The 43,147-nt window shown below is 60.3% G+C and carries 43 protein-coding genes and 1 pseudogene; 33 read left to right on the forward strand and 11 right to left on the reverse strand.

What is annotated here, in order from left to right; translation table 11 throughout:
* The first annotated feature begins 81 nt into the window (after nt 1-81).
* From AB1576_01730 to AB1576_01770, 9 genes and pseudogenes are all read left to right on the forward strand, one after another.
* On the forward strand, nt 82-372 hold the full coding sequence (locus AB1576_01730) for a hypothetical protein (GenBank protein ID MEW6080513.1): 291 nt from the start codon (nt 82-84) through the stop codon (nt 370-372).
* A 386-nt stretch (nt 373-758) separates the two neighbouring features.
* Nucleotides 759-1,028: a hypothetical protein gene (locus AB1576_01735; GenBank protein ID MEW6080514.1), complete on the forward strand. Its 270-nt coding sequence runs from the start codon at nt 759-761 to the stop codon at nt 1,026-1,028.
* Nucleotides 1,029-1,038: 10 nt separating this feature from the next.
* A complete protein-coding gene (locus AB1576_01740) occupies nt 1,039-2,529 on the forward strand; it encodes a sodium:solute symporter (GenBank protein MEW6080515.1) in 1,491 nt (496 codons plus the stop codon).
* 552 nt (nt 2,530-3,081) lie between these two features.
* Nucleotides 3,082-4,959 carry a FapA family protein gene (locus AB1576_01745; protein MEW6080516.1) on the forward strand — a complete coding sequence of 626 codons (1,878 nt, stop codon included), beginning with the start codon at nt 3,082-3,084 and terminating at the stop codon, nt 4,957-4,959.
* Nucleotides 4,960-5,497: 538 nt separating this feature from the next.
* Nucleotides 5,498-6,889: pseudogene (gene mtbB / locus AB1576_01750) on the forward strand ([dimethylamine--corrinoid protein] Co-methyltransferase).
* Between the two features lie 450 nt (nt 6,890-7,339).
* Nucleotides 7,340-8,884: a BCCT family transporter gene (locus tag AB1576_01755; protein ID MEW6080517.1), complete on the forward strand. Its 1,545-nt coding sequence runs from the start codon at nt 7,340-7,342 to the stop codon at nt 8,882-8,884.
* A gap of 297 nt (nt 8,885-9,181) precedes the next feature.
* The gene (locus AB1576_01760) at nt 9,182-10,126 is read left to right on the forward strand and encodes an NERD domain-containing protein/DEAD/DEAH box helicase (protein ID MEW6080518.1); all 945 of its coding nucleotides are present in this window, start codon (nt 9,182-9,184) and stop codon (nt 10,124-10,126) included.
* An 8-nt stretch (nt 10,127-10,134) separates the two neighbouring features.
* On the forward strand, nt 10,135-10,815 hold the full coding sequence (locus AB1576_01765) for a hypothetical protein (GenBank protein MEW6080519.1): 681 nt from the start codon (nt 10,135-10,137) through the stop codon (nt 10,813-10,815).
* A gap of 219 nt (nt 10,816-11,034) precedes the next feature.
* Nucleotides 11,035-15,384: an acyl-CoA dehydratase activase gene (locus AB1576_01770; GenBank protein ID MEW6080520.1), complete on the forward strand. Its 4,350-nt coding sequence runs from the start codon at nt 11,035-11,037 to the stop codon at nt 15,382-15,384.
* Between the two features lie 264 nt (nt 15,385-15,648).
* On the opposite strand, the gene AB1576_01775 is transcribed toward AB1576_01770, so the two are convergent.
* Nucleotides 15,649-16,458 (reverse strand): recombinase family protein, encoded by an 810-nt coding sequence (locus AB1576_01775; protein MEW6080521.1) that lies wholly within the window; start codon nt 16,456-16,458, stop codon nt 15,649-15,651.
* A gap of 202 nt (nt 16,459-16,660) precedes the next feature.
* On the opposite strand from AB1576_01775, the gene AB1576_01780 reads away from it, so the two are divergent.
* The 4 genes from AB1576_01780 to AB1576_01795 all read left to right on the forward strand — a co-directional run bounded on the left by AB1576_01780 (nt 16,661) and on the right by AB1576_01795 (nt 21,774).
* Nucleotides 16,661-17,908: an aminotransferase class III-fold pyridoxal phosphate-dependent enzyme gene (locus tag AB1576_01780; GenBank protein ID MEW6080522.1), complete on the forward strand. Its 1,248-nt coding sequence runs from the start codon at nt 16,661-16,663 to the stop codon at nt 17,906-17,908.
* 24 nt (nt 17,909-17,932) lie between these two features.
* Nucleotides 17,933-18,367, forward strand: a complete 435-nt coding sequence (locus AB1576_01785; protein ID MEW6080523.1) for an SRPBCC family protein — start codon at nt 17,933-17,935, stop codon at nt 18,365-18,367.
* Nucleotides 18,368-18,505: 138 nt separating this feature from the next.
* Complete coding sequence (locus tag AB1576_01790; protein MEW6080524.1) at nt 18,506-19,636, forward strand: glycosyltransferase family 4 protein; 1,131 nt, start codon at nt 18,506-18,508, stop codon at nt 19,634-19,636.
* Nucleotides 19,633-21,774, forward strand: a complete 2,142-nt coding sequence (locus AB1576_01795; protein ID MEW6080525.1) for a hypothetical protein — start codon at nt 19,633-19,635, stop codon at nt 21,772-21,774. The genes AB1576_01790 and AB1576_01795 overlap by 4 nt, the downstream gene beginning before the upstream one ends.
* Nucleotides 21,775-21,887: 113 nt before the next feature.
* Here AB1576_01795 and AB1576_01800 read toward each other — a convergent pair whose 3' ends face one another.
* The 4 genes from AB1576_01800 to AB1576_01815 all read right to left on the reverse strand — a co-directional run bounded on the left by AB1576_01800 (nt 21,888) and on the right by AB1576_01815 (nt 23,323).
* Nucleotides 21,888-22,085 (reverse strand): hypothetical protein, encoded by a 198-nt coding sequence (locus tag AB1576_01800; GenBank protein MEW6080526.1) that lies wholly within the window; start codon nt 22,083-22,085, stop codon nt 21,888-21,890.
* 19 nt (nt 22,086-22,104) lie between these two features.
* Nucleotides 22,105-22,410 carry a hypothetical protein gene (locus tag AB1576_01805; GenBank protein ID MEW6080527.1) on the reverse strand — a complete coding sequence of 102 codons (306 nt, stop codon included), beginning with the start codon at nt 22,408-22,410 and terminating at the stop codon, nt 22,105-22,107.
* 546 nt (nt 22,411-22,956) lie between these two features.
* Complete coding sequence (locus AB1576_01810; protein ID MEW6080528.1) at nt 22,957-23,106, reverse strand: hypothetical protein; 150 nt, start codon at nt 23,104-23,106, stop codon at nt 22,957-22,959.
* A 31-nt stretch (nt 23,107-23,137) separates the two neighbouring features.
* Nucleotides 23,138-23,323 (reverse strand): hypothetical protein, encoded by a 186-nt coding sequence (locus tag AB1576_01815; protein ID MEW6080529.1) that lies wholly within the window; start codon nt 23,321-23,323, stop codon nt 23,138-23,140.
* 250 nt (nt 23,324-23,573) lie between these two features.
* Here AB1576_01815 and speD point away from each other — a divergent pair, with 250 nt between their 5' ends.
* The 14 genes from speD to AB1576_01885 all read left to right on the forward strand — a co-directional run bounded on the left by speD (nt 23,574) and on the right by AB1576_01885 (nt 37,138).
* The gene (gene speD, locus AB1576_01820) at nt 23,574-23,954 is read left to right on the forward strand and encodes an adenosylmethionine decarboxylase (GenBank protein ID MEW6080530.1); all 381 of its coding nucleotides are present in this window, start codon (nt 23,574-23,576) and stop codon (nt 23,952-23,954) included.
* A 133-nt stretch (nt 23,955-24,087) separates the two neighbouring features.
* Nucleotides 24,088-25,158 carry a M42 family metallopeptidase gene (locus tag AB1576_01825; GenBank protein MEW6080531.1) on the forward strand — a complete coding sequence of 357 codons (1,071 nt, stop codon included), beginning with the start codon at nt 24,088-24,090 and terminating at the stop codon, nt 25,156-25,158.
* A gap of 19 nt (nt 25,159-25,177) precedes the next feature.
* Nucleotides 25,178-25,630, forward strand: a complete 453-nt coding sequence (ndk, locus tag AB1576_01830; GenBank protein MEW6080532.1) for a nucleoside-diphosphate kinase — start codon at nt 25,178-25,180, stop codon at nt 25,628-25,630.
* Between the two features lie 70 nt (nt 25,631-25,700).
* A complete protein-coding gene (locus tag AB1576_01835) occupies nt 25,701-26,498 on the forward strand; it encodes a DUF72 domain-containing protein (GenBank protein MEW6080533.1) in 798 nt (265 codons plus the stop codon).
* Complete coding sequence (locus tag AB1576_01840) at nt 26,495-27,298, forward strand: S-methyl-5'-thioinosine phosphorylase (protein MEW6080534.1); 804 nt, start codon at nt 26,495-26,497, stop codon at nt 27,296-27,298. The genes AB1576_01835 and AB1576_01840 overlap by 4 nt, the downstream gene beginning before the upstream one ends.
* Before the next feature lie 130 nt (nt 27,299-27,428).
* A complete protein-coding gene (locus tag AB1576_01845) occupies nt 27,429-29,036 on the forward strand; it encodes an FAD-binding oxidoreductase (GenBank protein ID MEW6080535.1) in 1,608 nt (535 codons plus the stop codon).
* Nucleotide 29,037: 1 nt separating this feature from the next.
* Nucleotides 29,038-29,772, forward strand: a complete 735-nt coding sequence (locus tag AB1576_01850; protein ID MEW6080536.1) for an HAD family hydrolase — start codon at nt 29,038-29,040, stop codon at nt 29,770-29,772.
* Nucleotides 29,765-30,400 (forward strand): histidine phosphatase family protein, encoded by a 636-nt coding sequence (locus AB1576_01855; GenBank protein ID MEW6080537.1) that lies wholly within the window; start codon nt 29,765-29,767, stop codon nt 30,398-30,400. Before AB1576_01850 ends, AB1576_01855 begins: the two co-directional genes overlap by 8 nt.
* A gap of 99 nt (nt 30,401-30,499) precedes the next feature.
* Entirely contained in the window at nt 30,500-30,967 is a 468-nt protein-coding gene (locus AB1576_01860; protein ID MEW6080538.1) for a hypothetical protein, read from the forward strand.
* Nucleotides 30,918-33,716 carry a helicase C-terminal domain-containing protein gene (locus tag AB1576_01865; protein ID MEW6080539.1) on the forward strand — a complete coding sequence of 933 codons (2,799 nt, stop codon included), beginning with the start codon at nt 30,918-30,920 and terminating at the stop codon, nt 33,714-33,716. The genes AB1576_01860 and AB1576_01865 overlap by 50 nt, the downstream gene beginning before the upstream one ends.
* Nucleotides 33,701-34,492 carry a 5'/3'-nucleotidase SurE gene (gene surE / locus AB1576_01870; protein ID MEW6080540.1) on the forward strand — a complete coding sequence of 264 codons (792 nt, stop codon included), beginning with the start codon at nt 33,701-33,703 and terminating at the stop codon, nt 34,490-34,492. The genes AB1576_01865 and surE overlap by 16 nt, the downstream gene beginning before the upstream one ends.
* Entirely contained in the window at nt 34,485-35,540 is a 1,056-nt protein-coding gene (locus tag AB1576_01875) for a histone deacetylase (GenBank protein ID MEW6080541.1), read from the forward strand. The genes surE and AB1576_01875 overlap by 8 nt, the downstream gene beginning before the upstream one ends.
* Nucleotides 35,541-35,597: 57 nt before the next feature.
* The gene (locus AB1576_01880; GenBank protein MEW6080542.1) at nt 35,598-35,990 is read left to right on the forward strand and encodes a TIGR04086 family membrane protein; all 393 of its coding nucleotides are present in this window, start codon (nt 35,598-35,600) and stop codon (nt 35,988-35,990) included.
* A gap of 77 nt (nt 35,991-36,067) precedes the next feature.
* On the forward strand, nt 36,068-37,138 hold the full coding sequence (locus tag AB1576_01885; protein MEW6080543.1) for a polysaccharide deacetylase family protein: 1,071 nt from the start codon (nt 36,068-36,070) through the stop codon (nt 37,136-37,138).
* 11 nt (nt 37,139-37,149) lie between these two features.
* On the opposite strand, the gene AB1576_01890 is transcribed toward AB1576_01885, so the two are convergent.
* Together AB1576_01890 and AB1576_01895 are read right to left on the reverse strand one after the other, a co-directional pair.
* Entirely contained in the window at nt 37,150-37,695 is a 546-nt protein-coding gene (locus tag AB1576_01890) for a hypothetical protein (protein ID MEW6080544.1), read from the reverse strand.
* An 85-nt stretch (nt 37,696-37,780) separates the two neighbouring features.
* Nucleotides 37,781-37,999 carry an alpha/beta-type small acid-soluble spore protein gene (locus AB1576_01895; protein ID MEW6080545.1) on the reverse strand — a complete coding sequence of 73 codons (219 nt, stop codon included), beginning with the start codon at nt 37,997-37,999 and terminating at the stop codon, nt 37,781-37,783.
* Nucleotides 38,000-38,159: 160 nt separating this feature from the next.
* Here AB1576_01895 and AB1576_01900 point away from each other — a divergent pair, with 160 nt between their 5' ends.
* The 6 genes from AB1576_01900 (at nt 38,160) to AB1576_01925 (ending at nt 40,944) form a co-directional block, all read left to right on the forward strand.
* On the forward strand, nt 38,160-38,480 hold the full coding sequence (locus tag AB1576_01900; protein ID MEW6080546.1) for a hypothetical protein: 321 nt from the start codon (nt 38,160-38,162) through the stop codon (nt 38,478-38,480).
* A gap of 43 nt (nt 38,481-38,523) precedes the next feature.
* A complete protein-coding gene (locus AB1576_01905) occupies nt 38,524-38,724 on the forward strand; it encodes a zinc ribbon domain-containing protein (GenBank protein MEW6080547.1) in 201 nt (66 codons plus the stop codon).
* A gap of 14 nt (nt 38,725-38,738) precedes the next feature.
* Nucleotides 38,739-38,966, forward strand: coding sequence for a MoaD/ThiS family protein (locus AB1576_01910; GenBank protein MEW6080548.1), 228 nt, complete (start codon nt 38,739-38,741; stop codon nt 38,964-38,966).
* A gap of 2 nt (nt 38,967-38,968) precedes the next feature.
* Complete coding sequence (locus AB1576_01915; GenBank protein ID MEW6080549.1) at nt 38,969-39,868, forward strand: MBL fold metallo-hydrolase; 900 nt, start codon at nt 38,969-38,971, stop codon at nt 39,866-39,868.
* Nucleotides 39,844-40,329: a TIGR00725 family protein gene (locus tag AB1576_01920; GenBank protein MEW6080550.1), complete on the forward strand. Its 486-nt coding sequence runs from the start codon at nt 39,844-39,846 to the stop codon at nt 40,327-40,329. Before AB1576_01915 ends, AB1576_01920 begins: the two co-directional genes overlap by 25 nt.
* Before the next feature lie 327 nt (nt 40,330-40,656).
* Nucleotides 40,657-40,944, forward strand: coding sequence for a hypothetical protein (locus tag AB1576_01925; GenBank protein ID MEW6080551.1), 288 nt, complete (start codon nt 40,657-40,659; stop codon nt 40,942-40,944).
* Between the two features lie 178 nt (nt 40,945-41,122).
* Here the strand turns inward: AB1576_01925 and AB1576_01930 are convergent, their stop codons facing one another.
* The 4 genes from AB1576_01930 to AB1576_01945 form a co-directional block, all read right to left on the reverse strand.
* Complete coding sequence (locus tag AB1576_01930) at nt 41,123-41,623, reverse strand: pyridoxamine 5'-phosphate oxidase family protein (GenBank protein MEW6080552.1); 501 nt, start codon at nt 41,621-41,623, stop codon at nt 41,123-41,125.
* A 61-nt stretch (nt 41,624-41,684) separates the two neighbouring features.
* A complete protein-coding gene (locus AB1576_01935; protein MEW6080553.1) occupies nt 41,685-42,005 on the reverse strand; it encodes a YbjQ family protein in 321 nt (106 codons plus the stop codon).
* A gap of 2 nt (nt 42,006-42,007) precedes the next feature.
* Entirely contained in the window at nt 42,008-42,199 is a 192-nt protein-coding gene (locus tag AB1576_01940) for a hypothetical protein (protein MEW6080554.1), read from the reverse strand.
* 402 nt (nt 42,200-42,601) lie between these two features.
* Nucleotides 42,602-42,937, reverse strand: coding sequence for a LysM peptidoglycan-binding domain-containing protein (locus AB1576_01945; protein ID MEW6080555.1), 336 nt, complete (start codon nt 42,935-42,937; stop codon nt 42,602-42,604).
* Nucleotides 42,938-43,147: the final 210 nt, after the last annotated feature.

Below are 43,147 nucleotides of genomic sequence, written 5' to 3' on the forward strand. Positions count from 1 at the left end.
ATACGGTACTACCAGGAACCGAAAGCGCTGCCAGCACGATAGGTCTCATAACCCTTGGTGTGAAGTTAGCAGGAAAGCCCGGTGCGGGAAATCCGCATGCCGGGGTTTGACGCGGCGGGTGCTGGAACCGTGACCATGAGAGCCGGACTGAGGCCCATGGCGAAAGCTCTGGATATTATGCCACCGGACTCTAAAGTATACGCGCCAGCGCTCGACCCTACTGACGAGGCGGGGGCTGGAACCGTGACCATGAGAGCCGGACTGAGGCCCATGGCGAAAGCTCTGGATATGCCACCGGACTCTAAAGTATACGCGCCAGCGCTCGACCCTACCCTGTCCGGGTCATCCGGCGGGGCTGCTGGGCCGCTGTAGGGGGGCCTGATCCCTGCCCTCGCCGGGACGGACCCAAGACTGGTGTTGAGCCGGACACTTATCCCCAGATCGCCAGCGCCCCACACGCGTAGATCGACCAGGTTAGGGGTCCTAGGCTTCACGGTAGACTGGGGAGGGAGATAATATGACTCCCGGGAGTTCGATTGAAAGGAGAATCGATCAAACCATAGAAATACACGGGCAAGTCAGAGTATTTGGGACAATGCTAGTCTGTGTTGCTCTCCTGCCCTGGGTCCCTTCAGGTAAGGGGGGAGGGCACACCGGAGGGGGGGGATGCGTTTGATGTAATGAGGTGAAGGAAGAACCTGGAGCAGGAATCGAGGAATCTAGCGAACTAGGTGACAACTCTAGGAGGTGATCGTGCAGTGGCCGGCAAGTGGGAACAGGATCATGAACTCATCACCTTTAGCCTCACCAGGTTAGACAGGTTCTTCGTCTGGTTTTCCGTCATAGGCACGCTGGTTTTGATCGCCTTCTTCGCAGCTATGACTACATTCGAGGGAGTCTGGATCGGGGGAATGCCCAAGAGTGCCTTCTACATCCTAGTCATAGGTATCATCGATGCAGTAGTGGGCGTGGGCGGGTACTTCGCCTACAAGGCGTACTACGACAGGCTCCTAGAACAAGGAAAGTGAGGGGTAGACGATGTCTGTTGCCACGATCGTGATTCTAGTGTTAATGATAGCCTACGCTGTGATCGTTCTTGGCATTGGCCAGTATGCCTACAGGCAGACAGGTAGCGGCAGGAGAGACTACTACGTGGCATCCGGGACGTTGAGCCCGTTCGTCATCTTCTTCACTTACCTTGCTACATACATAAGCACCTATGGGTTTGTAGGCCTGTCAGCGGTGTTCTACAGCTGGGGCATTGAGTGGGCCTGGTTCGAGGCCATGTACTACCCCACACTCATCATCCCCCTTACCACACTCATAGGCCTGAGACTCTACAAGCTAGGGAAGATGCACAACTACGTAACCAACGCCGATCTTGTCGCGCACAGGCTCGGCTCCGAGGGCCCGGTCCGGGTGTTTTTCGGGTTGATCATGATCCTGTTCCCGTCCATCTTCTACGTGGGGATCCAGTTTGTTGCCATGTCGGCAATCCTCAGTGGTTTGACTGGCGGCCAGCTGTCCTACGGTTTCATGTTGCTGTTCTTTGCCTCTACCATGGCTCTATATGTCATCCTCGGTGGGATGCGCTCGGTTGCCTACACTGATGTGGTCCAGGGAATAACCGTCCTGCTCGCGCTTGGGCTGTCGGCCTTGCTGGTGTACACCCACTGGGGCGGGTTCGAGGAAATGTTTGTGGCGGCTGCTACCGGACCGCGAGCGTGGGCATTTGAGAGGACACTGCCCCCACACTACTTCTACCCGGCCATCCTGTTCATCGGCCCGGCCTGGGCAGGGCTGGTTCCCCACCTGTGGGTCAGGTTCTACGCGGCCAAGGATATCCGGGCTGTCCTCATGGCGGGACTGGGTGTTGGCGTAGGGGGCGCCCTGATGTATGCGCTTCTTCCCGTCTTGGTCGGAACAGCGCTCCTGGCGTTCTACCCCGAAGCACCTGAGGTGGCCGTGACGGAGCAGTATGTCTCCATGATGTTCAGCAGCTGGTTCGGGGCTGTACCTGCCGCCCTGCTGATGTTTGGCCTGGTGGCAGCAGGCAAGTCAACGGCCGACTCCATACTGCTGAACCTCTCCTCCATACTCCAGGTAGACATCCTGGAGAAGACCTTCAAGGTAAAGTGGCCGGAGCGTACCCTGGACCTTGTGGCTCGGCTGATGTGCATAGTGGTGGTAGGGATCGCGGCCATCGCCGCCGTCTCCCCCAAGCTGCCCATCGTCTCCATAGCCATCACCCTGATCTGGCCGGGCATCTCAGTGCTGGCGCTGCCTGTCCTGATAATGCTCTTCTGGCGGAGGGTTAACAGGCAGGGGGCCTTGGCTGGCCTGGTTTCCGGGTTTGTCTCCATGCTCCTCTGCATCTACGTGCTGTGGCCTGAGTGGCCCCACAACCCGTTCTACCTGTGGGAGGGCACCCTGCCCTGTGTCATGGGCATCGTGACCCTGGTGGTCGTAACCCTGCTTACGCCTCCTCCTCCCAAGGAGCTCATCGAGAGCTTCTACGGTAAGGGGTAAGACACCCAGGCATGAAGATGCGTTTTTCGGTGAGACTGAGGGGGCGGAGTGCCCCCTCAGTCTTTGGCAAGGAGGCGGCGCCCTGCAATGGCTACATGTAAAGGCCAAGATGGCCACAGTCACCAGGGGCTACGACTGGGATCCGGGAGGGGGGAAGGTGCCGCCAAATGGTGGCCTCAGAAGATGCCCCTTCCTTGACCAGGCTGGGCGGAAGTCCGAAGCGTGCAGGGAAGATCGCAACCCTCCTGAGATGAGCGTTCAAGGGCTGTGCTGCAATAGGTGTCTTCCCGGGAATGCAGGAAGGCCGGACGGCTCAAGAGCTGACTGGCTGGGTAGCAGCCTGGCATCGGGAAGGGAGAGAGTATTGCGCCCCTAGCAGCCCGGATCTTGCCTGCCCGTAAGCGAGGGATACGTGGGCACATCTTGTCCTTCTTGTGCTAGTGTACCCTGGGGACAGGTCAAGCTCAAAACACCAGCGGATCCCTTCGATAGATAATATGAACACCCCCCTCGGGCGGGGGACCGACTTCCAAGAAGGGGGGGGTGAACCCTATGCCCAACGGAAGGCTGCTAGCGCTCTCATCAACCGGGACCCCTGAAGACCCTCAGGGCCTAATTGCCGGTGCTTTACCGGTTCTCTCCCGAGAACCTGCGACAGACATGGACGGAACCGTTGAGGTCCGTGACGGGCGCCTCTACGTCGTGAACCCCTTAGGACAGGGCTCCCCCGCCAGGCTCCTTCCTGGTGATCACATCTGTGCTGCCATCAACGGCATGGAATACACCTATCCCACTGAAATCCTCCACCACGACCACGTTACCCTGGAAACCAAGGCTGAACTCTGGTGTGATCGGCTGGGGATCACCGTGTCGCCGGATCAAATGACAGCCACACTTCAAGTGGGCCGGGGGCTAATGTTCGAGCCTTACCTTCCTGATTGTCCCCCAGCCCAAGAGTACAAGCCAGAGATTCTTGAACACCAGACCGCCACCATCGACGAGGCGGTTGCCGTGGTCCTTACCGCCTTGGCAAAGAACGGTGTGTTATCCGGCATAGATGAGGCAGCCGTCAGGACCGCGCTAGAGGAGCCCTTTCCCCTGGTGACCGTGGCTCAGGGCCGCCCCCCGGTCGAGCCACAGCACGGCAAGGTGAGGCAGCTGGTATCCGAGGAGGTCCAGGTAACTGGGCCAAGACAGCGTGAGGATGGTACCGTGGACTACCGGGAGGTGCTGGAGATACCGTCAGTGAACCCCGGGGACGTCGTGGCCGTGGTAGAGAAAGCGGTGGCGGGCGTCCCTGGGCACACTGTGACAGGTGCGGGACTGGAGGTACCTGCGGCCAAGGATGTCCAACTTGTGCTTGGCCGAGGCGTGGAGTTTGATGCCGCAACAAGCAGGGTCCTTGCAACAGCGCCGGGGCGCCCACAGGTGAATCACATTTCCCCTCACAGGGTGGCAATCAACGTGGTATCGGAGTACGTCCACCAAGGCGACGTGAGCCTTTCCACAGGCAATATAGACTTCAACGGTGACGTGCTGATCACCGGTGATGTCACCGAGACCATGACGGTAAGGGCGGCACGGAGCGTGAAGATCCTAGGGTCAGCTTCCAAGGCCCAGATCTACGCAGGCCTCAATATTGACCTGAAGGGAGGGGCCATCAACTCCACGCTGAGGGCAGGGGGCGTCAGGGCTGTCTACGTCCGCATACTGCCAGAACTCCAGAGCCTCCTGGAGGATCTTGGCGGCCTGCATGCCGCCATCATGCAGGTCGAGAAGCGATTCCGGCAGCTAAAGATGCCCTTTGATGTGAAGCTGAACCAGGCGGCTACGACCCTTAGGGCGAAGTACCTGCCTTACATGTCCCAGAGGACGTCTAGTATCCGGTCGGCTATCAAAGAGAGTGACCTCCCCGTGGATTCGGACCTCACCGCACTGGCTGATGATCTTGCCGCTGCCTTTTCCGTGCCCACCAGGCCAGAGACGTTCAGCGTGTTCGTAGACGAACTTCGCAGGTTAGAGACCCAGGTGGATGCCGCCGTCTCCACAATTTCCGAGATCACGGCCCAGCCGTGCAGCATAAAGACAGGTTATGCCCACCTGTCTACACTGGAGTCCCCAGGCATCATCTCCCTGGGAGAGCGGGGCGCCTACTGCAGCAAGCTCGTGGCCCAGGGAGACTGCGACGTCAGGGGCCCAGTAACGGGGGGCCTGACCCTCTCCCTGAGCGGCTTGGTGAGGGCTGTGGCCATGGGATCGCCGGCGGAGGCCAAGACCGAAGTGAGGGTTTCCGAAAAGGGAGTCATCCGGTGCGACACTTCCTATCCTGGCGTGACCCTGCGGATGGGCCGTGCCACCATCAAGATTGCCAGCAAGGAACTGCAGGTGCGGGCTCACAAGGGGCCCGACGGTACGTTTGTGCTGCGTTGAAGGGCTGTCCCAATTCCAGCGTACCCAGGAGCCCCCCGGCGGGTGGGCTCCTTCTGCTACGCTCCACTGGGGAGCTCGTGCAGGCCAAATCGCGGATCATTGATTCGACTTCAGGACAACTCACTTATGCCTGAGTCCGGCGACATCAGTCTTCCCCCCTTGTGGAGCCTGGACACACCCAGAGGCCTGCCGTTATTCACCAGCCTGTCTTGCTGGCGCAAGGCTCGGGCCTGATCTCATTTGGAGTTTGCTTTTCGAGTTGACTTGCGGCCATGGCTGCAGGCATGCCGCTAGGTTGGTTTTTCTCTCTGGGGGAGGACTGTTTATCTTCTCAAAGGCCCCAGGCACACCGTATCACCTCCCTGCTCCACACGCTGCCATGCATGCTGCCTTGGGCCATAGGATGGCTGGGAGGAGGAGTGATAGGGAAACTGGGATGGACACCGAAACATGATAGGTATCCCATAATGGAGTCGAGGCAGGCAACAGGACACTACACCCGAAAGAGCCACACCAACTCGAAGAGGGAGGTAGATGTGTGGACAAGATCTTCTCGAGGCTGGGGGACGGCAGCGTTCTCTGGCTGAGCGAGGGCGAACTCAGGGCCGAGTTGGAGGACGGCACCAGTGATGCGGCAAGGAGGGGAAGGATCCCTCCCCTCACACAAGGGGAACTCGACAGCCTGTTCGAAATCTGCGCCTCTCCCCAGAAGGTGGTCACCATTGAATGGGGAAGGGAGGTGGTGCACTCTTTCGATGCAGGTACGCTGAAGTTTCCCCTCAGGGGTGGCGTGCCGGTGGACAGGCTGGGAACGATCCTTGCCCATGAGCGCGCGTTTTGCTCCGATACTATGGAGCTGGCCCATACGGACTATAGTTTCAAGCCCGTAAAGCAGATAATTCACGAAGAGCGCCAAGTCATGGAGCAGGTACAGCTGAATGCTACCATTCCCGTACTGTACGGTGCCATGCCTAACCTGGGCCTGTACACCAAGCCAGATGGACCCATCGACAACTGGACGGAGCTCCTCACCAAGGGCAAGATGGCCGAGGCCAGGGCCGCCCAGGAAGAGGCCTGCGATGCAGCTGTCAAGGACATCTGCTACGTGGCCAAGACAATGCACGAGGCCGGGGCTGACGGCATCAACCTTGACACCGTGGGGTCATCAGGGGACGCTGATTTCCTGGCCAGCCTCAGGGCGATAGAGGAGCTCAAGGCCGAGTTCCCCGACATGGATATCGAGGTGGGAATGTCCGGGGAGTTCATCCTGGGAATGCACGGAGAGCTTGAATACGACGGCACCCGGCTGGCCGGCCTCTACCCTCACCAGCAGGTCAGGCTGGTGGAGAAGGCAGGGGCCACGGTATTCGGGCCTGTTGTGAACACTAACAGCAACCGCACCTTTCCCTGGAACCTGGCACGCGCCTGCACGTTTGTGAAGGCTTGCTCAGAGGTCTCTGGGATACCCATTCACCCCAATGCAGGCATGGGGGTAGGGGGGGTGTCTGTCTCCAGCACCGCCCCGCTGGATGTAATCTCCAGGGCATCAGTATCCTTGGTGGAGATAGGGAAGGCCGACGGGCTGTAGATTGGCCACGGTGACACCTTTGGGATGGCATTCCTCCATGAGTTGGCCACTGGCATGGGCGGCCTGCGTACTGCCGGAGATCTGGTAGCCCGCATCGTCATGTCAAAGGCCATGAGGATCAATGAGGCTAAAGCCTATGTAGCGAACAAGCTTGGGGTTTCCGTACTCGATCTCGCTGATTCCACCGCCATGCGCGAAATAAGGGAAGAACTCGACCTGGGTCACGTGCTGGCCCGGCCGGGCGCAGCCATAGGCATCGAGGCAAAAGCCCGGATTGCCAGGCTCCTGGACATAAGCATACGTTCGGTCGAGATGTCCAGGAGGAAGGCGGGCTGGGTCTAAGGCACTAACCATGAATCTTTCGCTTCCAAGGGGCGAGGCGCCCTAACAGCGCCTGGTCCCTTGCATGTGCGCCCGGCGGGCATGGGCAGCAGCAACTATCCTGGCTTCCCCCTGCGCCAGCCTTCTGCAGAAAAACGGCAAAACCTGGTTAGCACAGTCATGACCTACCATTTCGCAAGAAGGGGATCCAGGCGGCAGGGTGAATAGAGTTATCCCGTAAGGGCTTGTGCCGGTTGACGCTCCCAGGGCACAAACGCAGGCGCTCCATTCGCAGCGGCGAGTACATGACAAGAACCTAACAACCGTGGCACAGGCCGTGTTGTCTCTGGAGTGCCCTGCCAGGGGCTTCCACAAAAGGAGGTGACCATCGCGCTAGGCACTTGCCAGATCCCCGGCACCGTCAACCTCTACTGGCAGCAGCGATAACACTTGGGAAGGAGGTATACGGATATGGAAAACAGATCTCAGATCGATCCGTACATATTCTGGCCCGCCCTTATCGTTATCGTAGGGGTCTCCACGGCGCTAGCGCTGGCCCCTGGTCCGGGAGGCCAACTGGTCAACGCAGCCCTAGCCTGGATCACCTATAAGCTCGACTGGCTCTACATGATCGGTGCGTTCATGGCCTTCCTGTTCCTCGTGTACGCAGCTGTAGGCCCGTGGGGCAATATCAAGATGGGTGGTCCCGATGACAAACCCGAGTTCTCCACACTCAGCTGGATAGCCATGCTCTTCTGCGCCGGCATCGGCTCAAGCCTGATCTACTGGGCCATCGCGGAGCCCTTGTACTACATGCAGTGGCCGCCCTTCGGGGCAGAGCCCTTCAGCGCTGACGCCGCTGGCTGGGCCGTCACCTACGGCATGTATCACTGGGGGTTTATTGCCTGGGCCCTGTACTGCATACCCGCTCTCCCCATAGCCTACGCGGTATATGTCCGCAAGGACCCGCACCTCAGGGCGAGCACAGCCTGCCGCGGCATCCTCGGGGATATGGTGGATGGCTGGGTAGGTAAGGTCATCGACGTATGCGTCATGTTCGGCCTGGTAGGTGGCGTCGGGACATCCTTGGGGTTGAACGTACCCATGATCTCCGCAGCCATGAGCAAGATCTTCGGGGTGCCGGAGTCCTTCGGGCTCAACGTTATCATCCTGATCATCTGGACCTGCATCTTCGGTGCCAGCGTCTACCTTGGACTCTACAAAGGTATCAAGGTCCTCAGTGATATCAATGTGTACGTGGCTCTTGTTCTCCTTGCCTTCGTACTCTTTGCGGGGCCCACCTTCTTCATCCTCTCGCATTTCTCTGAGAGCCTTAGCTACCTGTTCCAGAACTGGTTCAGGATGAGCCTCTGGACAGATCCAGTGGCCAAGGGAGGCTTCCCCCAGGGCTGGACCGTATTCTACTGGGCCTGGTGGATCGCATACGCCGTGTACATGGGCCTCTTCGTGGCCCGTATCTCCAAAGGGCGCACCATTCGCGAGCTGGTCATGGCTGAATGCTTCTGGGGAACCCTGGGGTGCTGGGCCTACTTCGCGGTATTCGGTGGCTACACCGTGCACCTGGAGGTCAACGGCATCATCCCGCTTACCAAGGTCCTGTCGGAAAAGGGAGGCCCTGCTGCCATTGTGGAGGCGATCTCGGCTCTGCCAGGCAGTGTGATAATCCTGCCTGTCTTCGTCGTTGTGGCCTTTATTTTCCTGGCAACCACGCTAGACTCGTCCGCGTACACCCTGGCGTCCATCGCCACTAAGACCCTCCGTGGCGATGAGCAGCCAGCACGCTGGGTTCGCGTCGTATGGGCGGCAGCCCTGGCGGCTGTGGGTGTGGCAGTGCTGGCCATCGGAGGACTCAGTGCCATCCAGACATCCTCGGTAATTGCGTCATTACCCCTGATTATAGTGATCTTCCTCATGGTGCTATCCTTCATGAGATGGGTCAAGGAAGACTTCCCTGACCTAGGGGGAAAGCCTCAGAGCGTCGACTACAAGGAATAGGGTTTGACCAAGACGGAGGTAGGAAAACGAGAGCCTGGGCCGTGCGATCAAGCAAAGGGCCCAGGCTCTCGCTGGCGTGGGACTCCTCCCAGTCTCGTGCTGAATCCCCCATCACTGGAAAAAGAGGATAGCCTGGAATGGCCCCCCACCCGCAAGGCCGCGCACCCCTGCCTCTTACCGCAACAGGGTATGGGGGCCTAGAGGATTCCGCGAGTGTCATGGAAAACAATGGAGAGTGACTGATGCGCTCCGGACGTGGAACCCACGAGGGGCTGAGGTGACTGCGAAGTGGCCAGAATGGTTCCGGACATTGACCCCGCGACCATCCAGAACACGGGGGAGAGGCTCTTCTACGAGGTGGCGCGCCAGCTATCGTCCCAGTTCACGGTGTTCTACTCCTATGAGTATGTCCTGCCCAGGGACACAGTGAGGGAGGTTCGCGAAGGTGAGGCCGACTTCATTGTGGTCCATCCCGAACTAGGCTTCGTGGTGGTTGAGGTGAAGCAAGGGGAACTGGTCTACGAAGACGGCGTGTGGAAACAGGTTAAGGATGAGATTCTCAGGGAGATACGCACAGACCCCGTAAGGCAAGCCAGGAAGTCCATGTACGCGGTGCTGGCCCGCTACAGGCAAATGGCCAAGAGGCCCTTCCCGCTAGCCTACCGCTTTGCTGTATGCTTCCCCCAGTGTGGCAGGATTTCCGGTGCGCTGCCTGCCGGAGTTGAAGGCGTGAACGTTCTCCTGTCCCCAGACCTCCTGCACCTTGAGGAGCGTATCCACCGGCTCGCTGGCCCTAGAAAGAGGGGAGAGTCCCAGGCTGCCAGATTCCTTGTTCAAGACGTGCTGGCCCCCAGGTTCCACGTGTTCTCCAGGCTTGAGGAGCGCATTCAATGGCTGGAAACCACGGCTGAACGGGTACTCACCGAGGAGCAAGAGCGAATTCTGGATGAGACCGAGCTAGATAACCGCAAGATCTTCTTCGGGGCCGCTGGCACCGGCAAGACATTCTTGGCCATGGAGAAGGCCAGGAGGCTCCAGAAAGAGGGCAAGTGTGTGTTCCTGACCTGCTTTAACCGGGCCCTTGCTGACTACCTGAAGCACGCTCTCCCAGGCATCACCTGTTCTGCCTTTCTGGACTACCTCGTGCAAGTGTTGCGGGAGGGTGACCCCGGCCTATCCGTACCAACCTCAGAGGAGGCCCAGTCCAGGTTCTTCACGGCCCTCCCGGACGCCGCTACCTAATGGAGGGAATGCCCGAAGAAAGCAAGTTCGATGCCATCATTGTTGACGAGGGCCAGGACTTCCGGAGCACCTGGTTCACCTGCCTGGAGGCGGTGCTCAAACCCGGGGGTGACTTCTATATATTCGCCGATCCCAACCAGGACATATTCTCCCCCGACGTAGACGAGCTGCGGTGCTTTACCATTTCCAAGCACCGCCTCACCCGGAACCTTCGCAACACTGAGGTAATAAGCGAATGGATGTCGCACTTTCTCAAGGAGGGCATTATACGCCCCGGGTTGAAGGGCGGCCTCCCCATATCACACCTGCCGTGGGATTCTCCGGATGAGGAGAGGCGCCTGGTGGAAAGGGAGGTGGGTCGCCTGCTTAGCCAGGGCATCCAGCCCGGGCGCATCATGATACTCTCGCCAAACCGCCTGGAGAAGAGTTCACTGGCAGGGACGCCATCGATAAAGGGGTTCCCACTTGAGCCTGGCTCGCCCGGCACTGCCTCGCTGGGCTTCGCGACCATCCGTTCCTTCAAGGGGCTTGAGGCCGACATCGTGCTGCTTACAGGGCTTAGATCCGGGACGAGGTCATGCACGGACGCGGACATCTACGTCGGCGGCTCCCGCGCCCGGTTCATGCTGATCGTGTTCTACAGCAGGAAGACCCCTCCTGGAAAGATAGTGCAGATGCTAGGGCTGTGAGAGGGTGTGTTCCCCCAGGGTCCAGGGTTTAGACGGCAAGGTCGGGGATTTTGCCGGGCGCCGCTTGGCAGCGGGATTCCTTCGTGGCATAATTATCCTTGGGTTTTCCTTTTTTCTCCCGCACAGGAGGGGGATCCTGTTCAATGAGAGCCTGTCCTAGCCAGAGTGGCTCCAAGCGTAACAGCCCGGCCGCTCAAGGCGCCCAAAGAGGTGATACCCTTGGAAGAAGTCACACGCAGCGAACTACCGGGCCCTCTCCCGAACCTGGGCCTTGACATCGGGACATTTACCGTCAAGGCTGTGCTGGCCCACAATGGGATTGTGGCGAAGGTATCATTGCCCACTGCCGGGCGCCCGCTGCAAAACACCTTAGCCTGCATTGACAGGTTGAGAGAGGCAGGACACGACTATAAAGAGTTCAGGGTCGGTGTGACGGGCGCCAATGCCCACCTGTTTGCGCAGGAAGCGGGTATAGAGCCCATACTCGAGATCAAGGCCCTCTGTGACGGCTTGACGTATTCGGGTATCAGGTGTGACGCTGTGTTGTCCCTGGGCCACGAGAACATGTACTACCTGGAAATCGGCCCTGATGGCGAGGTGGAGTTCTTCAACCGGAACGGGCAGTGCGCGGCGGGAAGCGGTGCCTTCTGGTATCAGCAGGCAACGCGCCTGGGTTATGACGACAGGGATCTTGCCGAGCTGGCCCTTTCCGATGATTCCCCGGTGAAGATATCCGGGAGGTGCGCTGTCTTTGCCAAGTCTGATATGACTCATGCCATCAATGAGGGGGCCACGCAGAGCGCGGTGTCCGCAGGACTCGCCAAGACCCTGGCGGACATAGTCATGAGCAACGTGGCCCTGAACCGCGCCGCGAAGCGGGCAAGGATTGTTGCCGTGGGCGGGGTCGCTAACAACAAGGCTGTCATGAAGTACCTACTCCAGCACCTCGACGGCTCCGGGTCCACGCTGGATGTCCCCGGCGAACACGAGTTCCTCTTCGCGCTGGGGGCCGCCCAGAGCGGCCAGCCGGTCAACCTCGAGTCGGTCCGGCCTTCCGATGCGCTAAACAGGGCCTACGTGCCCCAGAGACCCCTGCCAAGACTGCTTAGAGATCGGGTCCACTACATGCCCGAGACCATGTCCCCCGGGAAGAGCCTTGACACCTCCACCGTGTTTCTAGGGGTGGACTGTGGCTCAGTCTCCACCAAGTGCGTCCTGCTGGATGCCCACGGGCAGGTGATTGGGGGCATCTACCTTCCCACCTCGGGTCGCCCTGCCCTCCAGGTCCTTGAACTGGTGAAACGGGTCAGGGAGGAATACGCAGGCGCTGTGGCCGCTGCCCGTATTGTTGCCTGCACCACAGGGTCAGGCCGCTTCCTGTCCCAGCGGATCCTAAACGCCGAGTACGCCGTGGATGAGATAACTTGCCAAGCCGAGGGCGTCAAACGTCTCTGCGGCGACAAGGGTACCTTCTCCATCATCGAGATCGGCGGTGAGGACTCCAAGTTCCTCCAGCTCAGGGATGGTGCCCTCTACGACTACAACATGAATCCAGTGTGCGCTGCAGGCACCGGCACATTCCTGGAAAACCTCACAGCGCTTCTGGGCATAAACATCAAGGGGGAGTTTTCCGAACAGGCGTTCACGGCCGAGTACGCTATAGACCTGGGGGACACCTGCACCCTCCTGTCCCAGTCTGCCCTAGCCTCCAGCGCCAGCCAGGGACTGCCCCTACAGTCACAGCTGGCAAGCCTAGCCTATTCCTCTGCACGGAACTACATAACCAAGACTGCGGAGAACCGGGCCATGGACGGTAAGGTGGTGTTCACCGGCGCAACCGCCAAGAACCACGCGCTGGCCGCTGCCTTCGCCGCCGAGATCCAGAAAGACATAGTGGTTCCACCGCACCCCGAGCTCACCGGGGCGCTGGGCGCGGCCCTGATGGCCAAGGCCTTCGACGAGACTGGAATGGAGACCTCCTACACCTTCAAGGATCTAAGGCACCTGAACGAGTTCGCGAAGTCCCGGCGTAAGTGCACAGCCCAGTGCGAGCATGAGCACAACTGCACGCTAGATGTGATTAAGTTCTCCGACGGAACAACCTTCTTGTACGGTGACCGGTGCGGGAGGTACTCGGGCATCGAGAGCCGGAGGTTTGCCCGGAGGGAGGACCTGCCGGACTACGTCCAGAGGAGAAACCAGGTGTTCTACCGGGCAGCTGGCGAGCCCCTTGAGGACGGCCCCACAGTGGGCGTGGCCCGGGCGGGGCCATTTTTCGACCTCTATCCCTTCTGGGCAGGCTTCTTCCGGGAGCTAGGGGCAAGAGTGGTGTTGTCCCCAGACACCACCGAGGCCATCCTGGAGCAGGGCAAGAGGTACCTGGATTCTGAGATGTGCTACCCCGTGGAGGTCCTGGTCGGCCACTATGAGTATCTTCACAGGAGCAATCTGGACTACATTTTCGTCCCTGAGCCGGTGGATATGGAACCCCTACCCTGGGCTACCCGGTGGCCTAGGAGTTTCACCTGCCCCCTCATGCAGACGATACGCGGCACAGTGACATCCTCGCTGGACTTGCCGGAGAACAAGGTGCTCTATGCCCAGCTGAACTACAGGAAGGGCGAGGGGGTCGTGAGGAAGCAGCTCAGGGAGGTGGCGCAGCGTCTACTGGGTTCTGACTTCCGGGAGGAGAGGCTGAGCCGTGCGGTTAATGCTGCCTACCTCAGGCAAGCCCAGTACAATGAGGCTATGGAAAAAGAGTCGAGGCTGGCCATAGAAGCGCTCCGGGATGCCCGTCCCGAGGGGTCCATCGTTGCAGTGTTCCTGGGGAGGCCCTATACCGTTTATGATGTCGAGGTGTCCAAGCGCTCCCTCTCCTTTGCCCGGGACGTAGGGGTCCTGGCTTTGCCCCAGGACTACCTTCTATCATATACTAAGGGCTGGTATGAAGGGCGGGTAGAATCGGACCTCCTGGGATCCCGGGAGGAATTCGACGGGGAACTCGCCAGCATCATCCAGAAGATGGACAACATATACCCGGGCCAGGTTCAAAAGATGCTCTCCGCGGCGATCATTGCCAGGTATCTTAACCGGAAGAACCAGGGGAAGCCTATCCCCATTCTCCATACGATCCTCCAGGACCCCTTCATGTGTGGCCCCAACGCCATGCTCCGTCACTACCTGGGTATGGTGTCCAACAGCCTCAGGTTGACCATGGACGAGCATACCGCTCCCGCAGGTATGATCACGCGCCTGGAGGCCTTCAAGAACACATCACGGTCCAGGAAGGCCTACGTCGCACCCACCATACTCACATCTGAAAGCACAACCTTGCTGAACCTGGGTGGTAAGACTATACTCATCCCTGAACCCACCCATCATGCCAGGGTGTTCGGGGCGATGCTGGAAAGGTTCGGGGTGGACGCAAGGATGCTTCCCCGAAGCCCTGACCGGGACCTTTCCCTGGCCAGGAAGTACGTGAACGGGGATGAGTGCCTGCCAATGATCCAGAATGTGCAGGACTTCCTGGATTACCTTCAGAACGGGAGGGTGGATCTGGACAGAACCGTGTTCTTGCAGGGCTGGGCCTGCGGGCCGTGCCGCTACGGGCTCTACGCTCCTGTCCAGTCACTCCTGCTGAACAAGGCGGGCTACGGTGAGAGGATGATATGCTCGGCGAAGCTGGCTGACGCAGTGAAACGCTTTGGGCTGGTGTTCGCCGTAGGGGCCTATGACGGTACAGTAGCCCTGGACGCCCTCTACAAGATGCTGCACATGACGCGGCCCTATGAGCTGGAGCCGGGCTCCAGCGAGGCCATCTTCGAGGAGTACTCTCACAGGCTTACCCGGGTGCTGGCGGGTTTCAGGTGTTCCTTGACAAGTCTTGCTACGGGCAGTTACCTAGAACCCCTTGAAAGCCTTGTAAGGGAGGCCGCTGCCAGGTTCAAGGCTGTCCCGGTATCGGGCCAGCGGCGCCCGAGGATCGTTGTCGCAGGCGAGTTCTACGTTAGGCTGGACGACCGCTGCAATCAAGATATCATATACAAGATCGAGAGAGCGGGGGGGGAGGTATCGCTCTCGCCAGCCTCCGAGCTCTTCGCCTACACCGCACACATAAACCACGAGGAAGGGCGGACAATGTACAGGAAGACCGGGGAGTTCTCCGCGCTTGTGCGGCAGATTTCCTACGGGATGCTTGAGGGTCTGGCACTCCGCGATGAACACCGGATTCACAGGGCGGCAGGGGAGACCCTGGCTCACGACCACGAACCGCCGCCCAAGGAACTGCGAGCGCTGTCCCGCCGTTACGTGTCTGACCACTACGGCGGAGAGCCCCCCATGACCATCGGCCGCACCTGCGCCCTAGCGCATAGGGGTACAATCCACGGGGCAATCTTCGTGGCGCCCTTTACGTGCCTGCCCGGTTCTGTGGTGGAGGCACAGATGGGTGCTCTGAGAAGGGACCTGGGTATCCCGGTGGTAGCCACCTACTATGATGGCAAGGAGAACCCTACGAGGGAGGAGATCATCCGGGGCCTGGTATTCCAGGCACGGCAGAGGCTGGCCTGACTAGGCTAGAGCCAGGCTCGCAAGGGCTTACTTGGCCAAGGGGGCTGGGAGACGCCTCGCACACCCAGCTTGTGCACCGGCGCCGGCATTGCCATTCGGGCGGTTTGCCTGGTGCAACAAGTCCGGTGGCCCCTTCAGCTGGATAGGAGGCAGCACCAAGCCCGGAAGGCACTTGCGGCGTGCGCCGCTTTTCTCGGGAGCATGGAGAGAGGGCCTAACCTGGATATGCATATTCTGAGGCACCTCTTGCTTCCCAAGAGGCTGCTATCCCTTGGCACTCTTTACTAGGTAGTCCTCAAGATCCTGCTCCTGGACCCTCCAGAGCCGTCCTACCTTGACTCCGCTAAGCAGACCCCTCCGCAGGTAGTCCATGACGGTGAGGCGGCTAATCTTCAACCTATCCGCCACCTGTTCTGGGGTCATCAGGGCCCCGCGGTCATGGAGCCCGGCAATTGGGCCTTCCCTCCGGTGGGGCACCGGCAGGTCCATCTCTCCTGCAGTCTTACCTTGTGCCAGCATACCGGCGCGTTTCCTCTCTCTTGGGATACCGGTGGCGGAAGGCGGTACCGGTTCCTCCGATCCTGCCCGGGCAGGATCGCCCTCATCCGGTGATATCCATTCCAGTTCAGGACCACCGACCGGTTCAGGGCATTGCTGTGTGCCTGCGCCGGGCGCGACAACAACCTGTTCCCACCGGGAGATCCTCTCCAAGAGGTCCAGCGTGAGCGCGCCCGCCTCAGTGGTGGAGTCCAGGCGCTCCTCAAGACTCACCAGGGAGACCTTGCTCTCCCTGAAGAGCCAGAGCAGGCGATGCAGGTCGGATACACACCGGGTGAGACGATCCAGGCCAGAGACGAGGACCACATCTACGGCACCTTCCTTAACCCTTCTCAGGAGCCGGTGCAGGCCAGGGCGTTCCAGATTACGAGCCCCAAAGCCCTTGTCGGACTCAAAGGCCACCACGTTCCAGCCCCTCCGGCCTGCCACGTCCCTGAGCGCCTCCTCCTGTGCCCTCAGGTCCAAGGTTTCGGCCTCATCCAGTGCCGCGACCCTGGCGTACACAACGGCCCTCACTGTCTTTCCCTCCTTGTGAGTAGTCTACGACACAGTTGGCTATATGTAAAGACGGCACTCTTGGGAACCGCAGGCAAAACTCAGGCTGCCACCACGAAAAGCTCCATTTCAGCCAGGAGGAAAACCTTTCTAGGCTGTCGAAGGTCCTAGGACGCATGGGCTAGAACCGCCAATTGCCGCTTTATTAGAAGGGAGGGGCAACATGCCGAATCCTGGGGATGAGGTGCTTAGGAAGTTCGAAGCATACATGAACCCTGGGCTTGCCCGCGTATATAGGTTGATGGGACTTGACACCGCCGAGGTTGAGGCGAACGGTTCGAGGATCCTGGATTCCGCGGGCCACGAGTACCTGGACTTCGCTGGTGGCTACGGAGTGTTCAGCCACGGTCACCGCCATCCCAAGGTGGTTGAGGCGGTCCGGGCTCAGCTGGACCGGATGCCGCTCTCCAGCCGCCTGCTTCCCAGCCAGCCAGCGACTGAGCTGGCTGAAGCCTTGGCCGAGATTACACCTGGGGGATTACGCTACTCCTTCTTCTGCAACTCCGGTGCCGAGGCTGTGGAGGGGTGCATCAAGACGGCCCGTCTAGCCACTGGCAGGACGGGCCTGGTAGGGGCGATAGGGGGATTTCACGGTAAGACCATGGGCAGTCTGAGTGTGAGCGGGAGAGATCTGTATAAGAAGCCTTTCGAACCTCTCGTTCCTGGGGTCACACACGTTTCCTTCGGGGACGCGGAGGCCTTGGACCGGGCGGTGGGGGAGAACACTGCCGGGGTTATTCTCGAACCCATCCAGGGCGAAGGGGGGGTGCTTGTCCCGCCCGACGACTACCTTCCGCGAGCCCGGGAGATATGCTCGCGCAAGGGCGCCCTTCTCATCATCGATGAAGTGCAGACGGGCTTGGGCCGGACGGGACGAATGTTCGCTGTTGAGCACTATGGAGTGGAGCCGGACCTTATGGCGCTCTCCAAGGCCCTGGGGGGCGGTGTTATGCCCCTAGGGGGATTCATGGGTACGCCACAGGCATGGGAGCCGTGGGAATCCAACCCCCTTCTGCACACCTCAACCTTCGGGGGAAACCCCTTGGCATGCGCTGCTGGCCTTGCTGCCGTCAGGGTGGCCGTGGAGGAGGATCTGCCGGGCCAGGCCCAGGAGAAAGGGGAATACGCCCTGGGTGTACTCGGGGGATTTGCCGCTGAGTACGAGGAAATCATCGAACAGGTGAGGGGCAAGGGACTCCTCATCGGGGTCCAGTTCCGCTCGGAAGGGATCGGCGGGATGGTTATGGCCGAGGTGTTCTCCAGGGGGCTCCTGGCGGTCTACACCCTTAACAACCCCAAGGTCATCCGGATCGAACCCCCGTTGACGATACCCCGGCCGGACCTGGACAGGGGGCTTGAGATACTCCAGGAAAGCCTCAAGGTGGTCAAGGAAATGGCAAGGGAACTCTGAAGGGAGTGAGACCAGTTGCCCAAGGTGGAGGTCCACGATACCCTCAGTGTTGATGTGCGCCGGGCCTATGAGGTCACTAGGGAGGGATACAGGTCTGGCAAGTTCGGGGGTACGTCCAATATTCGTTCCGTTACTGTACTGGAGGAGGGAGAGGACTACTCCGTTACTGAATGGGATGTCGTCCTGCAGGGAAAGGCCATTAAATGGTCCGAGAGGGATACCTATGACGATGAGCGAATGACCATAGAGTTTGATCAGGTAAAGGGCGACCTGGCGAAGATGTCCGGGGCCTGCGTCTTCACTGAGGTCCCTGAAGGAACCCTAGTGACCCTTTGGGTGGAGTTCGATTTCGGCATCCCGATGCTGTCCACCCTCTTAAACCCCATAGCTGTGGTGGCCCTGAGGAAGAACCTCACGGAAATGCTGGATAGGATCAAGAGCTGGCTCCGGGAGGGTTGACAGGGTTATCCTGGCCCGGCGCCAGCTGGTGCCGGGTCTTCTTCGTTCTTGCGCTCCCTGTGTCGCCGTCCAGGTATGGAAGTCCAAACCAAAGGGGATATTCTTACCTGAGACGGCAAGGGGGGACGTCCGCTGAGAGTGCTTCAGGTGATGCGCCCCGCCGGGGGCGGCATGTTACGACAGGTTTCCGCGCTCTTCGGTTCTCTCACTTATCTTGGAGCCCACATCGAGGTAGCGGGCCCTCCCATGTGGGAAGGCCCCGCCAGGGACCTCGGTCTAGTCTACCACCCTGTGCCCATAAGTGACGGCTGGAACCCTCGGGATGATGGCCGCTCTCTGGTGGACCTCGCGAGGATAAGCGGGGGGCGGCGCCCCAACATCATTCATGTTCACGGCGCCAAGGCCGCCCTCTTGTCCCGGCTGGCTGTGGCCCTCGGGCCGCCGCCCCGGGTTGTCTACACACTCCACGGCTTCCTGGTGAGGCCTGCAATGCCCTCTTGGCAGAGGGTTGCCTATCCAGCTGGTGAAAGACTCCTGGCCCCACTGACCTCCGCCTACATAGCCGTATCCCAGTCGGTAATGGATGACTTCATAGAGCAGGCAGGAGTTCGGCCAGAGAGGATCCGGGTGGTTAGAAACGGGATCAGCCAGCTGGTCGTGCCGCAGACTGCGGTGGAGGACCTCCGGAGGCACCTGGGGCTAGGTAACGCCCTAGTCACTGGAGTCGTAGGAAGGCTCGCGAGGGAAAAGGGGATAGACCTGTTTCTGCGGGCAGCATCCCTGTTAAGGGGCAGACACCCCGACTGGCGCTTCCTGGTAGCCGGCGGTGGCCCCCTGCGGTGCGAGCTGGAGGGGATAGCGGTCACACTTGGGCTCAGTGACACTGTAATATTCACGGGGGAGGTACGAGATCCGGAAACATTCATCGCCGCCCTGGACGTTCTGGTGGTGCCCTCAGTGAGTGAAGGGCTATCCATGGTTGCCCTGGAGGCCATGAGTCTAGGGAAGCCGGTGGCTGCGGCACGTGTGGGCGGGATCCCGGAAGTAGTTGACCACGGGTGCACAGGACTACTCTTCTGCCCCGGTGATCCAGAGGAGATGGCGAGGGCCCTGGATGCCCTAGGCTCGGATGCGGGCCTGCGGCGTCGCATGGGTGAGGCAGGGCGCCTCAAGGCCCGGGAATTCGACCTTACCCTGGCAGCCAAGGCAACGATGGAAGTCTACCAGCAGGTCCTGGAAGGCGCGCACCCGGGGAGGGGGCCCAGGTGAAGTTGCTGCTTCTTCTTGCCCTCATCCTTGTGTCACTCCCGGCCGTGGCCGCCCCGGCCCAGCACGGGCGCACCCTCATCTTCCTGCTTGACCATGCCTCCTGGGAGGACCTTGAGGCGTCCCCGGGATTTTTTGAGGCAGGCAGCCTCGGGTCGGTCGGCCTGCTTCACACCGGTTCGGTCTCGAGGTCCGATGGCTACGCCACGCTGGGGGCTGGGAGGAGGGTGCGGGACGCGAGATCCGGCGAGGCCTACCAGGCAACCGAGATCGTTGAGGGCACGTCTGTATCTCGGGTGTGGCTGCGAAGGGGAGGGCTCACCAGGGGGCCAGGGGCCATCTACAACCTGGGGCTGTGGGGAATGAGGCGCCAAAGCGCCCTGGAAGCATCCATCGGGGCTCTGGGGCAGGCTCTCTCCGAGGCAGGTGTCGAGGCAAGGATCGCCACCAACCTCGACATCCCTGGGAGTCCTTGGCGCCCTGCGGTGTCCGTCATCATGGATTCGGAGGGCGTAGTGACGGAGGGCCTTGTCACCCCAGATCTTCTCCTGGAGGAGGACCCATTGTCCCCCTACGGCCTTCGGGACCGCCTGGAGTCGTATAAGGAGGTCTGGCAGGCGCTGCCCCCAACTGGCGTGGCGGTGCTGGCTCCCGGAGATACCCACAGGGCGGAGATGTACAGGAAGAACACCAGTGACAGGCAGGCAGACACTCTGCGCCGCGCAGCGGTCGAGAGGTCGTTAAACCTCTTCTATGCTCTCGTCAAGGACATGGATGCCACCCGTGACCTGGCAATCCTGGCGGTGCCCACGCCCTCCCATGAGGCCACCCAGGCATCGTCAAGCCTCACACCCATCCTTGTCACCGGGCGAGGGTTCTCGCCGGGCCTCCTGACCTCTCCTAGCACCAGAAGGCCAGGGGTAGTCCTGTCCACCGACATCGCCCCGACAGTCCTTCGCCTCCACGGGGTGAGAGTGCCGGGGGAAATGACGGGCTGGCCCATGGGATCGGTGCCCCACGCGGATGCCCTGTTGACTATCAGGGAATTGGAGCTAGGGATACTCAAGAATCACGGGCAGCGGCTAGCGCTCCTCAGGACGTACATAACCGGGCAGATCATCATCTTAACTGCGGGCGCAGTCTGGCTGTTCCGGCCTTTCGGCCGCCAGGCAGTGATCCAAACCGGCCTCCTAGCCCTCACCCTGGTTCCCCTGGCATTCCTGGTAATCCCCCCCCTGGGGATCCAGGGCGCCCCCGCCTTTGTGGTTGGGTTCGGTCTTCCAGTAGTGGCTGCACTGGTCCTGGGATGCCTGGGAATACAACGATACCACCAGTATGGTATCCCCGCCGTCTTCACCGCGGCGCTCCTGGTGGCTGACCAGCTGGGCGGGTTCTCTTGGACAGTGGACACTCCCTTGGGCCACTCTACAGTGGGGGGAGCTAGGTTCTTCGGTCTGGGCAACGAGTATGCCGGGCTTCTGATAGGGGCCACGCTGGTGGGACTCACAGCCCTCCTGGGCCCTGTAAAAACCAAACGGCGCACTCTCTTTCTGTTGTCCGCGTTTATCATGGTGGCCCTGGCCATGGGATCGCCCGCCCACGGTGCCAACTTCGGTGGGGCACTCAGCGCGACCTTTGCCTTCTCCATCACCTTCCTCTGGCTTTGGGGCATACGTGCCCACGGTGGAAGGGCCTACCTTCTTGCCCTGGGGGCCGTGGCTGCGGCCCTGGCCTTCCTGGTGGTGGTCGATCTACTGCCAAGCCCTGAACAACGCTCCCACATTGGCACGGCCGTGGCGCGGCTGGTAGAAGAGGGACCTGGCTATGCGTGGGAGGTCTACTCTGGCAAGATGAACATGAACCTTCGACTCATCAGGTACACGATATGGAGCAGGGTGTTCATCACATCGCTGGTATCTCTTGCCATAGCCCTGAGGGTCCCCAGGGGGGTGTTCGCCAAGCTTGCTGCCAGGCAACCTTCTCTCATGGTGGGCATAAAGGGAGCGACCCTAGGGAGCCTATTTGCCCTGGCAGCCAACGACTCGGGGGTTGTGGCTGCCGCCACCGCCATGGTCTTCGCATCCACAACTATCCTAGCCCTGGCCATGGACGAGGCCCATGAGCGTCCCAAGGAGAACTAGCATAGGCTCGCTGCCGGGCCCCTCGCCCCCCGGCAGGTGAAACCTTCTCCCTGGTGTTAGGAATGGTCCTCGGGTTAGATGCATGGCTCATTCCTCCTCGTTATGCTAACCGGCTATTTCCCCCGGTCCCAGAAGATCTTCTTCTCACCGCTGCCCTTCCGGGCTTCAGCCATCCTCTTGGCGATGGCGTCCTCTGTCTCCTGACCGCCCCCGCCTCCAGTGGGCGCAGTCTCTCCAACAGCACCAGGGCCTTCCTGGGCTGCCTTGAAATGCGGCTTGCGCGCGAGAAAGGCTTCCACCAGGTCGGCCATCGTGTGTTGCTTGCCGTCCTTATCCGCCTTGGGCGAGCTCCTGGCCCGTCAGGGCAAACGCATCGTCCACGTCTACCACGCACCCCGCCTCCGCGGCCGCGAAGGCGCCCTTCAGGAGCGCCATCTTAGCCCTGGCAGAGGTCTGTTCGAGGGCTTTCTGTCCCTCGGCCTTCAGGGCCGCCAGCGCCTCGGCCGCGTTCTGGGGCAGCGGCGTGTCATCTTTGAGCCCTAGAGCCTGCCTGGCAGCCTGCTCGTGGGCCCTCAGCCGAGTGCGGTAGCTCGCCGCTTCCTCCCGCAGCGCCCTCACGTAGTCTTCGGAAAACACTTGGTTCCCAGGCTGCGGACCCGGAGACGGTTGAGGAACAGGCTGTGGCGCCGGCTGTGGATTGGGTGTAGGACTTGGATTGCTGGCATCGCCGCCCTCCGCGAACAACTGTAAGTCCATGAATCTAAGACGCCATTACCCCCGGAGAATTCTCCCAGGGGTGATAAGATCTCCAAGTTCCTGCAGCCTGGCTAGCCGGAGCCTCAAAGCCGTCCCGCTGGGGGCTCCACCTTCCTTGAAGAGAGAAAAGGCCGCCGGTGGGTGGTACCAGTCACCGTATAGAGCATGTCGAGCAGCCGGTCCCAGACCTAGAGCTGTGACGCCAGTTGCGCGTCCAAGGTCAGGTACCCGGGAGGTTTGCCCTCGGGCTCAACCGGGATGAACCGTCCGTCGGGGCTGGTGCGGTATAGCCACTTTCCCGTCACCGGGTCACGTTCGAGTACGGAAGCCGGACCGTACATGGTCGGCGCGGTGTACCGGTCAAATAGCCGGCCCCACTGGCTCGCCCGGAGGTCCATCTCCGGGTTTCACTGTCTCGATGGTCCTCTAGTCGTTGTGGCCTGTAGCCTCCCTGGCTGAATCGATGTTCCGGAACGGCTGGACCAGGAACTCGGTCACTCGGGTCAACACCTGATCGGCCGTTACCCCGGGCGGCAGTTCGTGCTCTAGTTCCCTGGCGATCTGGCTGCTGTACACTTCATAACTGCCGGTAGCGCACCACGCCGCACTAGTGGACCTCCACGGCCACGGTGGTGACGCCGTTCACTGTCGACTCCCGCAACAACACCTGCGCAGTGGTGTCGTTCGGGTCGCCCGTGACAGACCACGGGATCCACTGGTCCGCAGGGTAGGCCATTATCTGAGTCCCGCGTTCCTCCCGGTACGTGACCGCCAGGACGCCGTCCCCGGCCACGGACTGCTCGATGACCGCCTTGTGAACCTCGCCGACCAGGTTGCGGGTGAGCCGCTCCAGGGCACTCCTGGTGAAACCTTCTTCCCACGGTCATCTGCGCCCCTTAACAGGGCAATAGCATCACAGGCCGACTACACACACTCTTCCTTAATCTTGACAATGCTACCACATCTGCTACAATCGGTAGTGACCGTCTCGACCCCTAACGGGGCAGGAAACGGAGGGGAGGGGAAAGGGGGCTGATAATGAAATGAAAAGCGCTTTGGGTCGTCATGTGCTGGCCGAGGTATACCGCTGTGACCCCGAGGTGCTCAACGACCTAGAAGGCGTGAGGGACATCATGGTCGAAGCAGCACTCGCAGCAGGAGCGGATATCAGGGAGGTTGCCTTTCACAAGTTTAGCCCTCAAGGAGTAAGCGGTGTCGTGGTGATTTCCGAGTCACACTTGGCCGTGCACACGTGGCCCGAACTGGGGTATGCCGCCGTGGACATCTTCACCTGCGGCGACAAGGTGGACCCGTGGCATGCGTGTGATTACATTGTCGGCGCCTTCAAGGCGGGGACCATCACGGCCTCAGAAATGAAGCGCGGCATGTTCGAAACGGTCGAGGGCCGCGTGGCAGCAGGATGAACTAGGCAGGTGATTTATATTCTTAAGGATAACCTAGAAACGGATAAGGCTGACCTATGATGCCCTACGGTGATGAGAGGAATACCAAGCACCGTAGGGCTCATTCTTGACACCAATTCGGGGGGGGATGAACATGGCACCAGACACCAGGCTGTTGCGGGAGTTGTCCGAAGCAGACGGGGTGCCAGCCTTCGAACACGAGGTTCGGACGATCCTCAGGGCGCACATGGAGCCCCTGGGTACCATAGAGCACGACCGCTTGGGCAGTATCATTGTAAAGAAAAGAGGCAGCGCTGACCGCCCCTCAGTGATGCTAGCAGCTCACATGGACGAGGTAGGCCTCATTGTTCGCTCTATAACGGACAAGGGTTTTCTCCGCTTCCAACCCTTGGGCGGCTGGTGGGACCCGGTTATCGTGGCCCAGCCCGTGGTGGTGAAGACCAGGGCCGGGGGCGTGCCTGGAGTCATCGGCTCCAAACCGCCACACATCCTCACAGAGGAGGAACGGAAGAAGTTCCCGGAGAAGAAAGAGATGTTCATTGACGTGGGAGCCTCCAGCTCGGAGGACGCCAAGGCCATGGGCATCATGCCAGGAGACCCCATAGTCGTGAAGGGCTCCTTCGTCTCGATGGCTGGCGGCAACCTGCTAATGGGGAAGGCCTGGGATGACCGGGTCGGGTGCGCTGCCATGGTCGAGGCGATTCGAGCACTCAAGGATGTGGATCACCCCAATACGGTCTACGCAGCAGGCACCGTACAGGAGGAAGTGGGGCTCCGGGGGGCTCGCACCAGTGCCTGGGTGATCAAGCCGGATGTTTGCCTTGCCCTGGAGGTAGCCATCGCTGCCGATACCCCTGGACTCCGCGACTTCGAAGCAGGCGCTTCCGTCTCTTGCGGCCCTGTCATCTTCACCAGTGATGGCAGCATGATACCGAACCCCCGCTTGAGAGACCTTGTGGTTAGGGCGGCCGAGGAGGACCGCATACCATACCAATTTGACTCCATGGCAGGGGGAGGAACAGATGCTGGCCAGATCCACATGAGCTTCACAGGCGTTCCCAGCCTGGTGCTGGGAATACCAACCAGGTACATTCACAGCCCCAACTCCATCTTCAGCCTCCAGGATTACCAGCACATGGTAGACCTGATTGTCTCTGTCGTGAGGAGACTTGATGAAGGTGCCGTGGCGTCGCTAGTGCCTTGACCGGGAAGGAGGACACTCTATGGAAAGAAGCCTGGTATTGATCAAACCTGATGGGATACAGCGTCTCCTGGTTGGGGAGGTGATTTCCAGGCTTGAGCGCAAGGGATTAAGGTTGCTGGGTATGAAACTCATGCTTGTACCAGAGTCCCTGGCCCGCGAGCACTACCGCCAGCACGAGGGCAAGGGCTTCTTTAGAGGGCTCATCTCCTACATTACCTCCTCACCAGTGGTGGCAATGGTGTGGGAGGGCCCCAGGGCCATTGGTGTAATACGAGACCTCACCGGCGCCACTGACCCTAGCAAGGCACAGCCCGGTACAATACGGGGGGACTATGGGCTAGATGTGAGCTTCAATATGGTGCACGCCTCCGATAGCGCCGAGTCTGCCCTCCGCGAGGTAGCCCTGTTCTTTCCCCCAGGGGAAGTCATTGAGTACAGAAGGTCCGTTGACGAGTGGCTCTGGGTACTTTAGGCTGACTGAGGCCGCCCTGGAGCCCCGCCTGGCCCTAACCGGCAGCCCTTCGTTAAGCGGGGTGCCCCAAATGCTTCTGGTGGGAACGTCTGGGTTCAAGTACAGGGACTGGAAAGGGGTATTCTACCCTCCCGGCATCTCCGAACGGAACCTCCTGGCCTTCTACAGCCAGGTGTTCCCAGTGGTAGAACTGGACTTCTCCTACTATCACATGCCTGGCGCCAAGACCATGGGTGCCCTGCAGGGGAAGACGCCTGATGGCTTCGTTTTCTGCGTTAAGGCTCATAGGAGCATGACCCACGAGACAGGCTCAGCCAGTGCCCAGTGGGAGGCCTTTAGGGCCTTCAACAGCGCTATTGAACCCATGGCTATATCAGGGAAACTCGGCTGCGTGCTCCTGCAATTCCCGTGGCGCTTCCGTCCAGGGCACTTAGAGACATCATACCTTGCACGCTGCAGGGACCTCCTGGGAAACGCCCCCGCTGTGGTGGAGTTCAGGAATAGCCAGTGGCTCACGGAGGACACCTTTCGAGCCCTGAGGGACCTAGGCTTTGGGTTCTGCTGTGTTGATGAACCACGGCTGAAGGATCTTGTGCCACCGGTTGTAGCAGCCACAAGCGCTGTCGGCTACGTCAGGTTCCATGGCAGGAATGCTGCTAAGTGGTGGAAGCACGAGAATGCCTCTGAGCGCTACGACTACCTTTACTGCGATGAGGAGCTCCGCGCCTGGGTCCCTCGCCTGAGAGCCCTGGAGCGCAAGACCGGAACCACCTTTGTGTTTTTCAATAACTGCCATGAAGGCAAGGCAAGCGTTAATGCCATTCGCCTGGGAGAGATGCTCAGGGGAAGGGAGGGTGAAATACTGTGAAGTCTGCCATTATCGGCGGGACGGGCCTGGGGATAGGCGGCTTTTTCGAGGGATACATGGAGGAGATGCTCCAGACCCCCTACGGCCAGGCTTGGGTCCGCCGGAGGCCTGGCGGGGAGGTCTTCTTCCTTGCACGCCATGGCCTAGGCCATGTCCTGGCTCCCCACCGGGTTAACTACAGGGCGAACCTGTGGGCCCTCAAGACCCTCGGGGTTCAGAGGGTCATTGCCACCAACGCTGTAGGGGCCATTGACCCCGCCTTGCAGGTGGGAGACCTGTCGGTGGCCGACCAGCTCATCGACTTCACACGCAACCGGCCCTCAACATTCTTTGAGGATTCTGGCCTAGTCCGCCATGTAGACTTCACCGACCCGTACTGCCGGGAGGTCCGTGCGGCCCTCCTAAGAGCCGCCCTGGAACAGGGAGTGCCAGCCAGGGACGGCGTGACCTACGTCGCAGCCGAGGGGCCAAGATACGAGACCGCGGCAGAGGTAAAGGCCTTTAGGCTCCTGGGCGGCCATGTGGTGGGCATGACAGGAGCGCCCGAGGCGGCCCTAGCCAGGGAGATAGGGTTGTGTTACGGCTGTATATGCCTGGTAACGAACCAGGCGGCAGGGGTTGCCCCAGGCACCTTGAGCCACCGGGAGGTTGAGGATGCCATGGCAAGGGTAGTGGCCCACATTAGGGAGGTGCTGGAGAGGGCCCTGCACCACCTCCCCCCACACCCGGCCTGTGACTGCGCCAGGACTAGCCAGAACTACCATGACCTGCTGAGAGAGAGCGAGGGCCGTGATGCCTGACGGCCCCCTCTTGCTTTCGCGTTGGACCTTGGAGGCCCTCTCGGGAAGGGGTTTCCCTCCCGCCCGGGGTTGAGGGCCCGGCATTCCTCCTTGAGGGATGGTCACTGCGCGTCGAAAGGTGTGAGAGAGGATGAGAAGGCCCCAGGCGAGCCTGGTGCTGCCGCTGGCCCGCCAAAACTTCCAGCAAGTCAGTGGACCCGAGGACATTTCCTCCGGATACCTGCAGTATCTCACTGACGAGAGCCGGTTTGGAGAGGGCAGTGCTGACCGGATAGTTTTCCCCGATAGGGAGGAGCACGTGGTCCAGGTCCTTTTTGATGCCAACAGCACGGGCGAACCCGTGACCGTGTCGGGAGGGAGAACCGGCATCGTCGGCGGGGCGATACCCATGGGCGGTACGCTGATGAGCCTTGAACGCATGAACCGGATCCTTGGCGTGAGACAAGACGGCAGTGACTGGTTTCTCCGGCTGGAACCCGGGGTAAGCGTAAGAGGGCTCGATACAGCACTCACTGGAGGCCTGGAGGGCTTGGGGGAACCCTTTGATGCCCGGCGGTACTTCTACCCGATTGACCCCACGGAAGACACCGCACACATCGGCGGCACCGTCGCCACCAACGCCTCGGGCAGCCGTAGCCTGTTCTATGGCGTGACCCGGGAGTACGTGGAGTCTATCAGGGTGGTGCTGCCCACGGGCCATACCCTCGCGATCTCCAGGGGTGAATTTCGCGCAGCAAGGGGAGGCGCCTTTGTCCTGGAGCGGGCTGGCCACGAGGTCCAGGTTCCTGTACCGGCCTACAGGAGGCCTGCCGTCAAGAATGTGGCAGGCTTCTATACCGCCAGCGAGATCGACTTGCTGGACATTTTCATCGGTTCTGAAGGTACTCTGGGTGTCATTACGGAGGTGGAAATAAGGCTTGTCCCGAGACCTCCTATGCTCTTTACCGGGCTTGCCTTCTTCTCCTCACGGGAGCAGGCCGTGAGTTTCGTTCGGCTTGCCAGGGGTGATGGGGACAAGAACGTACCCGTGTATCCCCTTTCCCTGGAGTACCTGGACTCCCTTTCCCTCCGCCTCCTTGAGAGGCACGCCCAGGAGGTACCCCGAGCGGGATACCCGCCATTCCCTCCAGGCTCCGAGGCTGCCATCCTCTTCGAGGAGGCGTGCGATGACACTGTGCTGGAGGCAGTGTACGAGGCCTGGGAACAGGTGATTGCAGCCGCGGGGTCCAGCATGGATGACACCTGGGGAGGGGTGGATCAAGCCTCAGCGTCCCCCATCAAGAGGCTAAGGCACACACTGCCAGAGGCGGTGAACGCGACCGTCGCCCGTAACCGCCAGGCCTGCCCCACGGTGTACAAGGTAGGGACGGACATGGCCGTGGAGGACGCATTGCTCGACGAGTTCGTCTTTACGCATGATGCCATCCTAGGACCTTCAGGCCTTGACTACGTGGTATTCGGCCATATCGGCCAGAACCACCTCCACGCAAACCTCTTCCCCAAGACGCCTGAGGAGCTCAGGGTATCTCAGGAACTGGTGCGGGAACTAGCCGGGAGGGTAGTGGCCATGGGCGGGAGCCCACTGGTAGAGCACGGCGGAGGCAGGCTCAAGCATACCTACGTGCGAATGATATACGGCGAAGAAGGCCTTGCCGAGATGGCGGCGCTGAAGAGAGCCCTGGACCCACGGAATGTGCTGAACCGTGGCGTTCTGCTTGACCCGGAGGTGTTGAATTGAGGTGAGAGGGAAGACCCAGGGCATTCAAGCGGTGGTATTCGATCTCGATGGCACCCTGGTTGATTCCTTTGACACAATAATCCAGGCGTTCAACCATACCATGGATCAGTTCGGCCTTGAGCGATTGCCCAGGGAATGCATCCGGCGAAGCGTGGGGATTAGCCTGCGACAGATCATGGCGGAGCACGTGGCACCCGGAGAGGTGGATAAGGCCGTAGGGATCTACCGTGCCAGGCAGATGCAGATACTCTTTGAAGGGACACGTCTTATGCCCGGAGCCAAGGAGACCCTGGAGCTACTCCATGAAGACGGGTACTGCCTGGGGGTTCTCACCAACAAGCCTGGATGGATGGCCAGGACCATCCTGCAACACTACGGCTTGGCGCCCCTTTTGGGGGTCATCCTGGGCATTGACGAGGTGAACAGGCCCAAACCTGAAGCTGACGGTATCGCGGCGGCAGCCAGTTGCCTTGGAGCCTCGCTTCTGAGCCTGGTCTATGTGGGAGATTCCCCTGTGGATGTGGAGGCCGCCGCCAAGGCACAGGTTCCCGCCATCATTGTGGAGGGAGGGGCGGCAAGCCCGGAGGACCTCTCCAGGATGATTGGGATTACGGTGGTCCCAAGCCTCCACCACCTCCCGGACCTCTTGATGAACCTCTCCTGTAAGGGACGGGCAGGGGACACGGTGCCCCCACCGGAAGTCGCCGGGGCACCTGCGAAAGTATCCCATGGCTGAGCTCATCCTGGTAAGACATGGCGAGACCTTGTGGAACAGGGAAGCCAGGTGGCAGGGCCAGGAGAACGTGCCCTTGAGCAAGATGGGGTTGGAGCAGGCCGGGTGCTTGGCACGCCGGTTTGCCCACCTCGGCAGTGCGCCACTGTGGTCTAGCGACCTGGAGCGGGCCACCCGCACTGCAGAGGGGATAGCCTCGGTGACTGGGAGCAGCACCAGGGTCCACCCGGGTCTAAGGGAGGTACTCATGGGCTGCTGGCAGGGCCTTACCCACCCTGAAGTCCTCGCCAAGTACCCCAAGAGCTGTGATGAGTACTTCTCGGACTTCGTCCAGGGGAGGGCCCCAAGGGGCGAATCCTTCGGGGAGATGGCTGGCCGGGTCAGGGCAGCCCTGGACCTAGTCGTCTCGGAGGCGGGGGGCAGGCCATGCGTTGTTGTAACCCATGGAGGGCCTATCAAGGCCGCAGTCTGTGATGTCCTTGGGATTTCCTACGACAACCGGTGGCGGCTGGCAGTGGATAATGCCAGCGTCACCCGGGTCTACTGGCACCATGAGCGCGGCGCCCTTCTATCCCTGAATGACACCTGCCATCTGGGCCGGCATACTGGAAGACCGGGCTGGGGAATATGATGGTCCAGGGTGGCAAGGATGTTACAGTCGGCATTGCGGTGGGTGGCTCGCCTTGCCCTGTCGGTGACCTCGGCGGCCCTATGGGGAGGCGGAAGCCTAGTGCTGGTCATGTGGATAAGAGAGGGATACCGCCCTCCGGGCTACTGGTCTTTCTTGCCCTACGGTGGTGAACCCTGGCGGTCTGCTGTGCTTTTCGGTGCCGTGGGCGCCTCAGCACTGCTTTGCTGGTCATGCCTGCCCAGGAAACTCGGCCCCATCCAGGGAGGGTTCTTCTCGGGCCTCCTGGCTGGGGGCGTCACACTCCTCGGATTGGTCCAAGGTGACAACCGGTGCCAGGCAGCAGCCCGCCTGGTTACCCAACGCCCCTGGGACATCGGCTTCTTCCTGGTGTGCGCCATCCTGGCCGCCTTGGGAGCCTGCATGGCATGGGAGGTGACAGCGGGAACCTTCCGGAAGGAGCCATTACTCCAGGAGAGAATTCCCCTTGGCAATGGCCACTTCGCTAGGAGGAGAATCCATGCGACCCGAGTGCTACGTGGTGCTGGACCTGGAAACCACAGGCCTTGACCCCGCCCAGGAGGCCATCATAGAACTGGGCGCTGTCAAGGTCCGCGATGGAAGGGAAGCCGGCAGGTTCCAGTCCCTGGTCAACCCGGGACGTGACATCCCCTTCCGGGTGCGCCGGTTAACGGGGATAGACCAGGACGTTGTGGATTCGGCCCCTGGCATCTTTTCCGTGCTGCCGCATTTCCTCAGTTTCCTGGAGGACCTTCCCCTGGTGACCCACAACGCTTCTTTCGACATGTCCTTTCTGGCGGCCACCGGGCTCAGGGCGGGCATCCCTCCCCTGGACAACCCCGTTTGGGACTCCTGGGAGCTCGCCCGGCTCGCACTTCCAGCAGCAAAGGGGCACTCCTTGGCCTGCTTGGCGCAGTCTTTGGGCGTCAAACCCACCGGCTCCCACCGGGCCCTCCCCGACGCCATCACCCTGTCGGAAGTGTTTCGCGGCCTGGTAGAGGAGTTGCCCCACATGGGCCGGGAGACAGCCTCCTCCATACTGGAACTGATGGGGAAGGGATGGCCCCTGGGCCCCCTCATCAAGTTGGGCCTGGACTCCCCGGGGCAAGACAACCAGGTTGTCCACGGCTGGCTCCCCCTGGAGGAACGCCAGGTAACAAGGCTTCTAGACCCTTCAGAGTGCCGTTCCTTCCTGGAGCCGGGGGGAGCCATGGAACGTGCCCTACCCTCCTACGAGCCCAGGGAAGGCCAGCTCGAGATGCTGGAGGCTGTCATCCAGGCCTTCAACTTGAATGGGCTCGCCGCCATACAGGCGGGAACGGGCACCGGGAAGTCCATGGCATACCTAATCCCATCTGCCCTGTGGGCGATGGAGAACGAGTCCAGGGTGGTGGTGAGCACCCATACCATAGCCCTCCAGGAGCAGCTCGCAGGCAAGGACATACCCCTGCTTGAGAGGGTGCTGGGCGCCCGCCTGCGTGTGTGCGCCTTGAAGGGCAGGGAAAACTACCTGTGCTGGAGGAAGTGGGAGGGTTTTCGCGGCGCCAGGCTCACCATGGGACCCGAGGAGAGAAGGTTCGCAGCACTCTTGACAGCCTGGCTCTCCAAGACCAGGACTGGGGACAGGGGGGAACTGAACCTGCTGCCCCAGGAGTATGGCCTTTGGCCCATGGTGGGCGGGGAGGAGGGATGCCCCACCGGAGGCTGCCGGTTCCGCAACAGGTGCTTCACACGCCTGGCTAGGGGTAACGCCAGGGGTGCCCACCTGGTGGTGGTCAATCACTCTCTCCTTCTTTCCGATGTGAAGGCCCGAAACGCTGTGATACCCTGCTATGAGCACCTGGTGATTGACGAGGCCCATCACCTGGACGAACAGGCCTCTCAGCATCTTGGCGTGCACCTGGACCTCTCCTTTGTCCTTAGGTTCCTCCGGGCCTATGCTCATGGCGAGGGTGAAGCAGGCAAGGGCGCATTTACAGCAATGGAGCGGCGCATCCTGCGGCTCCTGGGCAGGCAGGAGTGGGTGGTGGAAATGCTGGGGAGGGCCAGGGCCTCACTGTCAGAGGCACTGTCCTCCGCGGAGTCCGCCGCTGGCTTGGTGGCCTCCTTTGTCCGGGGGATGCAGGTTGAACCCGATGAGCCCTACCCAGTCTTTCGTTTTGGGGCCCGCCACCGGCAGGACCAGCCCTTCATGGCCTTGCAGGAAGAGGGAGGGAGACTGGCCGGGCAACTAAAAACCGTCTCAGATGCCCTAGGCAGACTTGCGGACGCGCTAGACGAGGGACATGAAGACCTGAAGGCAGACCTTGCAGGTAAGGGTGTGCGCCTTGCCCGGTGGGCAGCCGAGGTGGGATGGATCACCGGTGAACATGATGAAGACTGGGTTTACTGGGCGGAGGCTGGCCGGAAGGAGGAGGTGTCCCTTCACGCGTCCTTGATAGACAGCGGGGACATCTTGAGAGATAGGCTCTTCAGGCCCTTGAAGAGCTGCGTGATGACCTCCGCAACCCTGGCCATGGGGGAGAGCTTCGACTACTTCCTCCGGCCTCTAGGCCTGCAGGGACTCCCCGTGACTGCCGTGGACATACCCTCATCCTTCAGGTACGATTCCCGGGTGTATCTTGCTGTTGCCTCGGACATGCCCCTGCCATCCTCCTCAGAATTCGAGACTGCCTCGGCCGCCTTCATCAAGGAACTCGCCATGACCCTGGAAGGTAGGACCCTGGCCCTGTTCACTTCCCACTTCATGTTGAGGTCGGTATCCGAGGCCATCCGGGGCCACCTTGAGGACCAGGGTATAGGCGTGCTGGCTCAGGGCGTGGATGGTTCCCGGACTGGCATCCTGGAGGAGTTCCGGGCTCAGCCCCGCTCTTTGCTGCTGGGTTCGTCCAGCTTCTGGGAGGGCGTGGATGTGCCTGGCGAGGGTCTCAGTGCCGTGGTGCTGGTCAGGCTTCCCTTCCGGCCTCCGAGTCGCCCCCTGGCCGCGGCCAGGCGTGAGAGGCTGCAAGCCCTGGGCAGGCATCCCTTCTACGCCCTGAGCCTTCCCGAAGCCACGCTTAAGCTGAAGCAGGGATTTGGCCGGCTCATGCGGTCGTCGCAGGACAGGGGAGTAGTCGTCATTCTTGACCCTAGGGCGTCCCCAGGGGGTTCCGCTTACTGGTCTCACCTGATCGGGTCCTTGCCCAGAGCCCAGTTTTACAGTGGCTCCAGGGCCAACATACTGGAGGCGGCGTGGACCTTTGTGCATAACCGCGGTCCCGTGCCGATTGAGGAGGTCTTAGATTGCTGGCACTCCTGACCAATGACGATGGCATATACGCCCCGGGCCTCTCTGCGATGAGGGCTGCTCTGGAGGCTCAGGGGGACCTTGAGGTATTCGTCATTGCCCCTGACAGGGAGAGAAGCGCGTGCGGCCACGCCATTACCATGCACAAGCCCCTCATGGTAGAGCAGGTGCCACTACCCGATGGTAAGAGCCCCGGCTACCTGGTGGCAGGCACACCAGCCGATTGTGTGAAGCTCGGGGTTGAGGCGCTGCTTTCCACGGCCCCGGACCTCGTCATCTCAGGGATTAACCGTGGCCAGAACCTGGGCACGGACGTGTTCTACTCCGGCACCGTCTCCGCTGCAATCGAAGGTGCCATCCTCGGGATCCCCTCCATAGCCATATCCCTAGCTGGCTGGGAGGACCCGGACTACTCCCTGGCAGCCTCCTTCGGCAGCCACCTTGCCCGGAGGGTGCTGGAGAGGGGCCTTCCTCCTTCGACCCTTCTCAACGTCAACGTTCCTGCCCGGGAGCGGTCTGAGATCACCGGTGTCTGCGTGACCAGGCTGGGAGTGCTCCGCTATGTCAACGTCTTCGACAAGAGGGTCGACCCCAGGGGGCGGATCTACTACTGGATGGCCGGTCAGGTCGATGAAGGCAGTGAAGAGGGCACGGATGACTGGGCCATTAAGCAGAACATGGTCTCGGTCACCCCGGTGCAATTGGACCTTACTGCTCACAAGACCATGAAATACCTGGAGGGCTGGGACCTCAGTACCCATGAGGAGAGGGAGGATAGGGGTGTCTGAGGTTTGCCTCATCTACCACCATGACTACCTGGAACACAGGACCGGGGACGGTCACCTGGAAGCCCCCGGGCGCCTGCGGGCCATCCTCGATCTCCTTGACAGGGAGGGGGTTCTCTCACGGCTGCACGTGGCTAAGCCAAGGGAGGCCACGCTAGAGGAACTGTGCCTTGCCCATTCCCCGGGATACGTGGAAGTACTCAGGGCATTCGGGGATTCAGGAGGCGGCTACTTGGACCCTGATACCTTCATGAGCCCAGGGTCCTTCAGGGCTGCCTCCCTTGGGGCAGGGGGTACCATTGAAGCAGTGGAAGCCTGCCTAGCCGGCCTGTACCCCTCAACCTTCGTCCTAGCTAGACCCCCTGGGCACCACGCCAGCCGGTCCCAGGCCACGGGGTTTTGCCTGTTTAACAACGTTGTGGTAGGTGCCCTTCACGCCCTCAGGCACCCCGGGATAAGAAGGGTTCTGGTGATAGACTGGGACCTCCATCACGGGAACGGCACTGAGAGCCTCCTGTATCAGCGCCAGGATGTCCTCTACTTCTCCGTTCACCAGAGCCCATGCTACCCAGGGACGGGTTCCCTGCAGGACCTGGGAGATGGGGAGGGGCTGGGATACAATCTCAACGTACCCCTCCCAGGGGGCGTGGGAGATCGCGGCTATGACATGGTGTTCCAGGAGATCTTGATGCCCGTCGCCCTGCGATACCAACCTGACCTGGTGATGGTATCCGCCGGCCAGGATTGCCATCACGCAGACCCGCTGGGCGGCATGATGCTGACCACCCACGGATTTCACGGCATGGCCCGCCAGGCCAGGGAGATAGCCAGGGAGTGTGCCGCGGGGAGGATTGTCCTTTGCCTTGAGGGCGGCTACCATCTTGAGGCGTTGTCCCATAGTGTCCTGGCCATCATTGACGCCTTGGGAGACCTCGGCCTTGATGTGACCGATCCCCTGGGCGACCCTGGAGAGACCCCTGTGGAGAGGATCCGGGACAGGCTCGCTCAAGTCCGTAATGTGATGTCACCCCACTGGCAGTGCCTGGCATGAGTGCATCTGGGGCCGCATAGGAATCCACCAGAGAACCTCTGCAGGGAGGTGTGGTGGATGGCCCGGGTGGAGCGGGTTACGGAGACCAAGGCTACCCGTCTTGATGTCGTCTCGGTACTGTCAGGCGTGCTGGTGGCCTTTGCGGCCAGCTTAGTCCTGGCGGTGATCCTGGCTCTTGCCGTGCTCTGGGGCGGGTTAGGTGAGACCGCCACCTCCTGGTCCCTGAGGGTAGGCGCCCTCCTAGCGGTGGCATGCGGTGGTGCCTTCAGCGCTAAGATGGCACAGGGACGAGGGCTTCTTCACGGGGTCTTGGCAGGATTAATCTACAGCATAGCCTGCGTGGTCATCGCATCCCTTGTGCCGGGCATTCCCCCCTTATCCCTCTTCAGGCACCTGGGGCTCGGGGTACTGGCCGGGGGCATAGGCGGGGTGGTTGGAGTTAATTCTTGATAGGTATCAATGGGCTGACCTCCGGGCATAATACCCACCGAATGGTGAGACTGCCAGGAAGCGGGGGTTAGCCCGTCATGATCCAAAGCAGGGTTTTCGTGACCTGTGCCCTGGTATTGCTCCTCGGCTTAATCGAAGTTGAGGCTACAGCCTCACCCCTGGTGCGCCGGGGAAGCAGGGGAGCGGAGGTTACGGCAATACAGACTACCCTCAAGGACCTGGGATATCACCCCGGTCCCATTGATGGGGTCTTCGGGCCCCTTACTGAGAGGGCCGTGAAGGCCCTTCAAAAGGATCACGGCCTGCTGGTAGACGGCTTGGTCGGCAGCAACACCAGGCTGGCCTTGCAGGGATCCCCTAGCGTTACACCCCCGGACATGTACACAGTGCAGGCTGGTGACACCCTGGTCTCCATAGCCAAGAAGTATGGCCTTAACCCGATCCAGCTGGCCAGGAACAACAGCATCAGAAGCGAGATCCTCTATATTGGGCAGGCCTTGACCCTAAGGCCTCCACCTGTGAAAGAGGCATTTATGGAGCCTCCGCCTTCAAAAAGGGTCGCCTTGACCTTCAACGATGGACCCTTCCCAGGTTCTACCCCGAGAATCCTGGACATCCTGAAGGAAAGGGAAATCAAAGCAACCTTCTTCATTGTGGGATCCCTCCTTGAGGCCCAGCCAGGCCTTGGCGCTCGCATTATCAAAGAAGGTCACGAGATGGGAAATCATTCCTACCGTCACAGATCCTTCAGCGAATTGGATCCTGCTGAGGTGTGGGAAGAGATGCGCCTGGCTCAACGGGTTATTGATAGCTATCAGTCTGGGCCTCGCTACTTCAGACCCCCCTATGCCCACGTGTCGAATATGGTGAGGAGTGCGGCACGAGAAGTAGGTGTACAAATAGTACTCTGGACTCACCTGGGCATAAAAGACTACCCTGAGCCAAGAGACCTGGAGAACTGGGTTAATATCCTAATCGCCGATTCCAGGGATGGCTCAGTACTCATGCTCCACGACGGGCCTACCTTTGCCTACAGGGTACTGCCATTGCTTTTGGATAGACTGGAGGCCCAGGGATTCTCAGTGGTTTCGCTGTCAACATTGCTGGGATCTTGGGACCTAACCAGTCCCCCCACTTCAGGCCAGTGATAACCTGGCCGTCACTCGACCATCCGGCTGGGGTTCTCCACCCAGGAGAGGACGTCTTGGCAACGCTTCACCATTTGTCCGATCTGCGACAGTGCCCGGCTTTGCATCATTGAGCCGTGGGCCTGCGCCATCGAGGAGATTGCCTGCTCAAGGCCAGCACTCACCTGTGAATCGGCCTTGGACTGGTGACTTGAAAGACCCTCTGCCAGTTTGGTCAGGACCTGCTTGACCTGGGGCAGGTTGCCCTGGAGCTCCCCTGCACCGCCCGCGGCGAAGCGATAGAGCTGGTTTGCCAGGTCGGACAGTTCAACTAGGCGCTGGCTCTCACCCAGGTAGGTAAAGGTTTGGTTTAGCGCCCCGCTCAATTGCTGCTCAGAGGAGAGCTGCTGTTCCCTGACACTGTTCTGCAGCTGGTAGAGTACCTTGCTCATGTCCTGGACTGGGTTCTTGGTCACCCCCGGCGTTTGGGTGCCCGGGTCTTGGGGAGCGTCAATGGGCACGTAATTAGCCTCTTGCTTCCTAGACTCATCGGCGGGACCGTCCGTCTTCTTTGACATCTTCGTATACCTCCCTGAATAAATGGCCCTGGATAGGACCATGATATGGCTAGGATGGGCTCGAATGAGCCCATCCTAGGGACAGTCAGGCTTCCGGCGTCACCAGCGATTCTTGGGCGAACCTGATCATGGCCCTCACCATCCGGCCACCTATGCGGCCTCCGACAAGGCCACATTCCCGGGATGCCATAAGAGGCCAGCCTACCGCCTCGATCTTAGGCATCAAGCCTAGTTCGGAGGCAACTTCATACTTGAACGTATCCAGCGTACTCTCTGGCAGCAGTTTCGGGGCTAAACGCGCCAATTCCGTTCACCTCCTTCAAGTTTAGTCTTCGCATAGCGCCCTTGCCATTATGTTAGAGGCATTCTGGTAAGGCGGTCGCGAAATGAACAAGTGACCTCCCCTGGAAGGGAATTCATTTCTTGTCGAGAAATAACGAGAAAACGCGAGGGAGTGTACTGGCATGACCCATTTCCTCCGCGTAGGATTTCTCGGGGAGAGGGCCAGGGAGCTCAGAGGCGATGCTGTCAGGCTGAAGGAGCTCCTCTCTGGGCTCGAGCTGTCTGACCGGGAGCCCTTGGCGGTGCGCGAGATAGAGTCCCTGCTCAGAAGCATAGGGAAGGCCGCCGGGGAGATCCAGGAGTTCCTGGATGCCTTGCCCTCGGAGCCCTTGGTCTGGACCGGCCAGGGCTCGACGGAGGAAGTCATGGCAATGCTGGAGGCCCTTGTCCAGGCAAGGGAAGCCCGGGGGTGCCCGGACAATCCCCTATTCCGGGAGGATTAGAAACTACCAGGTAGAATTCCCTTCATGGAAGGGGGCCTAGGACTTGCCCATATATGAGTTCAAGTGTTCATCCTGTGGTGAGAAGTTCGAGCGCCTGTGCCGGATGGGTGAAGATAGCCCCGGCCCATGCCCAGGATGCGGTTCAGACGCATCCAAGAAGGTGCTCTCCCTGTTCGCCGGGAAGGGCTCCAAGGGTTCGGCCTGCTCTGGGTGCTCTTCCTCGAAGTGCTCGTCATGCCATTGAAAGGGGGGGTACGCGTGAATCTGCGCGTTAACGGTCATGTCGCACAGTTCTTTCCTGGAGGAAAGGCAGTGCACGAAATGACCCTTGAGGAACCCGCCAGCGTCAGGGAGGTCCTTGGGAGGCTCTCAGTCAACCCGCAGCTAGTCATGGCTGTGTACATTAACAACGAGAAACGGGACCTCGATTGCCTGGTAAATGATGGCGACGAGGTATTGCTGCTCTCGCCTGTTTCCGGAGGCTAGGGTTGGAGCTCCTGCGCATAAACGAGGACGCATGGCTGCTGCCCGGGCGAACCTGCCTGGGCATCATCCAGTCCCAGGGCCAAGCTCTATTGGTGGACTCAGGCAATGGACCGGATTCGGCAAAGAAGGCGCTCCGGGCCATTGAGGGCGCAGGTTGGAGACTGGCGGGGATCCTGAATACCCATGCCCATGCGGATCACTACGGCGGCAACGGTGTACTGACCCGGAAAACGCAGGCGCCAGTGTTTGCCAGTGAGCTGGAGGCGCTTGTGATGAAGTACCCTGTGCTGGAACCCGCCGCCATCTTCGGAGCCTACCCTCCGCCCAACCTCAAGAACAGTTTTCTAATGGCCGCAGCGTCTCCTGTGGATCGCCTGGTGGCGCCGGGAGAGGCCTTGAGAGTGGGGGAGAGGGTATGCCAAGCTGTGTCCCTGAGCGGCCATTCCATGGGCCAGGTAGGGCTAGCTTGCGGTGAGATCCTTTTTGCCGGGGACGCCTTTATCGGCCAAGCGACACTGGAGAGAAACCCCATACCCTACAACGTGGACACCAAGAGGGCTCTTGAAAGCCTTGATCTGATGGAGACAGCCGGCTACCACCGCATCGTGGCTAGTCACACTCAACCGGAAGAAGACCACAGGCGCTCCCTGAGGCTGTACAGGCAACGCATCCTCCAGGTTGCTGATTCGCTGCTTTTTTTCCTAGAGAGTGGACCATCCACCACCGAGAGGCTCCTGGGAGCCGTATGCGAGAAGTACGGATCCCCGCTGAAGGCCCCAACCCAGTACTATCTCATGCGGTCGGCGATAGCCTCCATTCTTTCCTACCTCAGAGAGAAGGGTGAAATCGCCATGTCGTGCACGCGAGGGGAGATGTTTTGGCACACTCACGTGCGTATATAGGGGTTATAGGCCCCAGTGAGTGCACTGAGGCTGAGTACCTTTTGGCCCAGGAAGTGGGGAGCCTCATTGCCCGCAGCGGCGCTGTGCTGGTTACGGGCGGCCGTGGGGGTGTCATGGAGGCGGCTTCACGGGGTGCCAGGGAGTCCGGCGGGCTGACCATTGGCATCCTCCCAGGGCTTGACAGGGCCTCCGGAAACCGGTACCTTGACGTGGTTATCCCAACAGGGCTCGGCTCAGCCCGGAACGCCATCGTGGTGTCCGCCTCTGACGCGCTCATAGCCATCTCAGGGGGTTACGGAACCCTCTCAGAAATAGGGCTGGCACTGAAAGCAGGAAGGGCAGTGGTAGGGCTGAATACTTGGCAGGTTTTGCCACAGGGGAGGGGAGGGGACCCCATAATACGGGCATCCAGCGCAGCCCAGGCCGTGACGCTTGCGCTGGGGCACACAACCCCTGGATGAGGTCGCATCATACTTTCTTTGGCATACTAGCCCTGAACGAGTAGCGGCGGGAACTGAACCCGGACAGGATACGGAGGAAAGACCGCCGGTCTCCCACGAACCTCGACCGGGTTGGGAGGTCCATTTCCCCAACGCGGAGACAGCAACACTGAACCTGGCAGGTTTTGCCACACGAAAGGGGAGGGGACCCCATAGTGGGGGCCTCAAGCCCAGCCTATGCCGTGGATCTGGCGCTGAAAAACTAAAAAATGCAGATAGACTTAGGCGTCATAGATATCTCCGCTTTTTGGCATACTACCCATGAAACACATAAGAGGAGGTGCACTGATGCCCCACCACATTCAACAGAACATTCAGCAGTGCATTCAGACCTGCCACCAGCAGGCGAACGAGCTCAGATCCCTGGCAAACCAGGCCCCTGAGACCTCGCTGAGGAACATGCTTACAGAGGGCGCTCACCACATTGAGATGTGTATTCGAGAGTGTGAGTTTTGCGTGGAGAGGATCCAGCAGCCTCAGGCTCAGGCTCAAACCCAGGTTACGGGTTACCATCCCGGGCAGTTCCAGGCGCCGCAGTACCAGCCAGGCCAGTACCAGCCGGGACTCCCCAGGTAGAATTGGAAAGGTTGCCCCTGCGTAACAGTACAGCTAGGAGTAGGAGGCCTTCTACCCGGCACCCCGGGGGGAGGGCCTCTTTCACGGGACCTTCATGTGTTACTTCCTATAACATATATTATGTCATCTAATTGCTGCCGGAGGAAGACCACTGGAAATGGGAGCCCCGGGATAGTGATCAGGCACCCTTACCCGTCATGTGGTCCACTTCAATCACAATCACGCATACACCATCGACTTCCGCAAGGTCTCCCTGGGCCAGAGGCGGAATGCCGTCAACGGAATAGCGGCAGCACAAGGCATCCAGGAGGTCCCGCTTCTCGCCGGGATCCGTGGAGAGCCTCGCTTGGCCGAAGCACATAACGCTCTCGTAGTGCGCGCCCCACGTGCAGGCTCGATCTCCCGGCTGGAACCCTAGGAGGGTATCCACCTCGAAGCACACGGCATGCCCTGTGGAGAGAATATCGATCTTTAGGCCCTCCCGGGCCGAGTGTATGATGATCTTGCCGTCAAGATACGAAAAGAAAACGGGTACGACGTAGGGGAATGTACCATCAGTGAGACCGAGCCGTCCAACGCGCTCCCGCCGGAGCAATTCAACGCAACGCTCGTGGGAGAGCACCTTGGATGACCTTCGCATAGGCCTCTTCCACGCCAGTGATCTGTTGTCTCCGTTCATGCTTTGGAAGGCTCTCCTCGAAGACCTCCCGACTCACCTCTCTTTCGTTCTCTCAACTCTCTTAGAGGTCTTTAAACTTAACGGCCGTGCCATAGACCAAGACCTCAGCCGCCCCGGACATCACTGCCGAGGTTGAAAACCTTACAGACACCACAGCATCGGCGCCCAAGCCCTCGGCTTCCTGGACCATCCTGGACAGTGCCTCTTCCCGAGCCTTGCTGAGAAGCTGGGAGTATTCTCTAACCTCTCCTCCGACCAGGTTCCTGAGGCCCGCCATGATGTCATTTCCAAGGTGCCTTGCCCTGATCGTGCTTCCCTTGACCATGCCTAAGGCCTTGACGACCTCCCTTCCAGGTACAACGCCTGTCGTGTAGACGTCCAATTTCACTCCCCCCCACCGGCAATCTTGTCCCTGATGGCCACCACCACGATGATTAGCAGACCCGATGCCGCCAAGAACAGGCCAACCTTGACAGCCCCCGGGAGTCTCAGCACATCCACGAGCAGGGGCCGCAATGCAAACCCTAGCAGCACCATCACACCTAGGAGCAGGAGCACAAGACCCACGGTCTTCATTTACATCACCCACCGAGTAAGAGGTACTGGAAGCCAATACCAAGAAGATTTGGCACTCCGCTTGATGTGGGGGTTTGAACTCCCTGTGATTTCTGGAGTGGAAACCGCAAGTCCTGCCAACACCGGCGGGAGGTGTTCATTCCTCGCCCAGTATTCCAGTATCGCCGGCTGTTTCGGCGTCGATAGGCCACACCAATGTATCCTTCCGCTTTCGCTGACGCGGGCGGTACTCATCCTCCTCCGAAAGGGCTTCCTCTTGGCCGCCCTCCCAAGGGGTTTCGTGGGCAAAATCCTCGAAGGGATCCCAAAGGGGCCGCTTGGGCCAAGGTGACTGCATCTGGTCGACTGGCACGGCCAACACTCCCCCCTTTTATGGGGTTAGTGTTTCACCTGGCTGACCTGCTATTCCCCGGCCAAGTCAATGGGAAACCTAAGCACCTGCCCAGGGAAAATGTTCGCGCTTGCCAGCCTGTTTTCCTTCCTTATGCGGTATATCACATACCTCGTATCCCGTGACGGAGCCAATTTCTTCGCGATATTCCAGAGGTTGTCCCCGGGTACCACCGTAACCTCCAGGACTCGAGGCCGGAATGACTCGGGTTCAGGATCCGCTGAACGCGCCACTGACCTCGCTCCCAGCATCACCGCGAGCACTACCGCTCCGACTACCAGGCACCTTCCCCAGGCTGTCCCTCTACTAGTGCATGAGCGAGGATAGATGGATCCGAAGTACTTCAATGGGACTCACCTCCTTACTTGAAGGTATACGAACATGTGTTCGTTGTCAAGGGGCAATATCAAGAAACCCGTTGCTATGCAAAGGGTGCACGACAATCTTATGAGTAAATAATTGGCAATTCCACTTTAGAGAACCTACCGGAGGCTATTCGGCCGATAGCGAGCCCAGAATTCGTCAAATCTGCCGCTGAGCAGGCAGCAGCGCAAGGC

The sequence above is a fragment of the Bacillota bacterium genome, assembly GCA_040754315.1.
GTDB lineage: Bacteria > Bacillota > Sulfobacillia > DUSP01 > JBFMCS01 > JBFMCS01.

Excerpts from the sequence above, each read along its gene's own strand:
- AB1576_01740 (MEW6080515.1), top strand. The coding sequence starts at position 1,039 with ATGTCTGTTGCCACGATCGTGATTCTAGTGTTAATGATAGCCTACGCT.
- AB1576_01745 (MEW6080516.1), top strand. The coding sequence starts at position 3,082 with ATGCCCAACGGAAGGCTGCTAGCGCTCTCATCAACCGGGACCCCTGAA.
- AB1576_01755 (MEW6080517.1), top strand. The coding sequence starts at position 7,340 with ATGGAAAACAGATCTCAGATCGATCCGTACATATTCTGGCCCGCCCTT.
- AB1576_01760 (MEW6080518.1), top strand. The coding sequence starts at position 9,182 with ATGGTTCCGGACATTGACCCCGCGACCATCCAGAACACGGGGGAGAGG.
- AB1576_01765 (MEW6080519.1), top strand. The coding sequence starts at position 10,135 with ATGCCCGAAGAAAGCAAGTTCGATGCCATCATTGTTGACGAGGGCCAG.
- AB1576_01780 (MEW6080522.1), top strand. The coding sequence starts at position 16,661 with ATGCCGAATCCTGGGGATGAGGTGCTTAGGAAGTTCGAAGCATACATG.
- AB1576_01800 (MEW6080526.1), bottom strand. The coding sequence starts at position 22,085 with ATGGCCGACCTGGTGGAAGCCTTTCTCGCGCGCAAGCCGCATTTCAAG.
- speD (MEW6080530.1), top strand. The coding sequence starts at position 23,574 with ATGAAAAGCGCTTTGGGTCGTCATGTGCTGGCCGAGGTATACCGCTGT.
- AB1576_01825 (MEW6080531.1), top strand. The coding sequence starts at position 24,088 with ATGGCACCAGACACCAGGCTGTTGCGGGAGTTGTCCGAAGCAGACGGG.
- ndk (MEW6080532.1), top strand. The coding sequence starts at position 25,178 with ATGGAAAGAAGCCTGGTATTGATCAAACCTGATGGGATACAGCGTCTC.
- AB1576_01835 (MEW6080533.1), top strand. The coding sequence starts at position 25,701 with ATGCTTCTGGTGGGAACGTCTGGGTTCAAGTACAGGGACTGGAAAGGG.
- AB1576_01845 (MEW6080535.1), top strand. The coding sequence starts at position 27,429 with ATGAGAAGGCCCCAGGCGAGCCTGGTGCTGCCGCTGGCCCGCCAAAAC.
- AB1576_01855 (MEW6080537.1), top strand. The coding sequence starts at position 29,765 with ATGGCTGAGCTCATCCTGGTAAGACATGGCGAGACCTTGTGGAACAGG.
- AB1576_01865 (MEW6080539.1), top strand. The coding sequence starts at position 30,918 with ATGCGACCCGAGTGCTACGTGGTGCTGGACCTGGAAACCACAGGCCTT.
- AB1576_01880 (MEW6080542.1), top strand. The coding sequence starts at position 35,598 with ATGGCCCGGGTGGAGCGGGTTACGGAGACCAAGGCTACCCGTCTTGAT.
- AB1576_01885 (MEW6080543.1), top strand. The coding sequence starts at position 36,068 with ATGATCCAAAGCAGGGTTTTCGTGACCTGTGCCCTGGTATTGCTCCTC.
- AB1576_01890 (MEW6080544.1), bottom strand. The coding sequence starts at position 37,695 with ATGTCAAAGAAGACGGACGGTCCCGCCGATGAGTCTAGGAAGCAAGAG.
- AB1576_01900 (MEW6080546.1), top strand. The coding sequence starts at position 38,160 with ATGACCCATTTCCTCCGCGTAGGATTTCTCGGGGAGAGGGCCAGGGAG.
- AB1576_01925 (MEW6080551.1), top strand. The coding sequence starts at position 40,657 with ATGCCCCACCACATTCAACAGAACATTCAGCAGTGCATTCAGACCTGC.
- AB1576_01930 (MEW6080552.1), bottom strand. The coding sequence starts at position 41,623 with ATGAACGGAGACAACAGATCACTGGCGTGGAAGAGGCCTATGCGAAGG.
- AB1576_01940 (MEW6080554.1), bottom strand. The coding sequence starts at position 42,199 with ATGAAGACCGTGGGTCTTGTGCTCCTGCTCCTAGGTGTGATGGTGCTG.